61 protein-coding genes and 1 riboswitch (2 of these 62 only partly in view) are annotated in these 57,190 nt (G+C 51.7%); of the genes, 20 read left to right on the top strand and 41 right to left on the bottom strand.

What is annotated here, in order from left to right; genetic code table 11:
* Positions 1–31 carry the start of a sugar ABC transporter substrate-binding protein gene (locus WG891_RS12770; RefSeq protein WP_337263064.1) on the bottom strand. The gene continues 899 nt to the left of window position 1, outside the view, so the window shows 31 of its 930 coding nt (coding positions 1–31); it begins with the start codon at positions 29–31; its stop codon lies beyond the left edge, outside the window.
* 500 nt (positions 32–531) lie between these two features.
* Between WG891_RS12770 and WG891_RS12765 the strand changes: the two genes are divergently transcribed.
* Positions 532–1,374 (top strand): class I fructose-bisphosphate aldolase, encoded by an 843-nt coding sequence (locus WG891_RS12765; protein ID WP_337263063.1) that lies wholly within the window; start codon positions 532–534, stop codon positions 1,372–1,374.
* 94 nt (positions 1,375–1,468) lie between these two features.
* Here the strand turns inward: WG891_RS12765 and tolA are convergent, their stop codons facing one another.
* The 8 genes from tolA to WG891_RS12730 all read right to left on the bottom strand — a co-directional run bounded on the left by tolA (position 1,469) and on the right by WG891_RS12730 (position 7,243).
* Positions 1,469–1,849 (bottom strand): cell envelope integrity protein TolA, encoded by a 381-nt coding sequence (gene tolA, locus WG891_RS12760; protein ID WP_337263062.1) that lies wholly within the window; start codon positions 1,847–1,849, stop codon positions 1,469–1,471.
* Positions 1,850–2,508: 659 nt separating this feature from the next.
* The gene (locus WG891_RS12755) at positions 2,509–2,892 is read right to left on the bottom strand and encodes a hypothetical protein (protein ID WP_337263061.1); all 384 of its coding nucleotides are present in this window, start codon (positions 2,890–2,892) and stop codon (positions 2,509–2,511) included.
* A 239-nt stretch (positions 2,893–3,131) separates the two neighbouring features.
* Positions 3,132–3,353, bottom strand: coding sequence for an Rz1-like lysis system protein LysC (lysC, locus tag WG891_RS27045; protein WP_443006156.1), 222 nt, complete (start codon positions 3,351–3,353; stop codon positions 3,132–3,134).
* Entirely contained in the window at positions 3,328–3,651 is a 324-nt protein-coding gene (locus WG891_RS12750; protein WP_337263060.1) for a DUF2570 family protein, read from the bottom strand. The genes lysC and WG891_RS12750 overlap by 26 nt, the downstream gene beginning before the upstream one ends.
* Positions 3,648–4,040: a M15 family metallopeptidase gene (locus WG891_RS12745; protein ID WP_337263059.1), complete on the bottom strand. Its 393-nt coding sequence runs from the start codon at positions 4,038–4,040 to the stop codon at positions 3,648–3,650. The genes WG891_RS12750 and WG891_RS12745 overlap by 4 nt, the downstream gene beginning before the upstream one ends.
* A 364-nt stretch (positions 4,041–4,404) precedes the next feature.
* Positions 4,405–5,673, bottom strand: coding sequence for a translesion error-prone DNA polymerase V subunit UmuC (gene umuC, locus WG891_RS12740; protein WP_337263058.1), 1,269 nt, complete (start codon positions 5,671–5,673; stop codon positions 4,405–4,407).
* Complete coding sequence (gene umuD, locus WG891_RS12735; protein WP_337263057.1) at positions 5,673–6,095, bottom strand: translesion error-prone DNA polymerase V autoproteolytic subunit; 423 nt, start codon at positions 6,093–6,095, stop codon at positions 5,673–5,675. Before umuD ends, umuC begins: the two co-directional genes overlap by 1 nt.
* A 290-nt stretch (positions 6,096–6,385) precedes the next feature.
* Entirely contained in the window at positions 6,386–7,243 is an 858-nt protein-coding gene (locus WG891_RS12730; RefSeq protein WP_337263056.1) for an NmrA family NAD(P)-binding protein, read from the bottom strand.
* A gap of 105 nt (positions 7,244–7,348) precedes the next feature.
* On the opposite strand from WG891_RS12730, the gene WG891_RS12725 reads away from it, so the two are divergent.
* On the top strand, positions 7,349–7,729 hold the full coding sequence (locus WG891_RS12725; protein WP_337263055.1) for a winged helix-turn-helix transcriptional regulator: 381 nt from the start codon (positions 7,349–7,351) through the stop codon (positions 7,727–7,729).
* A gap of 414 nt (positions 7,730–8,143) precedes the next feature.
* Here WG891_RS12725 and WG891_RS12720 read toward each other — a convergent pair whose 3' ends face one another.
* The 4 genes from WG891_RS12720 to ftnA all read right to left on the bottom strand — a co-directional run bounded on the left by WG891_RS12720 (position 8,144) and on the right by ftnA (position 10,603).
* Positions 8,144–8,485 carry a YebY family protein gene (locus WG891_RS12720; RefSeq protein ID WP_337263054.1) on the bottom strand — a complete coding sequence of 114 codons (342 nt, stop codon included), beginning with the start codon at positions 8,483–8,485 and terminating at the stop codon, positions 8,144–8,146.
* 68 nt (positions 8,486–8,553) lie between these two features.
* Complete coding sequence (gene copD, locus WG891_RS12715) at positions 8,554–9,435, bottom strand: copper homeostasis membrane protein CopD (RefSeq protein WP_337263053.1); 882 nt, start codon at positions 9,433–9,435, stop codon at positions 8,554–8,556.
* Between the two features lie 3 nt (positions 9,436–9,438).
* A complete protein-coding gene (gene yobA, locus WG891_RS12710; protein WP_076941281.1) occupies positions 9,439–9,822 on the bottom strand; it encodes a CopC domain-containing protein YobA in 384 nt (127 codons plus the stop codon).
* A gap of 262 nt (positions 9,823–10,084) precedes the next feature.
* Positions 10,085–10,603, bottom strand: a complete 519-nt coding sequence (gene ftnA, locus WG891_RS12705) for a non-heme ferritin (protein WP_076941282.1) — start codon at positions 10,601–10,603, stop codon at positions 10,085–10,087.
* A 384-nt stretch (positions 10,604–10,987) separates the two neighbouring features.
* On the opposite strand from ftnA, the gene WG891_RS12700 reads away from it, so the two are divergent.
* Complete coding sequence (locus WG891_RS12700; RefSeq protein ID WP_076941283.1) at positions 10,988–11,218, top strand: DNA polymerase III subunit theta; 231 nt, start codon at positions 10,988–10,990, stop codon at positions 11,216–11,218.
* Positions 11,219–11,252: 34 nt separating this feature from the next.
* Here WG891_RS12700 and pip read toward each other — a convergent pair whose 3' ends face one another.
* Both pip and dksA read right to left on the bottom strand, forming a co-directional pair.
* Complete coding sequence (pip, locus tag WG891_RS12695) at positions 11,253–12,206, bottom strand: prolyl aminopeptidase (RefSeq protein ID WP_337263052.1); 954 nt, start codon at positions 12,204–12,206, stop codon at positions 11,253–11,255.
* 109 nt (positions 12,207–12,315) lie between these two features.
* The gene (dksA, locus tag WG891_RS12690) at positions 12,316–12,753 is read right to left on the bottom strand and encodes an RNA polymerase-binding protein DksA (RefSeq protein ID WP_076941285.1); all 438 of its coding nucleotides are present in this window, start codon (positions 12,751–12,753) and stop codon (positions 12,316–12,318) included.
* Between the two features lie 403 nt (positions 12,754–13,156).
* Between dksA and exoX the strand changes: the two genes are divergently transcribed.
* Positions 13,157–13,825, top strand: coding sequence for an exodeoxyribonuclease X (exoX, locus tag WG891_RS12685; RefSeq protein WP_337263051.1), 669 nt, complete (start codon positions 13,157–13,159; stop codon positions 13,823–13,825).
* A gap of 33 nt (positions 13,826–13,858) precedes the next feature.
* On the opposite strand, the gene WG891_RS12680 is transcribed toward exoX, so the two are convergent.
* From WG891_RS12680 to dbpA, 5 genes are all read right to left on the bottom strand, one after another.
* The gene (locus WG891_RS12680; protein ID WP_337263050.1) at positions 13,859–15,892 is read right to left on the bottom strand and encodes a S9 family peptidase; all 2,034 of its coding nucleotides are present in this window, start codon (positions 15,890–15,892) and stop codon (positions 13,859–13,861) included.
* 70 nt (positions 15,893–15,962) lie between these two features.
* Positions 15,963–16,616, bottom strand: coding sequence for a tellurite resistance TerB family protein (locus tag WG891_RS12675; protein WP_076941287.1), 654 nt, complete (start codon positions 16,614–16,616; stop codon positions 15,963–15,965).
* 152 nt (positions 16,617–16,768) lie between these two features.
* Complete coding sequence (gene yqfB / locus WG891_RS12670; RefSeq protein WP_076941288.1) at positions 16,769–17,077, bottom strand: N(4)-acetylcytidine aminohydrolase; 309 nt, start codon at positions 17,075–17,077, stop codon at positions 16,769–16,771.
* Positions 17,078–17,108: 31 nt separating this feature from the next.
* Positions 17,109–17,438, bottom strand: a complete 330-nt coding sequence (locus tag WG891_RS12665; protein WP_076941289.1) for a YebG family protein — start codon at positions 17,436–17,438, stop codon at positions 17,109–17,111.
* A gap of 85 nt (positions 17,439–17,523) precedes the next feature.
* Positions 17,524–18,906, bottom strand: coding sequence for an ATP-dependent RNA helicase DbpA (gene dbpA, locus WG891_RS12660; protein WP_337263049.1), 1,383 nt, complete (start codon positions 18,904–18,906; stop codon positions 17,524–17,526).
* A gap of 435 nt (positions 18,907–19,341) precedes the next feature.
* On the opposite strand from dbpA, the gene WG891_RS12655 reads away from it, so the two are divergent.
* Complete coding sequence (locus WG891_RS12655) at positions 19,342–19,899, top strand: fimbrial protein (RefSeq protein ID WP_337263048.1); 558 nt, start codon at positions 19,342–19,344, stop codon at positions 19,897–19,899.
* A 139-nt stretch (positions 19,900–20,038) separates the two neighbouring features.
* Entirely contained in the window at positions 20,039–21,217 is a 1,179-nt protein-coding gene (gene purT, locus WG891_RS12650; protein ID WP_337263047.1) for a formate-dependent phosphoribosylglycinamide formyltransferase, read from the top strand.
* A gap of 36 nt (positions 21,218–21,253) precedes the next feature.
* On the opposite strand, the gene WG891_RS12645 is transcribed toward purT, so the two are convergent.
* Complete coding sequence (locus WG891_RS12645; protein ID WP_337263046.1) at positions 21,254–21,493, bottom strand: YoaH family protein; 240 nt, start codon at positions 21,491–21,493, stop codon at positions 21,254–21,256.
* A gap of 63 nt (positions 21,494–21,556) precedes the next feature.
* On the bottom strand, positions 21,557–22,564 hold the full coding sequence (locus WG891_RS12640) for a glycosyltransferase (RefSeq protein ID WP_337263045.1): 1,008 nt from the start codon (positions 22,562–22,564) through the stop codon (positions 21,557–21,559).
* A gap of 258 nt (positions 22,565–22,822) precedes the next feature.
* Between WG891_RS12640 and pabB the strand changes: the two genes are divergently transcribed.
* The 4 genes from pabB to WG891_RS12620 all read left to right on the top strand — a co-directional run bounded on the left by pabB (position 22,823) and on the right by WG891_RS12620 (position 28,486).
* Positions 22,823–24,196: an aminodeoxychorismate synthase component 1 gene (gene pabB / locus WG891_RS12635; protein WP_337263044.1), complete on the top strand. Its 1,374-nt coding sequence runs from the start codon at positions 22,823–22,825 to the stop codon at positions 24,194–24,196.
* Positions 24,193–24,771, top strand: a complete 579-nt coding sequence (locus tag WG891_RS12630; RefSeq protein ID WP_337263043.1) for a CoA pyrophosphatase — start codon at positions 24,193–24,195, stop codon at positions 24,769–24,771. The genes pabB and WG891_RS12630 overlap by 4 nt, the downstream gene beginning before the upstream one ends.
* Before the next feature lie 316 nt (positions 24,772–25,087).
* Positions 25,088–26,452 (top strand): L-serine ammonia-lyase, encoded by a 1,365-nt coding sequence (gene sdaA / locus WG891_RS12625; protein ID WP_337263042.1) that lies wholly within the window; start codon positions 25,088–25,090, stop codon positions 26,450–26,452.
* 426 nt (positions 26,453–26,878) lie between these two features.
* A complete protein-coding gene (locus tag WG891_RS12620; RefSeq protein ID WP_337263041.1) occupies positions 26,879–28,486 on the top strand; it encodes an EAL domain-containing protein in 1,608 nt (535 codons plus the stop codon).
* A 4-nt stretch (positions 28,487–28,490) separates the two neighbouring features.
* On the opposite strand, the gene WG891_RS12615 is transcribed toward WG891_RS12620, so the two are convergent.
* The gene (locus tag WG891_RS12615; RefSeq protein WP_337263040.1) at positions 28,491–30,038 is read right to left on the bottom strand and encodes a TerC family protein; all 1,548 of its coding nucleotides are present in this window, start codon (positions 30,036–30,038) and stop codon (positions 28,491–28,493) included.
* Between the two features lie 567 nt (positions 30,039–30,605).
* Between WG891_RS12615 and manX the strand changes: the two genes are divergently transcribed.
* The 5 genes from manX to mntP all read left to right on the top strand — a co-directional run bounded on the left by manX (position 30,606) and on the right by mntP (position 34,956).
* Positions 30,606–31,568 carry a PTS mannose transporter subunit IIAB gene (gene manX / locus WG891_RS12610; protein ID WP_337263039.1) on the top strand — a complete coding sequence of 321 codons (963 nt, stop codon included), beginning with the start codon at positions 30,606–30,608 and terminating at the stop codon, positions 31,566–31,568.
* 57 nt (positions 31,569–31,625) lie between these two features.
* The gene (locus tag WG891_RS12605) at positions 31,626–32,426 is read left to right on the top strand and encodes a PTS mannose/fructose/sorbose transporter subunit IIC (protein WP_156294302.1); all 801 of its coding nucleotides are present in this window, start codon (positions 31,626–31,628) and stop codon (positions 32,424–32,426) included.
* Positions 32,427–32,441: 15 nt separating this feature from the next.
* Positions 32,442–33,284 (top strand): PTS mannose transporter subunit IID, encoded by an 843-nt coding sequence (locus WG891_RS12600; protein WP_337263038.1) that lies wholly within the window; start codon positions 32,442–32,444, stop codon positions 33,282–33,284.
* A gap of 230 nt (positions 33,285–33,514) precedes the next feature.
* On the top strand, positions 33,515–33,973 hold the full coding sequence (locus WG891_RS12595; RefSeq protein WP_337263037.1) for a DUF986 family protein: 459 nt from the start codon (positions 33,515–33,517) through the stop codon (positions 33,971–33,973).
* A 220-nt stretch (positions 33,974–34,193) separates the two neighbouring features.
* Positions 34,194–34,374: riboswitch (yybP-ykoY riboswitch) on the top strand.
* Positions 34,375–34,386: 12 nt separating this feature from the next.
* Positions 34,387–34,956: a manganese efflux pump MntP gene (mntP, locus tag WG891_RS12590; protein WP_337263036.1), complete on the top strand. Its 570-nt coding sequence runs from the start codon at positions 34,387–34,389 to the stop codon at positions 34,954–34,956.
* Positions 34,957–35,001: 45 nt separating this feature from the next.
* On the opposite strand, the gene rlmA is transcribed toward mntP, so the two are convergent.
* Complete coding sequence (gene rlmA, locus WG891_RS12585; RefSeq protein ID WP_337263035.1) at positions 35,002–35,823, bottom strand: 23S rRNA (guanine(745)-N(1))-methyltransferase; 822 nt, start codon at positions 35,821–35,823, stop codon at positions 35,002–35,004.
* 144 nt (positions 35,824–35,967) lie between these two features.
* On the opposite strand from rlmA, the gene pgeF reads away from it, so the two are divergent.
* The gene (gene pgeF / locus WG891_RS12580; RefSeq protein WP_337263034.1) at positions 35,968–36,681 is read left to right on the top strand and encodes a peptidoglycan editing factor PgeF; all 714 of its coding nucleotides are present in this window, start codon (positions 35,968–35,970) and stop codon (positions 36,679–36,681) included.
* 66 nt (positions 36,682–36,747) lie between these two features.
* Here the strand turns inward: pgeF and cspE are convergent, their stop codons facing one another.
* Entirely contained in the window at positions 36,748–36,957 is a 210-nt protein-coding gene (gene cspE, locus WG891_RS12575; protein ID WP_002221949.1) for a transcription antiterminator/RNA stability regulator CspE, read from the bottom strand.
* Positions 36,958–36,998: 41 nt separating this feature from the next.
* On the bottom strand, positions 36,999–37,115 hold the full coding sequence (locus WG891_RS12570; RefSeq protein ID WP_002211058.1) for a DUF2627 domain-containing protein: 117 nt from the start codon (positions 37,113–37,115) through the stop codon (positions 36,999–37,001).
* 307 nt (positions 37,116–37,422) lie between these two features.
* Here WG891_RS12570 and WG891_RS12565 point away from each other — a divergent pair, with 307 nt between their 5' ends.
* Positions 37,423–37,587, top strand: a complete 165-nt coding sequence (locus WG891_RS12565) for a hypothetical protein (RefSeq protein ID WP_337263033.1) — start codon at positions 37,423–37,425, stop codon at positions 37,585–37,587.
* Positions 37,588–37,896: 309 nt separating this feature from the next.
* Here WG891_RS12565 and WG891_RS12560 read toward each other — a convergent pair whose 3' ends face one another.
* Complete coding sequence (locus WG891_RS12560; protein WP_337263032.1) at positions 37,897–38,895, bottom strand: MBL fold metallo-hydrolase; 999 nt, start codon at positions 38,893–38,895, stop codon at positions 37,897–37,899.
* Positions 38,896–39,047: 152 nt separating this feature from the next.
* Complete coding sequence (locus WG891_RS12555; RefSeq protein ID WP_337263031.1) at positions 39,048–39,362, bottom strand: phage protein NinX family protein; 315 nt, start codon at positions 39,360–39,362, stop codon at positions 39,048–39,050.
* Positions 39,363–39,461: 99 nt separating this feature from the next.
* Between WG891_RS12555 and fos the strand changes: the two genes are divergently transcribed.
* Positions 39,462–39,869, top strand: a complete 408-nt coding sequence (gene fos / locus WG891_RS12550) for a fosfomycin resistance glutathione transferase (RefSeq protein ID WP_337263030.1) — start codon at positions 39,462–39,464, stop codon at positions 39,867–39,869.
* A gap of 89 nt (positions 39,870–39,958) precedes the next feature.
* On the opposite strand, the gene WG891_RS12545 is transcribed toward fos, so the two are convergent.
* From WG891_RS12545 to WG891_RS12515, 7 genes are all read right to left on the bottom strand, one after another.
* Positions 39,959–40,234: a YebO family protein gene (locus WG891_RS12545; protein WP_337263029.1), complete on the bottom strand. Its 276-nt coding sequence runs from the start codon at positions 40,232–40,234 to the stop codon at positions 39,959–39,961.
* 151 nt (positions 40,235–40,385) lie between these two features.
* Entirely contained in the window at positions 40,386–40,625 is a 240-nt protein-coding gene (locus WG891_RS12540; RefSeq protein ID WP_156294299.1) for a DUF2766 family protein, read from the bottom strand.
* 122 nt (positions 40,626–40,747) lie between these two features.
* Entirely contained in the window at positions 40,748–41,053 is a 306-nt protein-coding gene (gene cbpM / locus WG891_RS12535; protein WP_337263028.1) for a chaperone modulator CbpM, read from the bottom strand.
* On the bottom strand, positions 41,053–41,967 hold the full coding sequence (gene cbpA / locus WG891_RS12530; protein ID WP_337263027.1) for a curved DNA-binding protein: 915 nt from the start codon (positions 41,965–41,967) through the stop codon (positions 41,053–41,055). Before cbpA ends, cbpM begins: the two co-directional genes overlap by 1 nt.
* 59 nt (positions 41,968–42,026) lie before the next feature.
* Positions 42,027–42,590: an HdeD family acid-resistance protein gene (locus WG891_RS12525; RefSeq protein WP_337263026.1), complete on the bottom strand. Its 564-nt coding sequence runs from the start codon at positions 42,588–42,590 to the stop codon at positions 42,027–42,029.
* A 604-nt stretch (positions 42,591–43,194) separates the two neighbouring features.
* Positions 43,195–44,163 (bottom strand): diguanylate cyclase domain-containing protein, encoded by a 969-nt coding sequence (locus WG891_RS12520; protein WP_337263025.1) that lies wholly within the window; start codon positions 44,161–44,163, stop codon positions 43,195–43,197.
* 6 nt (positions 44,164–44,169) lie between these two features.
* Positions 44,170–48,645: a CHASE domain-containing protein gene (locus tag WG891_RS12515; protein WP_337263024.1), complete on the bottom strand. Its 4,476-nt coding sequence runs from the start codon at positions 48,643–48,645 to the stop codon at positions 44,170–44,172.
* Between the two features lie 426 nt (positions 48,646–49,071).
* Between WG891_RS12515 and WG891_RS12510 the strand changes: the two genes are divergently transcribed.
* Positions 49,072–49,458, top strand: coding sequence for a helix-turn-helix domain-containing protein (locus tag WG891_RS12510; RefSeq protein ID WP_337263092.1), 387 nt, complete (start codon positions 49,072–49,074; stop codon positions 49,456–49,458).
* Positions 49,459–49,468: 10 nt separating this feature from the next.
* On the opposite strand, the gene WG891_RS12505 is transcribed toward WG891_RS12510, so the two are convergent.
* On the bottom strand, positions 49,469–49,831 hold the full coding sequence (locus tag WG891_RS12505; RefSeq protein WP_337263023.1) for a DUF1304 domain-containing protein: 363 nt from the start codon (positions 49,829–49,831) through the stop codon (positions 49,469–49,471).
* Between the two features lie 911 nt (positions 49,832–50,742).
* On the opposite strand from WG891_RS12505, the gene WG891_RS12500 reads away from it, so the two are divergent.
* On the top strand, positions 50,743–50,922 hold the full coding sequence (locus WG891_RS12500; protein ID WP_337263022.1) for a YebW family protein: 180 nt from the start codon (positions 50,743–50,745) through the stop codon (positions 50,920–50,922).
* A 149-nt stretch (positions 50,923–51,071) separates the two neighbouring features.
* Here WG891_RS12500 and WG891_RS12495 read toward each other — a convergent pair whose 3' ends face one another.
* From WG891_RS12495 to astA, 5 genes are all read right to left on the bottom strand, one after another.
* Entirely contained in the window at positions 51,072–52,169 is a 1,098-nt protein-coding gene (locus tag WG891_RS12495) for a porin (RefSeq protein WP_337263091.1), read from the bottom strand.
* 576 nt (positions 52,170–52,745) lie between these two features.
* Positions 52,746–53,729 (bottom strand): succinylglutamate desuccinylase, encoded by a 984-nt coding sequence (astE, locus tag WG891_RS12490; RefSeq protein ID WP_337263021.1) that lies wholly within the window; start codon positions 53,727–53,729, stop codon positions 52,746–52,748.
* Between the two features lie 11 nt (positions 53,730–53,740).
* A complete protein-coding gene (gene astB / locus WG891_RS12485; protein WP_337263020.1) occupies positions 53,741–55,081 on the bottom strand; it encodes an N-succinylarginine dihydrolase in 1,341 nt (446 codons plus the stop codon).
* Positions 55,082–55,099: 18 nt separating this feature from the next.
* Positions 55,100–56,572, bottom strand: a complete 1,473-nt coding sequence (gene astD / locus WG891_RS12480; protein ID WP_337263019.1) for a succinylglutamate-semialdehyde dehydrogenase — start codon at positions 56,570–56,572, stop codon at positions 55,100–55,102.
* Positions 56,572–57,190, bottom strand: the 3' portion of a protein-coding gene (gene astA / locus WG891_RS12475) for an arginine N-succinyltransferase (RefSeq protein ID WP_076941678.1). The gene runs 416 nt beyond the window's last position; the window shows 619 of its 1,035 coding nt (coding positions 417–1,035); the start codon falls outside the window, past its right edge — the gene reads right to left on this strand; its stop codon occupies positions 56,572–56,574. The genes astD and astA overlap by 1 nt, the downstream gene beginning before the upstream one ends.

Genomic DNA, 57,190 nt, shown 5'->3' with positions numbered 1-57,190 from the left:
CCGAGGTGACGATCAATTTCTTCAGCTTCATGTTCTTTACCCTTTTATCGTTAGAATGAAGAGGCCGGTTGACTCGACAGCCAATGAAAAATATTTTTTACATTCAAACAGCAATTTTCCTGTAACGATCTCCTTTATGCGGTGGTTCACTGCCTTTACTGCCCTAATCACACGGGATTAAAACGTTTCGGTGACACCTTTAAACAGATTAAAAACAATGCATTAATATACACCTTCTGATGCTGCCTTCGTTCCACACCCTAAAATCAAACATTTATTTCATAATTTAGATTATTGAAATTTTTTAACCCAAACAAGCGAAACATGCGTTTTGGAATGAATGGGTAACAAAAATATGACACGGATCTAACAAATGGCGTCTAAGCGCACCCAGCTACCAGCGATAGCTCGGCAGGCAAGCCTGTTTTTTGGCTTAAATGTGCGAACAGCAACGCAATTTATGCATTCCACCTGTCGTAATCTCCCCCGCTCGGCAATACTGAAATAACCACAGCGTCAGGAGGTATTGGCATGCAATTGAGCAGTAAAGTACGGATGAACCGCCTGTTTAATCAGGGAAAATGCCTTGATGTCGCGATCGATCACGGCATCGCTAACGAGCCTGATTTCTTGATTGGGCTGGAAAATATTGAGCTGGTTATGCACAGCCTGATTGCGGCACAGCCGGATGCTATTCAGGTCAACTATGGCCAGGCTGACCTGCTGCAAAACACACCGCTGCGCAATAAACCGGCTCTGGTGATGCGCACCGACGTTGGTAACGCCTATAACGCCGCTCGCCACCGCGAAATGTGGGCGGTGCTGCACAACCCGGAAGCCCCTATTCTGGCGGCATTGCAGATGGACGCCGCCGCCGTGGTGGTGAATCTGTACATGATTCCTGACGAGCCCGGCATTTTCCGCCAGTGTGTAGAGAATATCGGCCGCCTGCGCCACGCCTGCGAACGCTACGCCATGCCGCTGATGATTGAACCGCTGGTGATGGCCCCGGCGGGATTGGGGGCTGCCTACGGTTCACTGGGGGATGTCGAGAAAATGGTGCCATTGGTCAGGCTGGCACGGGAGTTGGGGGCGGATATCATTAAAGCCGATCCCACCGACCGGGTGCAGGACTTCCACCGCATTGTAGAGGCGGCGCGCTGCCCGACGCTGGTGCGCGGCGGTGGTAAAGGGGAATTGAGCACAGTGCTGGAAAAATCCGCCGCCTTGATGGCTCAAGGCGCCAGTGGGATGGTGTATGGCCGCAACGTGTATCAGCACAGCAATCCGTCACGGGTGGTCAGCGCGCTGATGGCGATCGTCCACAAAGGTGCCAGCGGTGAGCAGGCATTGGAGATTTATCATCAAGGTTGATTTTGCTGCTACGCCCGATAACGATCACGAATCAATATCGGGCAAAATGCTGATGCTCCAGGCAAGGGGGCGTTCTATTAAGCATTAAACTGAATTATTTCGGTTTGAATGATATTACGAGGCGTTGGAAATGTTTATAGACCTCATCATCCGGCGGTGCCGGGATTTCAGCGTTCTTTATTGCCTTGATACCGGCTTCGCAAAGTGGCTGATAGCCTTCTATCGCACTTATGTTAATCACGGTGCCATTTCGATCCATCGAGAATGAAACATCACATTCTTTTCCCTCGAAACTCTTTAAGCGGTACAATTTTCGCTCAATAGCCTCAGTGAGATCACGGATGTAAACCTGCAATCTCTCGGCCAAGAGAGCGGACTCTTTTGCTGCTGGGGGCAACTGTTTTTTTCTGGTGTTAGTGCTGCAGGCAGAAACCAACATCATGCTTATGCAGCAAATAAATATAAGCTTTTTCATAATAAAGAATCCCTTTTCAAAGCGGCCCTATCAATGCGTTTTGAGCGATAACCGGAAAATATGCTCTTACAGCTTCTTAACGCTGTTACGTAATGATTAATTGTAAACCATCACGGCGCTTGTTTTTTCATTATCGCAACAATCACGCCTTCACGTTCTGGCTCAAATCAGTTTCTCAGGCTGATTGGTAACTCACTCTTCAGCCTTTCAATAACTGACTCATTCGTAGCTATAATGGTGATGGCCGTTGATTCCCGTGCAATCTTAATCAGCTGAATGGCAAGTGCCTTAATTGCATCATAATTAAGAACCTCCTTACCCTTTTGATCTACCGTAGCATAATAACTGGTCGTAACATCCCTGACAGTATTTGCAGGAAATAAGTGATATCACTGTGACAGTGCTTACACTTAAGCGCAAGGCAGCATAACCCGGCCAAAGGCGTCGCCCTTCACCCAACGGGTTAGCCTTAGCTGACAAGCATTACACTTTACCCCCTCTTTTTTCGAACACATTCAGCATGCAGGACATTTTCTAAACGTGAATGCTTCGTCTAAGTAAACGGGATACTTACGGTAGCGAACAATGCCGCTCAGGCAACAAAAAGCCCATATCAGTGGGCTTAAATAGAGTGATTTAACCAGCAGGAGCGATAACCTTTAATCAGCCCATCCGGTCTTGGTTTCGAGAGGTGACTCTGACATGGTGTACTTCTCAACCACATCACCATTAAAAATAATGGCAAGATCTTTTTGGGTGCCCTTCATCCCGTTATGGAATAAACCATAGAATGGAATGTATGACTCCCCAGTGACTGTCGCTTCGACATATTCATATTTCCAGATTTCATTTTTTTTATCGGTAAAACTAACGTTATCCGGAGAACCCAGTATTCCTTTGATTTCAGCCTTGGTTGTCACACCTTCTTTAATCTTACTTTTTATGCTCGTTTGGGTTTCTTTATGCAGGTTTTCGTTGCCTGCTGAAGATGCGCAACCAGTCAACAGCGATGCCAGCAGTACAACGGCAAAAATCTTTTTCATTTCATCCCTTCCCTTAGACAAGTAACAACTCACTACATGGTAGCAGAGCGAGGAAACAGGACAATGACCATTAACGCTCTTTTCCAACAATGCTAAGTTTTACCTTGTTGGCACCGGGGTGCAGATACTTATGTGAGAAAGGTCGCGAGCATTCAGATGCTGATAGCCTGATTAGCTTCAGTTCGCTCTAGACATGAAGCAGCATTATCGATGGCGCTTATTGAGTGCCATCTGTAATGTTACTTTCCCGCGTTATCCTGCTGCCACTTAATCAGCCCATAAATACGTGAGGCGCATATATCAAGTTCATTCTGATTCACCTGTAGCGCCATTATCGCATCACCAAACGTTTCCCCAGTAAATGGCGTTTGTTCACATTGCCGGAGCAGTGCCGCGGGTGGATACACGTAGATCAGCTGCGGGGCTGGCTGCGGCTTATCTGCGCAAGATACGGCGAACATCATCAGGCAACCGCTGATTGCTGCAGCCGTTATTCTCCAGCGCCTTGCGTAGCTTTTCGTTATCAGCATCGGCTTTTGCCCTCTTCTGTTGTTCAATCTTCAACTGTTCCTCAGTAGCACGGCGGTCAGCACTGGCGGCATCTTTCAGCGCAATGATGGTCCCGTCACGGCTTTCTACTGCAGCCACCAGCGATTTGTTTTCCAGCCGGGCATTATCCAAATCGCCTGACAGCGAAGACGCATACCAACCGAGGCAGATGGCCACCAGCAGCAGGCTGATTAATCCGTATTTACTCATGCTGGCATTTCCACGTGAGGCGCATCTAAAAACTTGGCTGGGGTGTCACGTGGGTTATCCGTCCAGGTAATACCGAATCGCAGTGGAACACCCAGCTCTTTGCCAGCCTGGTGCATGGCATCAAGCACCGGTAGCCAGCATTTATAATTGTTCCAATCAGCGCCAACCGGCAGCAGATCTAGCGCATGCCCGGTAAGATGGCGGCTGGCCATCGTCTTACTTGCGCCTGCGGCGACCAACGCTTGCTGCCGCGCTGTGGTGCGCCTACCTTCGATCACTGTAAAATCGACAGTTGAAAGCTCAAGCGCCCGGCGTACCACTTTGATCAACTCGGGGTTTACGCCAACGAGGTTACCCTCGCTGCGTTGACCGAATCTGAAATTAGGCATTGCTACCTCTCCTTACCTTAAGTTGTCTCGCACATGCAGCACCGGAAAAAGCACCTGGTACGACATCTGCTTTGACTTTGAAGCCAAAAAAACACTGTTTGAATAAACAGTATTTCAAGCAGGAGGGGAGATAGATACCAGAAACCGTTTGGCAGCCAATGACACAACACGCATTAGCTCAGCCCAGAATTGCGGAAGTCTTCTACTCTGATGTAACTCACAAATTTTTTCTGACCTGTTACGAAGAAAACGTTCCTCTAGACGTGATCGAAAACCTCATTTCGGAAGCAAGAAAATTCCACCCACCAAAAACAATGGAATAATAGTCGGTTGGTTATCTTTTGTTTCAGCGTGATGACTCCGCTCAATACACCCTTGCATGAGGCAAATCACTGATCCTCGTCGTGTAGGCGGGAGACAGCATTTCACGCTTCATTTTCCATACCTGCTCGGTCCCCTGCCCGGCAAACCAGATTTTGCCACGGCCTGACTTGTTGATACGGTCTAACACCGCCATCAGCCGTTCGCTATTAGGCTGGGGTTGGTATTCATCGAACAGCCCCAACTGCGCCACGCCGTGGCTGAAAAAGTCTTGCAGCATCACGCCCCCTTTTTGATATCGATGACCGGGTTGCCAAATAGCATCAAGGCAACGTAAAGCGGCGGTGATAATGTCACGCGTATCCTGCGTGGGCGTGTACAACTGCATGCTGGCCGAATTGCCGTAGTAAGGCTCGTGAGGGGAAAACGGGCTGGTCTTAATCCAGGCGCTCACGTGCCGACAATACTGGCGTTCATCCCGCAATTTCTCCGCCGCACGCGTTGCGTACATGCAAATCGCCTGGTGCATGTGCTCGTACTCCGTGATGCGATCGCCAAAAGAACGGGAACAGATGATCTGCTGCTTGGTTGCCGCAAATTCCTCAAGGGCAAAACAGGGTTCGCCGCGCAACTCTCTCACCGTTCGCTCGATCACCACGCTGAAATTCCGCCGGATCATCGCCGTACTGGCATCAGCCAACTGCAGCGCCGTTTCGATGCCCATCACCTTCAGCTTTTTCGATATCCGCCGGCCGATACCCCAGACCTCTTCCACAGGCACCAACGCCATCAGCCTACGCTGCCGCGCCAGATTCAAGAGATCGACAACACCACCGGTTTTATCCCACTTTTTGGCCGCATAATTGGCCAGCTTTGCCAGCGTCTTGGTCTGTGCAATGCCAACGCCCACCGTCAGCCCAGTATCCCGCAGAACCCGCGCACGGATCTGCCGCCCAAAGGCTTCAAGCTCGATACAATTGCGCACGCCGGTGAGATCGAGAAAACTTTCGTCAATCGAATAGATCTCAATGCGCGGCACCATCTCCTCCAAGATAGCCATCACTCTGGCTGACATATCTGCATATAGCTCGTAATTGCTGCTGAAGGCAACGCCACCAGCACGCTCAAATTGTTCCTTGATCTTGAAATACGGGCCGCCCATTTCAAGCCCCAGAAATTTCGCCTCTTTGTTGCGCGCCACCACACAGCCATCATTATTCGACAGCACCACCACCGGCCGCCCGCGTAAATCTGGCCGCCACAGTGTTTCGCAGCTGACATAGAAGCTGTTCACATCAACCAGGGCATACACTATTTCAGCCTCGTGATGGTCGATACCACGACCCCGACGATTTCCATTCCATCACCACCGTCATAAAGCGGTATAGGCTGGTAGTTGGGGTTCATCGGCTCGAGCTGGGCAACTGGCCGCAAGCATAGCCGCTTGACGGTGAATTCTCCGCCGATGCTGGCAATCACGATGTCACCGTGTTCGGCGGTGATACTGCGATCGACCACCAGCATAGAACCATCCGTGATACCGGCCTCAAGCATGCTTTCGCCAGACGCCAGCAGGAAGTAAGTGGCGTTGGGGTGGCTGATGCAATACTCGTTCAGATCGATGCGCTTGTGTATGTAGTCCTGTGCCGGTGAGGGAAAGCCAGCAGGTACCTTGTCAGAGAAAAGTGGAATGTTGAATTTTAACGGGGTTGATGTTGGAAATGAGATTTTCATGCTGTGACTCTATACTGTTTTTATATACAGTATAGATATGTGGAATGGCAGGGAAAAGACGAATTTACTCAGTGAATGGTATGAGGCTGATCGATAAGGAAAGAAAGTTTCTGACCGCTGCCCCTCCCGATGTTTAACCCTAAACAAACATCACGAAGCCGGTACGGGGCAGCCTTAACTGTTATGTAGTGGCGGTTTGGGGAATTTCAACTGCCGGTATCGCTATTTGTGTGTCCGATATAATTGCAGGTAATGTGAGTTCACAAAATTGCAAACGAGAGTCACAGCCGTTAGCTCAGTGTTTCATCAAGCCACCTCTCAACATTTCGCGGAATGATGTTTAACCGTTGTTGTGCGCTCATAGCAGGAAAAATAGTATTGCCTGAAGTTTGCCACAGAGCCTGATATAGCCCTACCACAGCGTTAGCGGCAGGTCCGATCAGCGGCTCAACTAATTTGCCAAAATCTTGCGGTTTCATACTCTCGAATATGACATCACGACCAAGATACTTAGCCATGCCAGCCGCCAGATCAGGCCCCAATATTCCAGGCAACTGCCCAACACCAACAACACCTGTTATTTCAGGCTCATTCAATAAACGCTCAGCAACTTCCGCCACATCAAGATGTGAACTCCAAGACACAGGGAAATCGTCCCGAAGTGGATAATACAGTACCCCTTCGGATTGCACCGGATCGAAGACCATAGGTAGCAGCAGGTTTTCCAGATACAAACGGGGGGCGACTACAGCGGTAGAGATCCCTGTTTTCTGCACACCATCGATCAGGATATTAATTGCCGAATTATCGGCTGCTTGCAGCAGTGATCCAGGTTCGTCGATGATGGCGCCACTGGTAGAAATAACGACACGCTTTGGTCTGGCTAATTTGACGGCCTGGACGATATTGTGTGCATAAGTAACACGGTCTGCTTCAGAGGCTAGTGGTAAGTGAATAAACACCCCCTCCGCTTCACGGTAGGCCATAGCCAAGGATTCAACAGAAGCATTATCAATTTGTACTGTCGGCACTCCAGACAGTCTGTCGATATGTCGTACTGCAGCAATCGCCGGTTTGCCTGACTGACAAAGGCGTTTGAACAATGGAGCCCCTTGAGCTCCCGTTGCACCATGAACAATGTAGGCCATAAAAGTCATCCTGAGTTAAATGAAATAGGGTCAAGTGATATACTGAAATTCCATTGTTGCATATACTGCACCAGTTACATCAACTGCACTAATAGGGAATTTTTCATGTCTCGCTCTGAATTTCCAAGTTGTGGCGTAGCCAGATTTCTAATTCTTTTAGATGGCCCATGGGCTACGTTGATCATACGTGAGCTATTACATGGCCCACGACGCTTTACCGAATTGCGTAAAGCTTTACCTGGTATAAGCGCACACACGCTTACCCACCGACTTAGGCAGTTCGAGAATCATGGTTTGCTCACGCGTTCTGCCTTTGCTGAAACACCACCACGCGTTGTGTACGACTTGACTCCATTTGGGCAAAGCTTACGCGAGGTATTAGAAGCCATGCAGCGATGGGGGGATGCTTTACCTGAAGAGGTGATTGTTGCGGTAACTTCTGCGGGCATGCTGTGTGATGCAGTCATGAGCAAACAGCAGACTTAATGATCGAATATACAGGCTCAAAACAACCTTACAATTTGCAATGAAGTTGTTGGGGCATAAATCGGTGAAAATGACGGACAAGTATCTCGATACGAGGGGGAATAAGTACGTGATGCTATAAAAGACCGGATATCAAAATTCGGATAGGCGATAAATCTCCCTTATAAATCAATAAAATAAAAAAAGACCGAATACGATTCCTATATTCGGTCTAGGGAAATGGCTCTTGGGAGAGAGCCGTGCGCTAAAAGTTGGCATTTATGCAGGGCTTACTCAGCCATGCACTTTAAGAATAGCTTAAGGTGCTAGTTTTGCCAGCCAGCCACACGGCAAGTGATAATTTCACAAAGAAATTAATTAGAGATAATCCCACTTCCCCGTCAACCTTTTCATAACCTATTGGTGGACAAGCGCTTACTCAGCACAAAGTTTTTCCGCTCTTGTACGAAAAACTTCAACGCTCATTTTCTTGCCTGGATTATTGGCATCATCCAGCAGAATCACATCCAGAGGCTGAGCTCGCTGTTGCCCCGCTTTCACCTGCGCCTGTGCGGCATCGTTCAGTGGATACTGCATTAACGTACTGTTGTTGAGCACAAACAGCGCATTACCCTTGCGGCATTGCAGCGTCACTTCCTCTTTGGTGAACGCCCACTGTTTGCCGTATTCCAGTTTAGTGACGTTAATCAGTTTATCTGCCGCCAATGCGCTGGTTGCCGTCGCCAGCAGTGCGATACCAAGAATTACAGATTTCATGAGATGGCCTTAAGGTTGCAATTTAATTCGATTTTCCCGCAACTAAGGGGCTGCGGCAAGCCGCAATGTCACACGGGTGCGTAGGTTGCAAAAACACTGACCAGTAACAAAACGGCCCCCCCCAACACCACTTCGCACCAGCAGGCCAAGATCAGCCCGCGTTGTGCCAATGTGGGCACGCTCCCCATCGCAGGCACAATAGCGTAACGGTTGGCCAGCGCGGCCAATACCATCAGCGCCACCAACGCGATTTTAAGCACCAGCAAACGCTGATAAGGGGAGTCGATATTCAACGGCCAATGCCCAAGAATAATCAGGCTGTTAATCACGCCGGTGAGGATCACCACCGCGACCGCAGCATGGCCCCAACGAGAAAAGCGGATCAGCGCCACCAGTGCATCGCTGCGCCACTGCGGCTGAGCCAGATAACGCAGGCAGGCCAGCAGCGGTAGCAAGCAGCCAAACCAATAGCTTGCTGCCAACAGGTGTAACGTATGGTTAAAACGGTGCAAAACGCCCAGCGCACCCGCGTGCATCGCCGCATGGCCGATAAACGCCATGCTGACCAGTAACAGCGCGGAACACCCGGCGAGCACCTCAGCACGATAGGGAACCGGTAGGCGTAGCGCAAGCAAAGCCAACCACGCCACCGCCAAATGCCAGCGCCAGGCCTCACCGAACGTCGTGCCCAGAACCACCCACCAGGTTGCCAACTGCCAGGTATCGGCCCAACCATCCCCCATCAGCCCGGCCTGCACCGCCAGCATCAGCAATGCGGTAAACGCAGAAAGCCAGGTCGATGCCAGCAGTAGCGGGTGTAAATCGCGGGTAATGAGCGGAGAGAAACGCTGAGGTGACAGCAAGGCGGTGAACAGGCTGCTTCCAAACATCAGCATCACCGCCGCAAAGTGCGCAAAGCGACACAGAATAAAAAGAGTCGCCAGAGTCATCGGTTAGTTTACGGTAAAACTGTATTGGCCTTTGGTTTTGTGGCCATCAACGGAAACCACATGCCAACTGACGCTATATTTCCCCGCCGTCAGTTCCGTTTCAATCGGTACGTTAATCTGCGTGCTGTTATTGGGATCCAAGGTCAGCTTGCCGGTTTTCACCACGCTATGGTCAGGGCCGGTAACTTTCACCCCACTGAAGTTCGGCTCAATGCCTTCAGAGAAATTCAGCGTCAGCATTTTCGGCGCGGAATGGGTGGTGGTATCAGCCGCTGGCGTCTGCATTTTAAGATGAGCATGCGCCAGAGCCTGCTGGGAGGAAAGCCCGACAAACAGGACAAAAAGGGTAGAAAGCAGGCGATAGGATGAACGGATTTTAGCGATCACAGAGGTGTCCCTTTTATCATAATGAAGGTGATCAGGGGCAGGCCGTTAACCGGAGCGATGTTTCCGCAACCTTACCCCACCACATGATTGCGCTGCAGGTTGTAGCAACGTATCGCGTTAAATAATAACGATGGTGAATCACCAAGTCGAGCACATCACTGGTATTTTAGTGTTTGGCAGCACGTATCGCTGTAAAGCCACTATAAATGCAGGGTATAAAAAACCGCATACCTTGAAGATACGCGGTTTACAGAAGCGATCATCAAGCTTGGCCGTTGCCGCCTTCAGACGCTGCGCTCATTCTCTTCAAATCTTTATCAATAAAGAACAAGGCTTTGCCGCTGTTGCCCACCAACGCCAGTTTGTCCAGCACCGATTTGAACAGCTTTTCTTCTTCATGCTGCTCAGCCACATACCATTGTAGGAAGTGGAAAGTGGAATAATCATGGGTAGTCATTGCCACATGCGCCAATTCGTTGATTTGGCGGGTGATCAGTTGCTCATGTTCGTAAGTTTGCTGGAAAACATCAGCTAGCGACTCAAACTCGGTCGGCGGTGCCGCAATGCTGCCCAGCAGGGGTAAAGCTCCGGTGTCACTAAGGTAATCAAAGAGACGTTGCATGTGCTGCATCTCTTCCTGAGCATGTTTTTTCAAGAACCCTGCAGCCCCCTCAAAGCCCTTGTCGCTACACCAAGCGCTCATCTGCAAATACAGATTGGCAGAATAAAACTCCAGGTTAAGTTGTTCATTGAGTTTTTTTATCATTTCTTGCGGCAACATGATGATTCCTTTTATTTTTCAGACCATAAAATTGAGTCCCTCGTATTATGCCCTGATTCAAACAAAATAAACACTCTTGATTAACCTCTCTTCACCCATATAAATTACTTTTAATTTTCATTCGGTTAAATATTTTCCATAATAGTTCAAAGAACACCAGGATAATATCCCCAGCCTTTACGCTGGCTTGTAAAGCGAATAGTTATTATTTAGAGAGAAAATCCCCCTCTTCTATTACATGGTAATAAAATAACCCTACTTTTCTCCAGTGAACCTTGCCTACAGGAATATCCTGGCAATTTATGCTTGTTTCAGACTTGCCAAGTGGCTATGGGTGAATTACCTTCTGCGCTGATTTAATGCGACAACAGGAAGGACGATACCATGGGTTATAATCTGGCCGAGCTCTCCAAAGACGAGATGGACAAAATTAACGTCGATCTGGCCGCTTCAGGTGTAGCATTCAAAGAACGCTACAACATGCCGGTGATCCCAGAGATGGTGGAGCGTGAACAACCTACGCACCTGCGGGACTACTTTCGTGAGCGCGTGGCACACTATCGTGCTGAATCGCACAAGTTCTCGCGTCTGCCGTATGAGCCTAAAGCGAAGTAGAAGAACCTGCCGTTGCGGCAGGCTTACTGGTCAGTTACTTGCCAACAAAGCGATCGGTTGCCAGCATCAAGTGGTGCAGAATGCCTGGCTCATCCGTTGAGTGCCCTGCCCCTTCAACGATATACAGCTCAGCCTCCGGCCAAACTTGCGCCAGATCCCAAGCGTTTTGCACCTGACAGGCCATGTCATAGCGGCCATGCACAATCACCGCTGGGATATGGCGGATCAGGTGGACGTTTTTCAGGAGTTGATCGTCACTCTCAAGAAAACCCAGGTGGGTAAAGTAATGATTTTCGATGCGCGCAAAGGCCAAAGCGAAATCATCCTCACCGAAAGAAGCTGAGGCGCTGTTTGGCAACAGCGTCACGGTTTCGCCTTCCCACACGCTCCATAGCTTGGCGGCTTCGAGCTGGATCTGCAGGTCTGGCGACGTCAAACGCTGGCGATAAGCGGCAATAACGTCTTTACGCTCCTCTGCAGACAGAATGGACAATACGCGTTCCCATTTGTCGGGGAAAAAACGTGAGGCACCATCCTGATAATACCAACTCAACTCCCGCTTGCGCAGTGTGAAAATACCGCGTAACACCATCTCACTGACACATTGCGGATGCGTTTGGGCATATGCCAGCGCCAGAGTCGAGCCCCAGGAACCGCCAAACACCAGCCATTGTTCCACACCGATCATCTTGCGCAGCCGTTCAATATCCGCCACCAGATGCCAGGTGGTATTATTATCCAGGCTGGCATGGGGCTTGGAACGGCCACAGCCACGCTGATCAAACAGCAGCACCTTATAGCGCTCAGGATCAAACAGCTGACGGTGGTAAGGAGCAATCCCGCCGCCGGGGCCGCCGTGAAGAAATACGGCAGGTTTACCGTTTGGGTTACCACTCAATTCCCAGTAGATCCGGTGCCCCTCCCCGGTGTCCAACCAACCGCTATCATAAGCTGCTAATGGCGGGTACAAACCTCGTAACTGTTCCATGGCGTTTCCGTCTGTGTGAGTTATTCATTCATCAAAGCCGAAGCCGCGCATCTGGTCAACGTTAAAACGAGAAAACACTTAATTACGCCAGTATGTTAGCGATAGTTGCTTAAAATGACGCCGATTTGTTCTTACGTAAATGCGGTTCACGCATCTCCTGAGCCGTTTTGGCTTCAATGCACAACTCTGCCGTCGGGCGTAATAATAATCGCGCCAGCCCAATCGGTTCCCCCGTCTCCAGGCAATAGCCGTAGTCACCCTTCTCCAGCCTTGCTAATGCCGCAGTCATCTTCGGTAGCAGGCGGCTTTCTCGATCCAACTGGCGGAACAGCAAACGCAGATCCTCTTCCCGCGCTGCCTTGTCAGCTTCGTCACCGCTCACATCGCCGCTATCGATATCTCGCTTCAGCACGTCAATGTGTTGCCAAAGCCTCTGTTGTTCCTCCAGCAAACGCTGGCGGAAAAACGCCCGCTGCTCCGTATTCATGTAATCAGATTCCGGCATCGCCAGCAGTTGCTGCTCGCTTAACAACGTCATTACTGTCATGGAACTCTCCGGCATATAGATTTGTTATATTGTAACATTTTTAACGTAGAAAATGTTAATAAAGAATAATCGTCGGATTAACAACGTGTTGATGCTCAAGCCCGCTTTACTGCTTGCATAGGGTAGCCGTTAAAGGGTTAATAGAGCGGCAACCTACCCAACCATAGGTAACTGAGAGGCCATAATGAGTAAGGGAATGGATAGCAAGAAAAATGCGAAGAAGAAGCCGTTAAAAACCCCAGCCGAAAAACGGGCTGGCAAGCGTGCCAAGAAAGGTCAATCATCTGGCGAATAAGCGTACTTCCGACCGTAGTTAAACCCGCCAAGGCGGGTTTTTTGTTGTCTGAAAACCCCTCTGTCACGTATCGTTAAGCGAAAACAAGCGACTATCATCGAGAAGAATATGAGCTTACGTGTCATAGATACCGAAACCTGCGGGCTGGACGGTGGCGTGGTGGAAGTGGCCTCTGTCGATGTTATTGACGGGCGCATTACCAACCCGATGAGCGATCTGATCAGCCCCGATCGCCCCATCAGCCTTGATGCCATGGCCATTCACCATATCACCGAACAAATGGTTGAAGGTAAGCCACGCATCGCGGTGGCGATTAGCCGCTATCAGGGCAGTGAATACTATGTGGCACACAATGCGGCATTCGATCGCGGGGTATTGCCAGAAATGCATGGTGCCTGGATTTGTACCGTAAAGCTGGCGCGAACGCTCTACCCAGACATTAAATACGGCAATCAATACCTGCGTTATGCCCTGAATCTGGATGTCCAACTGCCGCAGGACACTACGCTTTATCCGCATCGTGCGCTGTATGACTGCTATGTGACCGCTGCGCTGCTGCAACGCATTATGCGGGATTCGGGCTGGACGCCAGAACAGATGGTGCAGATCACCGAACAGCCGGTATTGCTGAAAAAATTCAAATTCGGCAAATATCGTGGACAAGAGATTGAACGAGTGGCGCAGGACGATCCCGGCTATCTGCGCTGGATGCTGAAATCCATTGACGATCTCAGCCCCGACATGAAACATACGCTGAAGTATTATCTGATCGGATAACGGTGCGGGCGGCTTCTGCCACCCGCGTTTTCGCTACTCGGCCAGCGAAAGAATGAACGCATACTCCAACGCGATATCTTCATAAGCCTTAAAACGGCCTGACTTGCCGCCGTGGCCCGCATCCATATCGGTATGCAACAACAGTTGGCGATCGTCAGTTTTCAGCTCACGCAGTTTTGCCACCCACTTGGCAGGTTCCCAATATTGCACCTGCGAATCATGCAAGCCGGTGGTGACCAACAGATGAGGGTAATCCTGCGCTTTTACCTGATCGTAAGGGCTGTACTGTTTGATATAGTCGTAGTAGGCCTTGTCGTTTGGATTACCCCACTCGTCATATTCACCGGTGGTCAGCGGGATCGACTCATCCAGCATGGTAGTCACCACGTCCACAAACGGAACCTGCGCGACCACGCCATGGTACAACTGAGGTGCCTGATTGATGATTGCCCCCATCAATAGCCCACCCGCGCTGCCGCCCATGGCAAACACCCGTTGGCCGTCACCATAACCTTGCGCCACCAGCGTTTCGGTCACGTCAATAAAGTCGTTGAAGGTATTCTGTTTTTTGAACAGCTTGCCGTCTTCATACCACAGTTGGCCCAGTTCGGCGCCGCCGCGAATGTGTGCCAGAGCGAAAACGAAGCCACGGTCCAGCAGGCTAAGGCGGCTGGCGCTGAACGCCGGATCCATGCTGCTACCGTAAGAACCATAGCCATATACCAATAACGGATTCGCACCCTGAGCAAAGCGATCGGTACGGTAAACCAGCGATACCGGCACTTCAACGCCATCGCGCGCCTTCACCCACACCCGCTCGCTGCGGTAGTTTTCCGCAGTAAAGTTTTTCACTTCCTGCTGCTTGAGCTGCACGCGCTCGCCGCTGTCCAGATTCAATTCATACATCGTGGAAGGCGTGGTCATAGAAGAATAGCCATACCGCAGCAGGGCAGTTTCTGGCTGTGGGTTGTACGCCAGCCAGGTGACATAGGTTGGATCGTCGAAGACGATGCTTTTATCTTCCCCACTGCGCCAATGAATCTGGCGCAGCTGCGTCAGGCCTGCGATACGCTCTTCCACCACCAGCCAGTCGCGAAACAGGCTGAACCCCTCAATCATTACCTCGGCACGGGGTGCGATCAGCGTTTGCCATTGCGCCTCATCGCCTTGCTCGCTTTGGTAAAGACCAAAGTTCTTGCCGTCTTTGTTGGAACGGATATAGAAATGCTGATGATAGTGGTCAAGGCCGTATTCGTGATCTTTCCGTCGCGGGGCAAACATCTGCGGCGTGCTGTTGGCATCATCCGCGTCCAGCAACAGAATCTCTGATGTGGTGGTGCTGCTGAGATGGATCAGGATGAAACGTTCAGAGGTGGTTTTTTCCAGGCCGACATAGAAAGTGTCATCCTGTTCTTCATAAATCAGCACATCCTGCTGCGGATCGCTGCCCACCACGTGCCGGTATACCTGATATGGCAGCAGCGTTTTCGCATGTTTGCGAACGTAATAAACGGTGGCGGAGTCGTTCGCCCACTCAAAATTGCCGGAGGTGTTCTCCAGCACCTCACCGAACCAGCTATCATCATCCAGGTTCTTGAAACGGATATCATATTGGCGGCGTGACAGAAAATCTTCCGCCACCGCCAGGCGCTGGTTATTTGGGCTCACGTCCAACCAACCCAACGTATAAAACTCGTGCCCTTCGGCGCGCTGATTACCGTCGATCAGGGTGCTCCACTGCTCGCGTGCCGCTTCTGGCTGGCGGACATAGAGCGCATATTCATTACCCGGCTCGTAGCGGGTCTGATAACGGAAACCGCGCTTTACGTAAGGCACGGAATGTTCCTGTTGCGGGATACGTGCGACCATTTCCTGATACAGCGCTTCGCGCAGCGCCTGCTGCGGCTTTAACTGTGCATCTGTGTAGGCATTTTCTGCCTGCAAGTAGTCTAGTACCTGGGGATCTGCGCGTTCGTCATCACGCAACCAGTAATAATCATCAACGCGCGTGTCACCGTGAGTGGTGATCGGATAAGGACGTTTATCTGCCTTAGGGGGTGTCATCATTGCTAAATCATCCGCTTACCTTGATTAAAACAAGAGTGACCGATCCCCCTCGGATTAACAAGCGGCGGAGCTACACCAAATCACGTTTTTTCTCATGAACGTCGTTTTCGATGCCCTGCTTGACGTCAGCCGGAATTTTCAGCGATTGTGCCAACGCGTCAAGGTAGCTACGCTCCATAAAATGATCGACATCGATCACCATACAGCTCAGGTAATACACTTCTAACGCTTCATCTTCATTTTTCACACTTTGCGCAATCAGATCCGGATTCAGCGGCTGCTCAATGGCTTGTTGCACCCAGCGTTGCGCTTCCTCACCCACCTGCAACTGCTCCAGGCTGTGGTCGATCGCCTGCTTTTCTTCTTCGTCGATATGGCCGTCGCTTTTGGCCGCAAACACCAGCGCTTGTACCAACCGTTTGGCGCGCAAATCCGCTGGCGTACTCTGCTGGCCAAACTGTGCTTCTTCCTGATGCGTTTCTTTGACCCGCTGTTTGTATTTGTTCCACAGCACAGCCCCTAACGCCGCACTGCCACCGATTATCAACGCGTTTTTACCCAACTTGCCCACCATTTTGCGGGAAGACTTATTGGCTAATAGCACGCCTACCAGGCCGCCCAGCGCGGTTGGGGCCAGTAATTTACCAAGGCCTTCCGCCCCTCCCATTGAGTTGGCTTTATCACCCAACATGGATTGAATCTGTTGTATCCAGTTATTTTTCATTATCTACCTCTAAACAGGTGCAATGGGGCGCGAAGGCACTACCAGTGCCAGAGCGCCGATCAATCTTCAGAGTAGGGGATTATTTGTCAATAAATGTATAAAAGGTGCAAAATTGTGTCGCGGAAGGCTGGCAGGTTGCATAAAGCGAGGGATTAGCGTTTGCTGAAAGCAATCACAAACAGCTCATCCAGCCCTGGATAAATATCGTTGATCACCTGCTTCAGCTCGCTGAGCGTCATATTCTCCTGCTGAGCATGAGCCTCGGTCAACGCGCCTAAACGTATCGGCGTGACCGACAGCACGTCAATAAAACAGAAAAATACGCCGTCTTCGTTACGGCTCACGCGCAACACCTCACCGGGTTGAAAATGAGACTCACTGGCATCCCGAATGGTGATGGTTTTGCGCCCGGCCATAATATCTTGCTCGAAGCGGCTGAAGAAGGTTATCTCACGAGCCATGTCACTTCCTGGTTCATCATTGTGCCGCAGATTATGCCGCCTGCTGTTCTGACTCTGGTACGGACGCTTCTGGCAGGATGACAACCGGTTTTTCTGCTTTGGTTTTCGCCGGTTTTTTCACCGTTTCCTGCGGCGCGGCACCACGCAAGATCTGTGCTAAGGCTTCTTTATTTTCGGCCAGGAAGAAACTCAGCCCTTCACGCTGCTCCTCTTCCAGGGCGATCGGTGCCTGTTGCAGCCATTCACCGAGGCTGTCGGCCAGATCCAGCATTTTGTCGTAGGCATCGGCATCTTTCTTGTTAGCGAAAGTCATTTTTTCCTCACCGTTTCTTACTACCACGTATTTCACTTCAACAGCCATGTGCGCATTCCTCAAAGGTAATTATACTGTAATTTTATACAGTATAATATCATACCGGACAGGAGCGCAAGCGCCCCGCCGTTTATTATTTCAGCAGCCGCGCTTTGCAGCTTTTACCTTTGAGCTTGCCCTGCTGAAGCTGTTGCAGCGCCTTGCGTGCGCTGGCCTTGCGGATCGCTACATAAGCATGCACCGGGAACATATCAATCTTGCCCACCTCTGCCGCCGTCAGCCCGGCATCGCCAGTCAGCGCACCGAGAATATCGCCAGGGCGGATTTTCGCCTTGCGCCCACCGTCGATACATAGTGTGACCATTTCAGCCTCTAACGAGACATTTGACGCACCGCTGAGTTCTGAAACCGGCAGCCAATTAGCCGTCATTTGCAGATACTCTTCGATCGCATGGACACGCGCCATTTCCTGTGGCGTACAGAGGCTGATGGCCAGCCCGTCCATACCCGCACGGCCAGTGCGGCCAATGCGGTGTACGTGCACTTCGGGGTCAAACGCCAATTCGTAGTTTACGACCAGTTCCAGATCTTTGATATCCAACCCCCGGGCCGCGACGTCGGTCGCCACCAGTACACGGCAGCTACGGTTGGCAAAGCGTACCAATACCTGATCGCGATCGCGCTGTTCCAGATCGCCATGCAGTGCCAGCACGCTGATGCCGCGCGCTTCCAGCGCTTCAAACACGCTCTGACAGTCACGCTTGGTGTTGCAGAACACCACGCAGGAAGCGGGTTGGTAATGGCGGATCGCCGCAACCAACACCGCCGGGCGCTGATCGCGTGTGGTTTCATAGAAACGCTGTTCGATGGTGGTCGGCTCGTCATCGCCATCCACCTCCACGTTCAGCGGCTCGCGCTGCACGCGGGCACTGATGCGCTCGATGCCTGCCGGGTAGGTGGCGGAAAACAGCAGCGTCTGGCGTTGCTGTGGGGTATAGCTGATCACGTCGTCGATATCATCGGCAAAGCCCATATCCAGCATGCGATCGGCTTCATCCAGCACCAGCACCTTCAAATCATCCAGCACCAGCGTTTTCTTACGCAGATGCTCCTGAATGCGCCCCGGTGTCCCCACCACGATATGCGGCGCATGCACCAACGAATCGAGCTGTGGCCCTACCGGCTGGCCGCCGCACAGGGTTAGAATTTTGATGTTCTGCGTGAAGCGTGCCAAGCGGCGCAGTTCTTTGCTCACCTGATCGGCCAATTCACGGGTCGGGCACAGGATCAGCGCCTGAGCCGCTACTTGGGCAACGTTGATTTTATCCAGCAGGCCAATGCCGAATGCTGCCGTCTTACCGCTGCCGGTTTTCGCTTTGGCACGAACGTCCTGCCCTTTCAGGATGGCGGGCAGCGCTGCGGCCTGTACCGGCGTCATTTCGGCATACCCCAGTTCGTTGAGGTTGGCCAACTGTTCGGCTGGCAGCGGCAGGGAAGAAAAGGATACTGTGCTCACGGCAATAACTCTTATAGCAAGTGGAAAGGCGGCGCGGCCCGCGGGCTGGCACCGGATCAGGCGCAGATGATAACAGAGTTAATGCAGATTCCGGATTGCAGCAGTAAAAAAACTGCACAAAACCACGCAGCGCCATCCTGCTAAGTGTCAGTACACCGCGCAAAATTTGATTTAAATCAAACAAAAGTCAATAAAATATTTAACCATAAGGAAACAAAAATCCTCCGTTTTACGTTAAGAATCTTCATAAAATAAAAAATATTAATTCGTCATTTTTCAATAAACAAAAAAAGCATCCAAAATGCACCTTATAAAGCATATTCAATAAGATAATTCGCCCCTTCAATGAAAAATAAAAATGATTATAACTAGCGAGGTCGTCATTTTTTATTTTCCAGGAAATGACTCATTTAAAAATATTAAACAAGGAAACGTATGATGATGAAAAAATCCTTTACCTCTTGTGTTATTACCCTAGCCTGTATACTGGTCGGGTTCAGAATCTGCGCGGCCATGGCTAGCGATGGCACATTGCTTTTCAGCTCAAAGCTGCTGGGAACCGCCTGTATGATTACTCCATCTCAAAATATTGTGCTTGATGATATGGCTATCGGGCAATTTCCTTCGCCTGGTGCAACCGCTGCCCTAAAGGAGTTTGAAATAGAACTGAGCAACTGCCCTCCACAGGTGAAAAATGCACAAATTCGATTTGAAGGTACCGCTTCAGAATACACCGCTTATCGCGCTTTTGCTCTTGATGATCAGGATGCGCCAACAACCGCTAAAGGCATTGCATTCCAGATACAAAACGATCCCAAATACAATATCTATGCCTCAATAGCCCCTAACACCCTTTCCTACAAGGTCGAGTTGGATACTACGCCCGGGAATATCAATAAACTCATCTTCACTGGCCGTTATGTGGCAGTAAGCAACGAGATTAAGGCTGGCACAGCCAATGTCACCACCCAGTTCAGCATCATCTATCCATAATTTTCCTCAGCCGGGCCGCTAATTGCGCGGTGGCTCGGCCTTCTTTTGCAGCTTCGCAGCCCGCACACGCAATCGTTTTCGTATATAATGCGCCCCATTATCAGACCGCATTATTTCTATCAGAATCAGGTACGAGACTATGTTGACTATTGGAACCGCCCTACGCCCATCGGCCACCCGCGTTATGCTGCTCGGCTCCGGCGAGTTAGGCAAAGAAGTTGCCATTGAATGCCAGCGTTTAGGGCTGGAAGTAATTGCTGTCGATCGGTACAAGGACGCCCCTGCCATGCATGTGGCCCATCGTAGCCATGTGATCAATATGCTGGATGGTCAGGCATTAAAAGCGCTAATTGAGCTGGAACGCCCTGATTACATTGTGCCGGAAATTGAAGCCATCGCTACCAGTATGCTGGTTGAGTTGGAGCAACAGGGGCACCGCGTGGTGCCCTGTGCCGAAGCTACCCGTCTGACCATGAACCGCGAAGGCATCCGCCGCCTGGCGGCAGAAACGCTGGGTTTGCCAACCTCAACCTATCGCTTTGCCGACAGCGAAGAGGGCTTCCGTGAGGCGGTAGCCGAAATTGGCTATCCATGCATCATCAAGCCGGTGATGAGTTCGTCTGGCAAGGGGCAAAGCCTGATCCGCAGCGAGCAACAGCTTGGCAGCGCCTGGGAATATGCCCAGCAAGGCGGCCGCGCCGGCGGTGGCCGGGTGATCGTGGAAGGATTAGTGAAATTTGATTTCGAGATCACCTTGCTGACCATCAATGCCATTGATGGCATACACTTCTGTGCCCCGATCGGCCATCGTCAGGAAGACGGCGACTACCGTGAGTCCTGGCAGCCCCAGCAGATGTCTGAGCTCGCGTTAAGCCGTGCCCAGGCGATTGCCGCAAACGTGGTGAACGCCTTGGGAGGCTTTGGCCTGTTTGGGGTTGAGCTGTTTGTCTGCGGTGACAACGTGATTTTCAGTGAAGTATCGCCACGCCCGCACGATACCGGCATGGTAACGCTGATTTCGCAGGATCTGTCCGAGTTCGCCCTGCACGTACGTGCTTTCCTTGGGTTGCCAATCGGTAGCATCCGCCAGTTCGGGCCTTCGGCTTCAGCGGTGATCCTGCCGGAACTGACCAGCGAAAACGTTCGATTCAGCGGGTTGACTGAGGCGTTAAGCGACCACAATCAGGTGCGTTTATTCGGCAAACCGGACATCAGCGGTAAACGTCGCCTGGGTGTGGCACTGGCCACCGCGGCAAACGTTGAGCAAGCAGTAGAATTGGCGAAACAAGCGGCTGCGGCAGTGAAAGTTCAAGGCTGATAACGCAGGGGTTCGGCATGCCGAACCCCGATAAGATCAATAATTTTCGTCGTCTTCCGCGTCGTCTTCCAGATATTCGGTCGGTTCTTCCTGCGCTTCTTCCTCTTCATCATCGAACAGGGCGGTTACCCGATCCCCTTGATGTTTTTCGCGGATTTCCTGTGCGACACGCGCAATGGCTTCCCCACTGCTCATGCCTTGTTCCATCAGATGATGGATACGTTCAGCCGCTTCCTGCTGCTCTTGATGACTCAGTGATGGCATACCTGCAAGCATGTGTTTCTCCCCGGTAAAATAGACGTGGATTATACGCCTTAAAACCATGGAACCCTACGTCTGTTATTCAACTGCTCCTATCGGGCTGCGGCTGTGGCTGCGCCACTGTTTCAGGCGACGCAGCCACAGCATCACCTGCCAGGCCTGCTTGACCCCACGCATATTGGCGATCATCGCTCGATGGATGCCACGCCGATAGAATTCTTCAGTGATCTGCTGCCGTGCCTCTGGCTCGGGTTCGCGGCGAATACTGTGGCAGATCCCCAGCGCTTCACGCGTGATTTGCCAATGAAACGCCGGGCAAAGGGGAATTTTCTGGCTATAGCGCTGATTCAACGCCACCAGCATCTCTACAATTTTCATGTAATGACGCTGATATTCAACATTCGCCAGCCCAACACGGCGGCGGTTGCTAATCGACCGCTCGTGCACCCACTGGCGATACAGCGGTTTGCTGAGGTATTTCACCCGTTGGGCGTTAAACATCACTTCGGTGGTCCAGGGAATATCCTGATGGTGCAAACCAGGTTCAAAATAGAGCTGATGCTGCCTGATAAAATCAAGACGATAAACTGCCAGCCACACCACATGAATAAAACGCCTGGATTTCAGCGCCATTTCCAGCCATTGCGTGCCGCTGAGCACGCGGGTGCTCTTCAAGCGCTGCGGTGGGATAATCAACTGCTGCTCGTCATGACTGGCAAAATAACGTTCACCGTTACATTGCATTACATCCAATTGATACTGTTCTGCCTGTTCAACCAGCGTTGAATACATGTCAGGGGCTAACACATCATCGGCGTCAGGAAAGGCGACATATTTCCCACGCGCGACGGCCAATCCGGCGTTACGCGCATTGGATACGCCCGCATTCTCTTGATCGATCACGCTGATATGCGGGTACTGAGCGGCATAGCGGTGAGCAATTTCCCCTGAACCATCGGTAGAACCATCGTTAACAATGATCACTTCCAGCGATGGCTCCTGCTGTGCGAGCAAAGACGCCAAAAAAGGCACAAACAACTCCCCGGCATTATGCAGAGGGACAATCACACTCAGTTTTAATGACATATCGGACTCATTGCTGACAAAAGTGAAAATTTAATTATTCTAATAAATTCAATGCACTATCTTGCTGAAATCGATATTTTTTAATGCCAATAATTCTCGATTTTCACATTTTACCGGCGAAGAAAAGTCACAAAAAATGCTTCATTTAACTTCCGTTTACTTTTCATCGGGAACCGCTGCAGGCTGCAGCCGCGAGCAGAATATGGCAGAATGGCCGGTCAACATCGTCATTCCAGTCTGTCAGGTCCATTGAAACCTATGAGTGCAACCACTCCGAGCCTTAAATCTTTGCCCTATACCCGAGAGTCACTGCTGGAACTGTTTGCCCCACTGGCGCAGCAACCTTGGGCTATGCTGCTGCATTCCGGGTTTGCCGAACACTCACATAATCGCTTTGATATCCTGGTTGCTGAACCGCGCGTCACTCTGACCACCCATGGCGCAAACACCGAGATTTGCCGTGGCGCAGAGCGTGAAAACTCGCCAGAAGATCCTTTCCTGCTGTTACAACAGCAATTGGATGCCCTGCACCTGCAGCCAGAGCCGCATACGGATCTCCCTTTCCAGGGCGGCGCATTAGGGCTGTTCGGCTACGATTTAGGGCGGCGCGTAGAAGCCCTGCCACAGTGGGCTCAGGCGGATATCGCCCTGCCGGATATGGCGGTCGGTATTTATGACTGGGCGTTGATTGCCGATCATCAGCGGCAAACGCTGACGCTGCTCTGCTATGGCGATATTGAACAACGCTGGCGCTGGCTCAACCAGCAGCAGGCCCCCGCTTGCGTGCCTTTTACCCTGACGGGCAACTGGCAAGCGAATATGACGCGCCAGCAATATGGTGAGAAATTTCGCCGTATCCAGGAATACCTACGCAGCGGTGACTGCTACCAAATCAATCTGGCACAGCGCTTTTCCGCGCCTTATCAAGGTGACGAATGGCAGGCTTTCTGTCAATTGAGCGCCAGCAACCGTGCCCCATTTTCTGCTTTTTTGCGGCTACCGCAAAACAGCGTGCTGAGTGTGTCACCGGAGCGCTTTCTGTGGTTGGAAAACCAACGGATCCAGACTCGGCCAATCAAAGGCACCTTGCCACGCCTGGCCGATGCGGCGGCAGACGCCGCCCAGGCACATAAGTTGGCCCATTCAGCCAAGGATCGCGCTGAAAACCTGATGATTGTCGATCTGCTGCGCAACGATATTGGCCGTGTGGCACAGCCGGGCAGTGTGCGCGTACCGGAACTGTTTGCCGTAGAGCCATTCCCAGCAGTACATCACTTGGTCAGCACCATCACCGCCATTCTGCCCACCAGCACGCCAACCACCGAATTGCTGCGTGCCTGCTTCCCTGGTGGCTCGATCACTGGCGCTCCTAAGGTCCGCGCCATGGCGATCATCGAAGAGCTGGAGCCGCAGCGGCGTAATGCCTATTGTGGCAGCATCGGTTACATCAGCGCCTGCGGCACCATGGACACCAATATCACCATCCGAACGCTGATGACCGAAAAAGGTCGTCTATATTGTTCTGCAGGGGGGGGTATCGTTGCCGACAGCCAGGAACAGGCGGAATATCAGGAAACCTTTGATAAGGTAGGCCGAATATTGCCACAATTGGGGGAGTTTACCGTTTCGTGAGAGATCAGGATCATCCGGCGTCGCTGGCCGCTTTCATCAGCCGTTTTCAACTGCAGTTGCCGCAGGCAACGCAGGCCTCACATAACGTGCGCCCGGCCGCGGTGCTGATCCCGATTATCTGCCGGCCGGAGCCGACCCTGTTGCTTACCCGCCGGGCCGATTCATTGCGCAAGCACGCAGGCCAGGTGGCCTTTCCAGGCGGCAAAACCGATGCCGAAGACGGTTCAGCGATCGTCACCGCGTTGCGTGAGGCACAGGAAGAAGTGGCGATCCCCTCGCAGGCAGTGCATGTGCTGGGGCAACTGGCCCCGCTGGACAGCAACACCGGCTTTCAGGTCACCCCCATCGTTGGCCTGATACCACCAGACATCGAATTCTATGCCAATGCCGAAGAAGTAGCGGAGGTGTTTGAAATGCCGCTGCACGAAGCGCTGACGCTTTCACGCTATTATCCGCTGGATATTCACCGCGGTGGCCACTCGCATCGGCTCTATCTTTCCTGGTATCAAAGCCAGTTCGTCTGGGGGCTGACCGCCGCCATCATCCGCCGTCTGGCGCAGCAGGTGAGCATTTAAAGCCGCCAGTTTCTGTGACTTACCGCGCAATATTGTGCCTATCTCTTATAATTTCCCTATGTAAAGCGATCGCTATCACGTCATAGCAATGCTTTTTCAACTACTGTTCGGCGCATCCGTCTTTTAAAAAAACCGTAAATACTCTCTTAAACATTATGAAATACCTGTAAAATACCATCACCCGGGATAAACCACTATTACAGTAAGGTTTCAACCTAGGAAGCAGCGCCGCAGACGCTTGATGTCAGCACCTGGTTTCCTGCGCAGCTCAGGCTGCCGCAGCCATAACAATAATGCCTCTTTAAGGAGTTTTAGCGTGATTAGCGTTTTCGACATGTTTAAGATCGGCATCGGCCCGTCCAGCTCTCATACGGTTGGCCCAATGAAAGCCGGCAAACAGTTTGTCGACGATCTGGTAAACGAAGGCCTGATGTATTCAATCACGCGTGTTGCCGTAGACGTTTACGGCTCACTCTCATTGACCGGTAAAGGTCACCATACCGACATTGCCATCATTCTCGGCCTGGCGGGCAATTTGCCAGCGACCGTCGATATCGACAGCATTCCCGGTTTTATACGCGATGTTGAACAGCGCCAACGTCTGATGCTGGCCAGCGGCCTGCATGAGGTCGATTTCCCACGTGACGGCGGCATGGTATTCCGCAGCGATAATCTGCCGTTGCACGAAAACGGTATGCAGATCCACGCCTTCGCCGGCGAGAAACAGGTTTACAGCAAAACCTATTACTCCCTCGGCGGTGGTTTTATTGTCGATGAAGAGCACTTCGGCAAAGCCGACGGCAGCGATGTCAGCGTGCCTTACCCGTTCCATTCGGCCAGTGAAATGCTTGAACATTGCCACACCACCGGCCTCTCCCTGTCGGGCCTGGTGATGCAGAACGAACTGGCGCTGCACAGCAAGCAGGAGATCGAAAGCTATTTCGGCAACGTCTGGCAGACCATGCGCGCCTGCATCGATCGTGGGTTGAATACTGAAGGGGTGCTGCCAGGGCCATTGCGCGTGCCGCGCCGTGCTTCAGCATTGCGCCGTATGTTGGTCTCTTCAGACAAGCTGTCTAACGATCCGATGAACGTGATCGACTGGGTGAACATGTTTGCGCTGGCGGTAAACGAAGAAAACGCCGCCGGTGGCCGAGTGGTCACCGCGCCAACCAACGGAGCCTGCGGCATCGTGCCTGCGGTGCTGGCCTATTATGATCACTTTATTGAGTCCGTCAGCCCGGATATTTATATCCGTTATTTTATGGCCACCGGTGCCATCGGGACGCTGTATAAAATGAATGCCTCGATCTCAGGTGCCGAAGTGGGCTGCCAAGGGGAAGTGGGCGTTGCCTGCTCCATGGCCGCCGCTGGCTTGGCCGAACTGCTGGGCGGCAGCCCGGAACAGGTGTGCATTGCCGCAGAGATCGGCATGGAACATAACCTGGGCCTGACCTGCGATCCGGTTGCTGGCCAGGTGCAGGTGCCATGCATTGAACGTAACGCCATTGCCGCGGTGAAAGCTATCAACTCGGCGCGCATGGCGCTGCGCCGCACCAGTGAACCCCGAGTGTCACTGGATAAAGTGATCGAAACCATGTACGAAACCGGCAAAGACATGAACGCCAAATACCGCGAGACCTCCCGTGGGGGGTTAGCGATCAAGGTCCAGTGCGATTGACTCAATACCCCGCCGTCCGGCGTAATGCCGGTCAGTTAAGCGCGAAGCAGCATAATCATGCATCAATGGTTCAAGGCATCGCCCCCTCTCCCTGTGGGAGAGGGCCGGGGTGAGGGCAAGTCGTGCGGTGATTGTCCCCTCACCCTAACCCTCTCCCCAAGGGAGAGGGAACTGGTTAGCCTTAACTGATGAGCATTACGCCGTCCGGCGGGGTTTTTCTTGATGCTCAGAGCCTTTGTACATTCCCCTGACTCTGGTTTATCCCGCGGTTAACCCCCTGTTTTCATCTTTATTCCAGGTACTTGCAATAATTTGTTGGGTTACCATCAACTTTCGATGCTGACCGACTAGAATTAGCCAAGCGTCCCATTGAAAAATTTAGGCTTGGAGTGGCTCAGGCTATATCGCTAAACAAGGATCTACCTGATGTTGATGACCCAGCTTGTCGCATCAAAATATCGCTATTACCGATGGCTGATCGCCAGTGCGGTTGGGGTAGTTATCTTATCGATTTCGCTATATACACACTATTATCAGGAAGTTCGCCTTACTGAAAAAAACCGGCAGGTTTTAGCCACCCGAATTATCACCAAACTAAATGAACTGCTGCTACCTGCACAGCAACAGGCCGAGCGCACCATGCCGTTGGTTGGCCAGCCCTGCGCCTCCATCATGCCGACGCTGCGCTTTCGCGCCGCGCAGAATCAGGCCTTGCGCGCCCTGCTGCTGGTGAAGAATGGGGTTATTTACTGTTCAAGCCTGTTTGGCCCACGTAATTATGTGTTTTCGATTATCTTCCCCGAGATGGGCAATAAAGGGGTGCAGTTGGCTCTGCGCCCTTCCCTGGCGGTGGCCAAAGGCGTGCCGACGCTGGTGCTGTGGACACCGCAAAGCAACAGCGGCACCAATGGCGTGCTGCACGTATTCAATATTGAATTGCTGGCCAATTTTTTACTTGAACCGCAGGAGCCTTACGCTCATAGAGTGGTGCTTAACGTTGGCGACTACAGCCTGATGTACGGTCAACGCGAAATTATTCTCAGTAGTACACAGTCTGAAGGCCGGCAATATACGGTGCAGTCAGACAAGTCCCCCTTCTCTATTTCACTGTTTGGCCCTAGCGCCAGCACGTTGGCTCTGGCCGCCCTACCGCGCCATATTCCACTGGCCCTGATGATTAGCCTGCTGGTCGCTTATCTGGTGTATCTGATTACCGCAAACCGCATGAGCCTGTCTTACTACATCGGCCATGCCATTACACACCGTGAGTTCCGCGTTTACTGCCAGCCGATTATTAATAGCGCCAATGGCCGCTGCGTCGGCGTCGAAACGCTGCTGCGCTGGAAGAACAAGCGCCAAGGCTGGATTTCACCGGATGTGTTTATCCCCTTGGCCGAGCAGCACGATCTGATTATTGTGCTCACCCGCTACCTGATGAGCAACGTCATAGAGAACCTGAACCTGTTCCCGCAGAGGCCCTCGTTCTATATCAGCATCAACGTTGCCGCCGAGCATTTCAACAGCATCGGTGTTATTGATGATATTCGGCGCCTCTGGTTACCGGCAAACCCAATGCCTTCACTGATGCTGGAACTGACCGAACGCACGGCGTTGTCGGAAATTCAGCACGAGCAGATCAAGGCGCTCAAGGAAATGGGCATCATGCTGGCGATTGATGATTTTGGGACGGGCCACAGCTCACTGAGCTACCTGAAGAATCTGAGCCCGGACGTGTTGAAAATCGATAAAAGCTTTACCGCCGCTATCGGCACCGATGCGGTGAACGCCACCGTCACCGACACCATCATCACGCTGGCACAGCGCCTGAAGATCAAGATGGTTGCGGAAGGTGTGGAAACCCAAGAGCAGGCCGACTATCTGCGCTCCCGCAACGTCAACGCACTGCAGGGCTTCTACTTTGCCAAGCCGATGCCGATCAAGGTGTTTCCGGTGTGGTTACAGCAATATGAAATCCGCCGGCAAGAGCTGCACGCCCCGCAGCGACAGCGGCCGGAGGAGAACCCTCCGGCCTGAAGTATTACTGATTTTGTTCGTCGTGAGGCTTCACTTTGGTAATGCCCACCAGTTCGATGCGATAGTCGGACACTTCCAGGATCTCAAAACGCAGCGCGTTCAGTTCCACCACGTCGCCAACTTCCGGCATCTGGCCATAATGGGAGAGCAGGAAACCCGCCAGCGACGCGTAATCCTCCGTCGGGCTGACCAGATCGTCGCAGTCCAGTGCCTGCTCCAACGAGTGCAAATCTGCCCCGCCTTTCACCAGCCAGCGGCCACCTTCCGTGATAATGTCCGGCGTTTCGTCTTCGTCAGGAAACTCTCCGGCGATCGCTTCCAGCACGTCTAACGGTGTTACCAACCCTTGCACCACCCCGAACTCATTAGTGACCACCACCAGGCGGCCTTTGGCGCTGCGCAATACGGCCAGCAGCTTGATCACATCCATGGTTTCCGGCACCACCATCGGCGGCGTGCGGGCGGCGAACTCCGCAATATCCACCCCCTCGTCCAGCGCCACCAGCAAATCTTTAGCGCGCACTACGCCAATGATTTCATCCAGTTCGTCACGGCACACCGGGAACAGGCTATGCGGCGTATCCAGCAGTTGTTCGCGCACCTCTTCACGGGAGCGTTCACAGTCCACCCAGGAGATTTCGGTACGCGGTGTCATGACGCTGCGCAGGGTGCGCGAAGCCAGCGTAAGTACCCCACTGATCATATAGCGTTCTTCCTCGGCAAAGGTCTGGTTCACTTCACGCGTTGCCGCTTCGTCCGGCTGCTGCTGCGTTCGCTCCTGCCCCATCAGGCGCATAATGGTTTCTGCCGTGCGCTCGCGCATTGGACGGCGCGCCTCATGCTTGATGAAGTTGCGACGTGCGATCTGGTTAAACAGTTCGATCAGGATCGAGAAGCCAATCGCGGCGTACAGATAACCTTTCGGAATATGCAAACCGAAGCCTTCGGCGATCAGGCTCAGACCAATCATCAGCAGGAAGCTCAGACAGAGCACCACGATGGTGGGATGGGCGTTGACGAAGCTGGTGAGCGGTTTAGACGCCAGTAGCATCACCGCCATGGCAATCACCACCGCCGCCATCATGATCGGCAGATCGTTCACCATTCCCACGGCGGTGATCACCGCATCGAGGGAGAATACCGCATCCAGAATAACGATCTGCACCACGACTACCCAGAATTTAGCGTAGCCGCGGTTAAGCCCACCTTGATGGTTGTGCCCTTCCAGCCGTTCGTGCAGCTCCATGGTGGCTTTAAACAGCAGGAAGAGGCCGCCAAACAGCAGGATCAGATCGCGGCCAGAGAAACTGAATTCTGCCACGCGGAACAACGGCGTGGTCAGGGTCACCATCCACGAAATCACCGACAGCAGGCCAAGGCGCATCACCAGCGCCAGCGACAAACCAAGAATACGCGCTTTATCACGTTGCTTGGGTGGCAGCTTGTCGGCCAGAATGGCAATAAACACCAGGTTGTCGATGCCCAGTACAATTTCCAGCACCACCAAGGTCAATAACCCTGCCCAAATGGAGGGATCCATTAAGATTTCCATATCAGACTCCAGAAGAAAGACGGGGATGCTGAGCAATGCTCAAGCGTGACGATGCATACGCAGAGGTTGCGCGAACAGAAACAACGGTGGAATAGAATCGCAGTACCGGGAAGCAGCCAACGGGCCGGGTGATATCTATAACGCCAACAGGGGGCGGGTGAAACCTTGAAAAACAGTAACTTCGGTGACAGTCCATAGGGAGGGCTGAGGCCCTTCACTCCTTAACGATAAAAGAAGCAGGCACTCTAGCAGGAAATTTTTTAGTGGAAAAGTGGCTTCTTTTACTTTGCGCCTCATTTTGTCGTCTGTTTGCCGTTTAATCCTTCAAACAAACGCCGGCAGTCGTTCGATCGGCCAATAACGGAGCGTCATCACAAAATTTATTTTTTCACTCACTAAAATAAATTGACGCTAATGTGAATTAACACGTACAGGTTGATGAAACTGCGCGGGAAGTATGAAGTCAGCTTTTTTCTACCATGATGTATCTGAACGACGGAAATCTACTGCAAGGATGGTAACGAGAAAGACACGAACGGTGTCTTAAGTTCAACGAGGAGGTAGCGAGTGGCAATAGCTATTATCATCGGCACACACGGGACTGCAGCGGAACAACTGCTGAAAACCGCAGAAATGCTATTAGGCGATCAGGCTAACGTCGCTTATATAGATTTTGTCCCCGGTGAAAACGCCGAAACGCTAATCGAAAAATACAATGGGAAAATCAGCGAGCTCGACACCAGTGATGGCGTTCTGTTTCTGGTCGATACCTGGGGCGGCAGCCCGTTTAATGCAGCCAGCCGTATTGCTGTCGATAAACAGCACTATGAGGTGATCACCGGGGTTAATATTCCGATGCTGGTGGAAACCTTTATGGCACGAGACGACAACCCCAGCTTCGACGAACTGGTCGCCTTGGCGCTGGAAACCGGCCGTGAAGGCGTAAAAGCGCTGAAGAAACCGGCCGCCGATCCCGCCAAACCCGCCGTTCCATCTCCCATAAAAACCGCCGCGCCACAAGCTCCACTCGACCCTGACGATCATATGAAGATTGGCCTGGCTCGCATTGATGACCGTTTGATTCACGGCCAGGTCGCCACCCGTTGGACCAAGGAAACTAACGTTAGCCGTATCATCGTGGTCAGTGACGAAGTCGCGGCCGATCACGTACGCAAAACCCTGCTGACGCAGGTGGCTCCTCCCGGCGTGACCGCACACGTTGTCGACGTAGCAAAAGCGATTCGCGTCTGGAATAACCCGAAATATGCCGGTGAGCGCGTGATGCTACTGTTTACCAATCCCACCGATGTCTGGCGCCTGGTGGAAGGCGGCGTGGCGATTAAATCCGTCAATATCGGCGGTATGGCGTTCCGTCAGGGCAAAACCCAGGTGAATAACGCCGTGTCTGTCGATCAAAAAGACATCGATGCGTTTAATAAATTAAACCAACGCGGTATTGAACTGGAAGTGCGGAAAGTGTCGTCCGATACCCAGTTGAAAATGATGGATCTGATTAACAAACTCAATTAATGGCCTGTGCCGTTAATTCTTTTATTCAAAGCTTTTCGGTCAAATAGGAGAAGTACAATGGAGATTACCACTCTTCAGATTGTGCTGATATTTATCGTTGCCTGTATTGCCGGGATGGGTTCCGTTCTGGATGAATTTCAGTTCCATCGTCCGTTAGTCGCCTGTACGTTGATTGGTTTTGTCCTTGGCGACATGAAAACCGGCATCATCATCGGCGGTACGCTGGAGATGATCGCCCTGGGTTGGATGAATATCGGCGCCGCAGTAGCACCGGATGCGGCATTGGCGTCCATCATTTCTACCATTCTGGTTATTGCCGGTGGGCAAAACATCGGTGCCGGTATCGCTCTCGCCATTCCGCTGGCGGCGGCAGGCCAGGTATTGACCATTATCGTCCGTACTCTGACCGTGGCCTTCCAGCACGCGGCCGACAGCGCGGCGGAACGTGGCAGCCTGCGCGGCATCACCTTGATCCACATCGCTGCCCTGCTGTTACAGGCGATGCGTATCGCCATTCCGGCGGTGATCGTGGCCATCTCGGTCGGTACCGCTGGCGTTCACGCGCTGCTTAACTCGATCCCGGAAGTGGTGACCAGCGGCTTGAACATCGCCGGTGGCATGATCGTGGTGGTGGGTTATGCCATGGTCATCAACATGATGCGTGCCGGCTACCTAATGCCATTCTTCTACCTGGGCTTCGTTACCGCCGCCTTTACCAACTTTAACCTGGTTGCACTCGGGGTGATCGGTGTGGTGATGGCCGTGCTCTATATCCAACTCAGCCCGAAATACAACAAGTCTCAGGTGGTTCAGGCCGGCCCAGCCAATGCCAACGACCTTGATAACGAACTGGACTAGGAATAGGTGAAAGAAATGGTTGATACAACGACGCAAAAGAAACTGACACCTGCTGATATTCGTGGCGTATTCATCCGCTCGAACCTATTCCAGGGGTCATGGAACTTTGAACGTATGCAGGCGCTGGGTTTCTGTTTTTCAATGGTGCCGGTGATCCGCCGCCTGTACCCGGAGAATAACGACGATCGCAAGCAAGCGATCAAGCGCCATCTCGAGTTCTTCAACACACAACCCTTCGTTGCAGCACCGGTGCTCGGCGTCACCATGGCGATGGAAGAGCAGCGCGCCAATGGTGCCCCGATTGACGATGCGGCGATCAACGGTATCAAAGTGGGCCTGATGGGCCCGCTGGCTGGCGTGGGCGACCCGATTTTCTGGGGCACCGTGCGCCCGGTGTTTGCAGCCCTGGGGGCGGGGATCGCCATGAGCGGCAGCCTGCTCGGCCCGATCCTGTTCTTCGTGCTGTTTAACCTGGTACGCCTGCTGGTTCGTTATTACGGCGTGGCCTACGGTTATCGCAAAGGGGTGGATATCGTTAACGATATGGGCGGTGGTTTCCTGCAGAAACTGACGGAAGGAGCGTCGATTCTCGGCCTGTTTGTCATGGGGGCCTTGGTTAACAAGTGGACGCACGTCAATATTCCGCTGGTGGTGTCGAAGATCACCGATCAGACCGGGCAAACCAAGATCACCACGGTGCAAACCATCCTCGATCAGTTAATGCCGGGGCTGGTACCGCTGCTGCTAACCTTTGGCTGTATGTGGCTGCTGCGCAAGAAGGTCAATGCGCTGTGGATCATCATCGGTTTCTTCGCTATTGGTATTTTCGGCTACTGGATCGGTCTGCTGGGGCTATAATCGCGTTAACAAGCGAGGATAAAAATCTAAAGGCTAAGCAGTCCCCTCTCCTTCGGGGAGAGGGTTAGAGTGAGGGGAAGATCACTGTACTACAAGCCCCTCACCCCGGCCCTCTCCCACAGGGAGAGGGGGCGTTACCTTTGGCATTATGCCGCATGGTTATGCCACTGTTCGCTTAACTGACCGGCATTAGAGGCAAAACCCCGGTTTTTTATTGATGGAGTTGTGAGATGTCGCTGACCGACGCGGTATTACTGATTTTTATTGTGCTGATGCTGTTGTACGCCATGTACGACGAATTCGGCATGAACCTGCTGAAGGGCAAAACCCTGCTCAAGGTGCCGTTAAAACGCAGTAATCGGCTTGACTGCCTGATTTTTGTCGGCCTACTGGCCATCCTGATTTACCGCAACGTCACCACGCAAGGCGCGCCATTAACCACGTATCTGCTCATTTCTCTCGCCTTGATTGCCGTATATATTTCCTATATTCGCTGGCCCAAACTGTTGTTTAAATCACAGGGGTTCTTTTATGCCAATGCATTTATCGAATACTCGCGGATCAGAGCGATGAATTTATCTGAAGACGGCATTCTGGTTATTGATTTAGAACAGCGCAGATTATTGATTCAGGTCACGCAATTAGACGACCTGGAGAGGATTTATCATTTTCTTGTTGAAAATCAGTAACAAAAAACCTTCTCTCACTTTATTTAAATTTAACATTCAGCGGTATTGGCGGGTAATTAATCAGCAATCCCCCTGACATGTTGTTTATTATTTTTGCAGCATTGACGTTATTATCACCATTATTTGTTACCTTTCCATCTTAAGTGAAAATAATTCTCAATCCTATTGCATCACCCCAGCAATTTAAAGGTTGTCTCCGCTAAAAATATTATGGTAAGGTTGCGCCGTCATTGGGGAGTAGCCGGTTTCTGGGCAACAAATACCAGAAACGCCCGTATCAACATACTCGTTTCGCAACTCGGAACGTGGTGCGGGCAGCCGAACAGGTTGGCGAGACCATAGACACGTAACTCCGTCGTATGGTTGGGGGTGGGTTACGTGTATATGGAGCCACCCGGCCGAGGCTATTTTACATGAACCTGTCAGCAACTCTTATTCTCGCATTTGGTATGTCTATGGACGCATTTGCCGCTTCGATCGGTAAAGGCGCGACCCTGCATAAACCGCGTTTTCGTGAAGCACTGCGCACCGGCCTGATCTTTGGCGTGATTGAAGCCATTACCCCGTTAATCGGCTGGGCTATCGGGCTGTTCGCCAGCCAATACATCATGGAGTGGGACCACTGGGTGGCCTTCGGCCTGCTGTTTATTCTGGGCGCACGTATGATCGTGGAAGGTACCAAGAACAAGCCGCACGAAGAACAAAAGGTTAAACGTCATGGCTTCTGGGTGCTAGTCGCTACCGCTATCGCCACCAGTTTAGATGCGATGGCTATCGGCGTTGGCTTGGCCTTCCTGCAGGTTAACATTGTCCATACCGCCATGGCGATCGGTTGTGCCACCATGATTATGGCCACGCTGGGGATGATGATTGGCCGCTATATCGGCCCTCTGCTGGGTAAACGCGCCGAAATTCTTGGCGGCGTGGTGCTGATTGGCATTGGGGTCAATATCCTGCTCGAGCACCTGGGCTATCTGGCCTGACGTCCAGCGGAAGTGAAAAACCTGCCTCGGCAGGTTTTTTGGTTTCTAATAGAAGCGGCGATACAGGCGGAGCGCAAAGTCTGTCTCACAGGCAAAAGCCGTGTTCTCCGCCAGCGTTTGCTGCACCTGTACTGAGGCGCGCCAGGCAAACGGCGTCATCTGCAGCAGATTAGCCGCCTGCTCGCCCGGCAACGTCATCGGATAGGCTAGCGACTCTGCGATTTCACACGTGAATCCCGCAAGCTGCTCGTCGTTTTCCGCATGTAGCTGAACATCCTGATAAACCTGCTGTTTGAGCTGATAAAGATGGCGTGGCCCCGGTGATACCGTCACAACAACACCGCCCGGCTTCACCACCCGCGCCAGCTCCTCGGCTTTACAGGGCGCATAGATGCGTAATACCGCATCGAGCGAAGCGTCGGCAAACGGCAAGCGATGGCTTGAGGCAACACAGAACGATACCGACGGGTAACGTTTGGCGGCGGAACGAATCGCCACCTTGGCCACGTCCAGGCCGAAAGCGGCTAATGCTCGCTTATGGGATAACCGCGCGGCTACTGCTGCGGTGTAATAGCCTTCCCCACAGCCAATATCCAACAACGACGCCTCGGCCCCCGCAGGCAATGCCTCATCCAGCCATTCAGCGACCCGCTGTTGCAAAGGCTGATAATACCCCGCCTCCAGGAACGCACGGCGTGCCTGCATCATCTCAGCGCTGTCTCCTGGTTGCTTTGAGCGCTTATGCTGTACCGGCATTAAGTTGACGTAACCTTCTTTGGCACAGTCGAATTGATGATGATTTTCGCAATGCCATTGCTGGCGAGCATGGTGCAGCGGCTGGTGACACAGGGGGCACTGATAGGACATGGCTTGATTTCCAGAGAGATACGGCGCGGCTAGTCTAAAGAACGGAGCTATGGGATGCAAGGTGGATACTCTCTGCTGCTAGCCAAGCGGTAAAAAAGCTGGCTACACTGGAGCCCATCATCAGTTGCAGGTAAAAGACGTTTTATGACCGACTACTCCCCGCTTCTTAGTGCCGTTCCCGGCATCAAACATGGCTTTGGTAATAAAGGGGCGCTGCTACCCGAGTTACTGTTGCCTTATCACGCCACGCTGCCAGAAAAAAAACAGGTCCACGGCATCCGTATTGTCGATGTTCATCACCCGGTGCAAACCTGTGGCGAGGCCGATGGTTTCTTTACCCGCGAACCGGGGATTTTGATCAGCGTGCTGACCGCCGATTGCCTACCGGTCATATTCAGCCGTCACGACGGCAAGGCTATTGCGGCGGTTCACGCTGGCTGGCGCGGATTATTGGACGGCATTCTTGAGCAGATGGCACAGCATATCAACCGCGAAGATGGCACCGCAAACTGGGTCGCGGCCATCGGGCCTGCGGCTGGTCCATGCTGCTATGAGGTCAACGAGGAGTTGGTGGCGCGCTTTCAGCAGGCGTTACCTCTGCCACCTGAATTGATCAGCCCGCAACACCGCCATCTGGATCTGGCCGCTATCGCCGAGAAAAAGCTGTATGCCTTGGGATTTGCCGCTGTCGATCGCGCAGGCAGTTGCACCATCTGCACTCAGAACAACGACCCCAGGCTGCCACAGCGCTTTAAATACACCAGTTACCGCCGCAACAGCCATCGCCGCGCGCAGGATCCCAGTCATCCGGGCATCAAAGGGCGCAATCAGTATTCCGGCATTGTTATTACGGGTTGAGGCCGAGCGAATCACAGAAACGAAAAAACCCGCACAAAGGCGGGTTTTTTGTACAGCTGACGCTGATTAGATAGCAGTAACGTTTACTGCAGATGGACCTTTCTGGCCATCTTGGATTTCGAACTCAACATTCTGACCTTCAGCCAGGGTTTTGAAGCCGTTACCCTGGATTGCAGAGAAGTGTACGAACACATCTTTGCTACCGTCAGCTGGGGTGATGAAACCGAAACCTTTAGACTCGTTGAACCACTTAACTTGACCTTTGATCTTTGCCATCTTGAGTATTTCCTTTGGATTGTTTAAACCGCCCAGCGGCGTTACATAGACAAACTAGAGTCGTTACTGCTTGAGGCACTAAGATAAGGATCGGCAGAGAAGCGGTATTCAACGCTAACGTCTTTACTCAGAACTTCTTTACTGAAAATGCCACACATATACAGAACTGTACCTCGTTTTACCCAGATGCGTTATCACATACTCTGGAAACTATGGCAAGCCATTTTTAATCACTGATCGACCTGTCGCACATATTTGAAACGGTCGGCCGCATGAATAGCCTAAATACCGTAAAAGATGTTGAAGCCTTGGCTATTTTCTGCTTTGTAAACGACTTGCGCTGTAATCCGCGTGCCGCCTGAATTTTAACAATTCTTTCAACCTGACAACGCATACTTTTGACAACATATAAGCGCCTGACTAGCACAAAAGCATAAAAAATTTTGAATCTTTATGGAATTTTATATGCAAGATTTGAATATCGATGAACGGGGGGCCAAACCGCTCACCGATCCGGTCTCTGACTGCCAAAGCCTGCTACAGCAGGATGGCATCATCACCTCCCTCCTCCCATTACGGTTGTCATCCCTCTTTTTGCGCAATACTAAGCTACCGTTTGCTGGTGCATAAACATGCATCACAGGGAATTACGCACCAAGAAAGTGCAGCTCGGCGAAATAGCGGCGACCACAAAATGATGAATATTCGGAGTTAACCTAGGCAGGCGAAAATAAATAAAAAAAATATCCCCCGATAACAAAATGTTTATTTTACCCCAGGGCTAAAGAAAGGGATGGCGTAATTTCAGCCATCAACTCTGGCTTTGTTTTTACCCATTTCTACTGAGATTCACCTCAGTGCTCAACTAAAAGCCCTCCACGCCAAAGCCCGCACGGTGCGGGATGCGCGCCTGCCCCGTGCGTTATCGCCATTTACTCATTAAGAGTTAGTGTCAAGATCAATACGCGTACCAATCTTCAACGGATGAAATCGATGTTGCTCAATTCCTGCGGCCCTTAATGCTTCACTTAACTGCAACGGGGGCTCATCTAACGACTCATCGGCTAATTCAAAAACCCCCCAATGAATAGGAATAACTCGAGGTGAATTTAATTGCTGATACAACATGACCGATTGCTGCGGATCCATATGCTGCTCCTGCATGAACCATCTTGGTGCGTAGGCACCGATAGGCAACGCAGCCATGTCGAACGGCCCTAGACGGGTGCCAATGTCGACCAGTTTTTCGGAGTAGCCGCTGTCACCGGAGAAGTAAAAACGCAGCGCAGGATGATGGATCACCCAGCCACACCAGAGAGAATGGTTACGATCCCAGGGAGTTCTCATGCTCCAATGGCGCGCAGGCGTGGCATACAGCGTCATATCATCCAATACCAGGCTTTCCCACCAGTCGAGTTCCACGACGCGCTTAGCCGGATAATGGCTGAACCAGCGTTTCAGGCCCAGCGGCACCACGAAAGTCATCTCGCGGAAACGCTTGGTCAGCTCCCTGATAGTACAGCGATCCAGATGGTCGTAATGGTTATGAGAAATCAGCACCACATCCACCGCTGGCAACTGCTGCGCCGTCACCGGAGGGGGCGTTTTACGTTTTGGGCCATAAAAATTCACCGGTGAGGCACGGGGCGACAATACCGGGTCAATCAACACATAACGCCCTCCCAAACGCAGCAAAAGCGAAGCATGTCCCAACCACCAAACGCTGTCCTGGTTGCCACTGAGATCGGCGGCTTGCCACCAGCGCTGCTTGAACTGTTCGTACCCCTCTTGCGGCGGCTTGGGTAGGCCGAGTTTTTTACGCTCATCTTGCCAACGCCGCAAATCTCCCGGTTGATGCAGCGTTGGTTCCGGATTGATAAATCCCTGCGGCGTATGATGTGCTTTATTCGCATCGTAATAACGATTGGTGATCTTCATTCCCGACCTCTCCCTGCCTCAAGTCATACAAGATAGCCCGCTAGCGGCTTATGTGACCAGTATGATAAACATCTGGCCTTTTTGCCTATCTTACTGGCAGATAAATTAATTTAGCGGGAGCGATGAGGGAAAAGAGTGAACGAAGCCTTACGTCAACGCGCCCTCTCTGGCGTCTGCTGGCTCAGCAGGAAACAGATCATGGCGGCTCGCAGTGGGCTGTGGCTACCCGCCTGCCATACGCCGCACGGGTTGGTGATACTGGCCTGCCACTGGGGTGGATTATCCTGGCTGATGGCGTTGAGGCTGATTTTGTTGGCACAGATAATCGGCCAGGCATCCGCCGGGTTCTTGCAATAGTCTTTGCCTTTCATCCCTCCGTAAGGGTACCATTTTTCCGGATTTTCCCCGGTGATTAACGCAATGCTACGGTTTACTTCGGCATCACTTTCTTCATACCATTTAATCATTGGCTATATCCATCTTGCGTAAGGTTCAGGCTAGATTACGATGCCGATACGACAGATTTATGACAGCCAGTAATGTATACCCCTGAGGATATCCCCACCATGCTATCTGGCCTTAACCACCTGACGCTCGCCGTCAGCGATCTTGACCGCAGCTTTGCTTTTTACGTTGATCTTCTGGGCTTCAGCCCCAAGGCCCGGTGGGCACAAGGGGCCTACCTGACGCTGGGTGAATTGTGGCTCTGCCTGTCGCTGGATGATGCTTGCAGTGGGTTAACAAGACGTGACTATACCCATTATGCTTTAAGCGTGGCACCGGCAGATTTTGCCGCTTTCGCCGCGCGCTTACGCACAAATGGGGTCGAAGAGTGGAAAACTAACCGCAGCGAGGGGGAGTCGGTGTATTTTCTCGATCCCGATCGACATGCTCTGGAAATTCACTGTGGCGATCTGGCCAGCCGTTTGGCAGCCTGCCGGGAGAAACCCTATGCGAACATGGTGTTTTATTGACGATGAAGGTGGTGAGAAGGCGTTCCAATTAACACAGAAACGGAGGTAATCGACCCGTTCTTGACCTTCTCACCCAATCTGCGGCGAGCTTAACGCTCCGGAATAAATCCTCTGAAACTCAGCGCAGGGCTGAGATCGTCATCATCGTTCGGATCCTGGTCCCCACGCGCGCTTTTCGCCAACGTTTTCAGCAACGCTGTTTGCTGGCGCTGTTGCTCGGCGATCTCCTGTAACAAGCGGATCTGCTCATCGGCACGCACGCTCGCGCGGTTGACCAAGAACCACACCCACAAGCCAAGCAGTGCGGACAAAATGACAACGGCGATGGAAATCAGGCCGGATGGACCATAACCTAAATCGAACATGAACAACCCTATCTACTGCATAAACTGAACCGCTATCTTAGCATCCCCTTTAGAGCCAAGGGCAGGTTCGTGAGAAATTGTTATTACACCCTGTTGCCACCATGTCGCCAAGAGTGGTTTAAATCCACCACTCTTGGCGACGACTGACCGATTACTCGCGGTTAAACTTCATCTCAATCAGCGCGATAGCTTTTTCGATCGCTCGCTTGGTGATGGGATCGGCCCCGGCCGGATGGGTGGAAAAATCGATACCCTTCAGTTGGTTGGCCATTTTGTCCCGAACTTCCGTCGGCGCGATAACGTCGATCACGTCCAGGATCTGTTTAATAACCAGTTGGCAGGCAACCAAATCAGAAACCAATTCCTGATCGTTGCTCAGCATGTCAGACATAATAACTTCCTTCTTGATTCAGGCACGGCATAGACCCGTCATACTTCAAGTTGCATGTGCGGCAAGTTACCAAGCCAACGCCCTGCCGCTTGAAATAGGGCGGGTATAATACAGCATGCCGATCATTGCTGCGCAATAAAACGCTCCAGGCGATGGCGTAACTGGCTGTTCTCTTTGCGTAACTGCTCAATCTCCTCCAACAGCGTCAGCGTCACGGCGATGCCGGGCCAGTCCAAGGCCAGTTCGCGCTGCAGACGCTGGGCGCGATTAAACACCGCCAGCGCACCATCGTCGAACAGCCAATCGGCCGCCCCTGGATCGCGTGGCTCAATAACCCCTAATCCCACCACTTCGATCAACTCTGCTTCTGTCACCCCCGTATGCAGGCAAAATTCCGTTACGGTAAAGGTTATCTGTAACTTGGTCATTATGCTTTACTCCATACAGTGCGGGGATCAAAGGCCGTGTTGGCTTCAGCCAGTTGTTGCCACAGAGCCGCCTGTTTGGCATCGGGTTTTGGCGGCATGACAATTTTGATCACCGCATACAGATTGCCGGTTTCCTTTTTGCTGACCAGGCCTTTTCCCTTCATTCGCAGCCGCTGGCCAGCCTGAGTACCGGCAGGAATAGTCAGCAAAATATTATCTGATAAGGTAGGGATTGAAACCTTCGCCCCCAGCGCGGCCTCCCAAGGAGCCAACGGCACAACAATCTCCAGATCGTGCCCAATCACATCGAACAGCGGGTGCGGGGCAAGTTTAATGATCAGATACAGGTCACCATTGGCCCCACCATCCGTACCAGGTACTCCCTGCCCCTTAACGCGGATGCGTTCGCCATCCACCACCCCAGCGGGAATTTTCACATTAAGCGTTTTAGGGATTTCTTTTTCGACCAGGCCAAAAATGTTATATACCGGCACCGTATAACTCAGCGACCGGGTGTGTTCGGTCAGCGTTTCCTCCAGGAACATGGCCACCGCGATCTCAACGTCCTGCCCACGTGCCGCATGCCGCTGCTGTCGGCCATGCGCACCATGGCCAAACATTGAAGCAAAGATATCGGCGTAATCTTCAGCTTCGCCACTCTCTGCCCGCCGAGTCTGCTGGCCAAAACCAGGATCGTTACGGTGCCGGAGCAGTTCATCATATTGCGCACGCCGTTCGTTGTCCTTCAGCACTTCATAGGCTTCAGCAACTTCTTTAAAACGGGCTTCTGCATCAGTCTCGGTGCTGACATCAGGATGGAACTTCCGTGCCAAACGGCGGTACGCGGTCTTGATCGCCTTAATGTCATCTGAAGGTTTAACCCCTAAGATGGCATAGTAATCCTTGATTTCCATAACCTTCTCATCTCATTTTTATCAATAGTCGGGAAAAGTAAACGCACTGCTCAATCCGTTCATTTTAGCTGATTAGCCACCTGGAACAGGCTAAATGCACTGATCAGCATTTCAATACCGACGATCGCCGTCACCAGCGTCAGTGTGGCCTCAGGGCCAGCGCCAATCAGCACCCCGGCGATCGCCAGATCGAGGATACCGATGACAAACTGCAGCCAGCGCCCTCCTATTCCACGCCAGGTAAAACCGGCTATCAGACGGGCTGCGCCTCCCAAAGCAAACAGCACAGCCAAATAGACCGCCAGCGCCAAAATACCGACCGTCGGATTAGAAATAAAAATAAAACCGACCATCAAATAGGCAAGGCCCAGTAAAATACCACCGATCATCGGCCAGGTGTTTTGCGCCCGGTTAATGAACATCTCAATAATGAGCGCCAACCCGCTCAACAGCAAAAAGGCACCGATCATTACGCTGAGAGCGACACCGGAAGCAAAGGGGTTCAGCAGGCACAAAATGCCCCCCAGCAACAGTAACGCCGCCGTAATCAATAAGGGGACCCGTTGTTTCTTAAGGAGACTCTCTTGCAGGGATAATAGGTGAGTACGATCGATATTCAGCATAATGCACTTCCTTAGCTAATTTAAACGTCATCAATCATTTAGCTTAGTATGCGGCATCTAAGAGTGCGGTGATTTATCTTTTCGGGCGGATTTTTACAAGGCAGGCGACTGTCGAACTATGATGACATGGTTCCTTCCTGGAACCCGTCATCATTCATTAGGCACTGGGTTGAATCAATTCCGGTGAGCGAGTGGGTTATCTGATTTCACTGATCTTCACCTCTCACACCGTCCGCGTTATTCACCACCATCACTGGCGTGGCCATAAAAGCAGCAACGCCCACAATGACAACAAGAGTAATAATCACTGTTATTAACATGCGATCACCCCATCAACATGAAGTTGTTACGGCTGACTCTCTGTTTAGGCTAATGACTTTATAACCTGAACCACTCATAAACGGCGGTAGCGGGCAATTTCAGATTAGCTGGTTTTTCTGGATGATGGCAAGTCATCCAGCCAAGCTTTTTATTGACCAGCACTGCAGCCAGTAAACTCGTTGCATGGGCCTGAGCCAGGCATAACAACGGGCTTGAACGCGGTGAAGCCTCTGATTTTCCTTGTGGGGAAATAACCGGCCTGAGTGCAAAATACCTCTCTGGCTTACAGCCCACTATTTTCTAAAAGTGTGCCGCACGTTTGATTTTTGCCCTTTTTCTTCGCCTGATACAGTTGTGTATCCGCCTGCAACAGGAAATCGGCCAGCGCAGCGGTACTTTCTGCGCCTCGGCAGCACACTCCCAGGCTGATACTGACAAAAGAGGCAGCCGAAGAGTCGGCATGTGGGATCTCTTGCTCAAGCACCTGTGTTCTGATTAATTCTGCCACCGCCATGGCACCGCTCAATTCGGTATTAGGAAGCAAGCAGGCAAACTCTTCACCACCATAGCGGGCAACCAGATCGGTAGCGTGCTTCAGGGTCCGCTGGATCGTTTTTGCCACGCGGCGTAAACAATCATCACCTGCCAAGTGGCCATATAAGTCGTTATATTTCTTGAAAGAATCAACATCAATAATAATCAGGCTGAGCGGGGTGTGATGACGGCAGGACAGTTTCCACTCCTGGCTTAACCGCTCATCAAAATAGCGCCGATTACGTACCTCAGTTAAGCCGTCGAGGTACACCAGTTGGCGTAACAAATCAGATTGCGCCTTCAGCAGCAGGTGCGTGCGCACGCGTGCTCTGACCGTATTTCTATTGATCGGCTTACTGATAAAATCGACCGCGCCTTCATTAAAACAGCGGGTTTCCGTCTCTTCATCAATATGGGCGGTAACAAAGATTATCGGAATATCTTTGGTTTCAGCCAACGCCTTGAGCTGAGCGCAAACCTCATAACCACTGATATCCGGCATTTCAATATCCAGCAAAATCAGATCCGGCTTCTGCTTAATACAAACTTCCAGCGCCTGTTTGCCATTGGTTGCCATACAAACCTGGTGATCGGCAGAAAATGCCTGATATAACACCTGAATATTGATCGGGTGATCGTCCACAATCAGCAGTTTGGGTTTCTCTAACGCCGGTAAAAACACGGCAGGATCCTGGTCAAGAGAATTATTTGTTGTCATTATTTTTCATTCCTTTGTAGTAAAAAAACTGTCCAGCAACGCCTGAGCTATCTGTATGGCCAGTGCGAAGTCTAATTGATTGATCGCATGGCTCAGCGGGGACAATTTTTCACCAACCTGGTGGCCAAAATTCGCCTGTAATTGGTTCATCGCTTCCAATGCCGCCATATCTGAATTTTGTAATAGTAATATCAGAGCATTAAGAGCCGAATCAAGGGCGTCGGTACCCTTATCTTCTGCTGAATCGGCATCCACCGCTTTACCCAACAGCATGTGGCTCAATTCCACCATTCCGGCCTGAACGGATTGGGCCTGATCTTTTATTTCATTCAGCAACGCCGCTATCGCTTCCGCAGCAAGTAGGGGATCTTCGTTTAATAATCGCTCCCCTTTACTGGCATTTTGCGACAAATGAGTGGCACCAAGCTGCGCCGCCAGCCCCTTGATGGTGTGCAACAAACGCGAGGCACCTCGCCAATCGCGCTGTGCGACCAGCGTGTCTAATTGCCCTGGGAAATCGGCCAGCTCAGCGCCAAACAGCGAGAGCATCTTCTGCAGCAGAGAAACATCCCCGCCTAATCGATTAAGAGCCGACTCCAATTCAATGCCGGCGACCATTGCCGCCTCTTTCCACTCCGTTAAGAGTGGTGAAAGCGTCTCTCTGTGCGTGGCGATGACAAGTTCGGGCTGCTTGCAGTATTTCCGTATCACGCGGAGCAAATTATTCAGATCGAAGGGCTTACCGATATGATCGTTCATACCCGCCGCCAGACAGGTATCGCGATCGGAAGCCATTGCATTGGCGGTCATGGCAATAATTGGCAGCTCCAACAACCCCAGCGTGCCGCGGATATACTGCGTCGCGCTTAAGCCATCCATCACCGGCATCTGCAAATCCATCAATACCACGTCGAAGGAAGATGGGTTTTCCTCAAGTATATCAATTGCCTCCTGACCATGGTTGGCAATCCGCACTATAGCGCCTTCGTCTTCCAATAACTCACGGGCAATCTGCTGGTTGTTCACGTTATCTTCAACCACCAGTAGCCTGATGCCGGATAGCTGTTGCGAAGAAGCCGCCACCTGTCTGATTGGGGAATTCTCAGGCTGTTTGCCATCGCTTAAGGCGTCCGTCACTGAATCCAGCAGCATTGAGGCCGTAATAGGTTTCACCAGATAGCCGTCAAGCAATGCCTGGTCTTCTTCGCTGCGCTGTAACAGCATTTCGCGATCGTGAGCGGTGATCATCACAATCATCGGGACAATCCCTTCCGGCATCAGCTCACGTACTGATTTGCTGGTCTGCCAGCCGTCCAACCCTGGCATTTGCCAGTCAATAAATAGCGCACCATAGGTAATCCCCTGCTCGCGCTGCTGCTTCATCAATTGCAATGCTTCATTGCCACTGGTTGCCACATCGACAGTCCATTTTAACGATTCGCCCATGCGCTTGATCAGGTCGCAGGCAGTCGGGTTATCATCAACCACCAGGACGCGTAAATGATTTAATGCATGAGCTCTGACGGCCAATGACTCAGAACTCTCATTCTCAATCGGTGGCCGTGCGGGAAGCGGCAGCGTAATGGTGAAATAGAACAGGCTGCCGTGGCCAAGCTGGCTTTCTAATTCCAGCGTACCGCCCATCAGAGCCACGAAGCGTTGGCTGATCACCAAGCCTAATCCAGAGCCGCCGAAACGGCGGGTAATCGAGGCTTCTGCTTGCGTAAACCCACTGAAAATGCGTTCCTGGTGCTCAGGTGCGATGCCAATCCCAGTATCACGTACCCCAAATTCCAAGGTCACCTGCTGGTCGTCTTGTTTAAGCACCTTGATAAACAGTATCACCTCACCCTGTTCAGTAAATTTCAGCGCATTCCCCCCCAGGTTGATTAATATCTGTTGCAACCGCATGCTATCCCCAATCACAAACGTCGGTAACAGTGGATCAATATCAAACAAGACTTCGACGTTTTTAACTCTCAGATTACTGGATAAAATAACGGACAGATCCCGCAGCATGGTATGAATGTCAAACGGAATGCATTCAAGAACCATTTTTCCCGATTCGATTTTAGAAAAATCCAAGATGTCATTCAGCAACCGTAACAGCGTGCGGGCTGCCGCTTCGATTTTAATGGCGTAGTCGGCCTGTTTATTATTCAGCCCGGTTTTTCTCAGTAAGGTCATCATCCCGAGAATGGCATTCATTGGCGTACGTAACTCATGGCTCATCGTCGCCAAAAAGGCAGACTTGGCGTTATTCGCCGCTTCCGCCGCCAGCCTGGCCGCCCGAAGTATATTCTCATCCTCATGCTGTTGAGTGATGTCACGATTTATCCCCATCATAGAGACAGGGTGGCCATTCTCATCCCGTTCAACCATGCCACTCGATTGAATAAAGCGGACCTGATTATTAATAATGATCCGGAAGTTCTGGCGGTAAATATTTTCACTTTCCAGCGCCATTTTCACCGCATGCGTCACGTCTTGACGATCTTCTGGATGCAGCAGGCTATACCAATGCTCCTGGGGAATAGGCACATTGCATAATTGCGCAGGCAGTCCGTAAATGTCGTTCATGCGTTCATCAAAAGTGAAGGTTCTATCAGGGATATTCCAAAACCAGATCCCTAATTCAGCCACATCGGCGGCGCGAATCAGTTGGTTACGGGCAATCATCAGGTTAGTTTGCTGATTTTTACTGGCGGTAATATCAATCTGAATGGCGATGTAGCGTTCGATCTCGCCAGTGCTGTTTTTGAACGGGGCAATCGTGGTATCAACCCAATAAATACGCCCATCTTTAGCCTTATTGCAGATCTCTGCCCGCCAGGAAATTCCACTGGTGATATCGTTCCACATGGATTGCCAAAACTCGGTGGGATGAGTATGTGAATCTAATAATCGATAATTTTGACCAAGCAGTTCTTGCCGTTGGTAACCACTGATTTTACAAAATGCGTCATTCACTTCGGTGATTAATCCATGGCGATCGGCGGAAGAAATGATGCCATGTAAATTAAGGGTGCTCAGTAGTGCATTATTTTCACGCAACGCCGCTTCAAGCCGCAGATAGGTTGCTTTGCGTTCGCTGATATCCGACTCGATGGCCATAAAACCGATTGGCTCATTCTGCTCGTTATAACGAGGTTGAATTTCTAGTTCAATCCAATATTCCTGTCCTGACTTAGAACGGTTTACTATTTCGCCATTAAAGGGTTCACCTGCATCCAATGCGGCCTTCATTGCCGCCGCCACTTTCTTATCCGTATTGGCACATTGCAATAACCTCCCCGGCGACTGGCCCAGAACTTCCGTTTTAGTGTAACCCGTGATCCGTTCAAACCCCTCGTTAACCCATACGATACGGCGGTCTACATCCGTAATAACCACGGCATTAGAAGTGTTTTTCGCCACCAGAGCCAAACGTTCAAGATCTGCCGTCATATTACGCGCCAGCATTTCTGCACGATGTCGTCCACTTATTTGTTGGCGCAGCAATAATGCCAATGCCGAACTGAGCACAAAACCAAAAGCAAACAATAACCACGCAACATAACGCTCCGTCATCAATTTAAAAGAGGGCGTGCTGGTTACCCGCAGTGTCATTTCTCTGCCTGGTAATGACAATACGTTTATACTCTCAAACACTCTGGCACTGATAAGACGACTAAAGTAGCCCTCTTTTGGCGCGGCATTAGGAGTTTGACTGCCATCAACATCAAAAATTAAATGTTGCCTGGATAAATCATCCAGGCTGTCAAACAATTCGATATCCAATTGCCCATTGGTAAACTTCGGAATATCACGTAACAGATCGGCAATCACAATCGGTGCATAGAGCAACCCTACCAAGGCTGCCCGCCGTTCAGCAGGTGTAACCGGTTTGGAGCCATCGGCATAAACCGGGACAAACAGTAAAACGCCGGGGGTTTTACGGTTATCCTGCACTAAATTAATGGTATCTGACAGCGTGGCTTTACCCGTATTAATCGCCAATAATGCGGCTGCGCGCCGTACCGCCTCAGAACCGATATCCAGCCCTTCCGCCCCCTGATTATCTTCTGTCGGCACCAGATATTTAACAATATATAGATCGCCATCATGCTTATCACCCAGCTGATGGATAGCAAATGTCGGTGCACCATCGGCCCTGACCTCGGCAAGAAAGGCATCCAGATGATTACGTGGAACATGCTGAATAAAGCCAAACCCGCGTACCCCAGGGAACTCAACCGACAGGTTACGAGAGGCGACATAAGAGCGAAACTGCTCACGAGTTAAATGATTATTGATGGCATAAGCGCCCCTCGCCCCGTTCAATCCGTATACAGGCTGAGAGAAGCGCCTGACGATCTCATCTGAGATCCTCTCAACATCGCGTTGAAACTCCGCTTGGGCACTATGTTCAATCTCATTATAAAGCCGCCAGGCGCCAACGCCTGAGAAGATCACTCCAACGATAAATAATAATATCGGCAACAGGTTAACTTGCTGTGACCTATATTTATCCCAGGATAAGAACGCTTTCTGAGCACGGGTACTTTCACTTGATGTTGGAGAGGCCATATAGCGTCACATTCCCTATAATCAGCAATAGCTCAAGCATAGACGTATTGTTATGTGATTCAAGCCCGTTCAGGCTGCTTTGTTTAACTTACGTAATACTCTTGAGCAAGGCTGAAACCCTGCTGAAGTGGCGTAACCTTCACAGTACCGCCAAGCGAACGAGAATGGGGCTAGACGCTCAATGGTGACAACCTCAAATCTGTGAGTTAGGCTAGGCAAGTTTACCAACGACCGTCAGTTTAGGTTAAAACGCTAAATCCTGTTAAATCATGATGTTAGTCGAATATCAACGAGCACGCAGGATGTATAAATTTAACAAAAATCAATTGGGTAAGTGTGTTGATACAACAAAACCACCTCGCATTAGTCTGTGCTCTCAGTAAGTGGGTTGAGACTCACCTCGGACGCGTGATCCACTTGGAAGAAGTCGCCGAGTACTCAGGCTACTCTCTGTGGCACATGCAGAAATTGTTCAAAGAGGCGACGGGGATCTCGCTCGGCAAATACATTCGTGAACGCCGTCTTGCCGGGGCGGTATACCAACTGCGCAGCAGTGAATCCTCTATTTTCGACATCGCGCTGGATTTTGGTTTTGGCTCCCAGTCACACTTTACTTATATGTTTAGAAAGCGCTTCAATATTACCCCTTATGATTTCCGTCAGGATCTGAGCGTAGACCTGCAGATTGAGCCTCCCTTGCACGTCATTCATCAGAAAACGGCCTGAATCCCCCCCCTCAGGTGCGATAAGATACCACCAGTAATGCCACGAGGGTGATCAGTGCTGGCAACGCCTGCACCCAGAGAATTTTCCGGCTGGCGGTCAGGCCGCCGAAAACGCCCGCAACCAGCACACAACTCAAGAAAAACAACTGGGTAGGCACATCCTGCCGCAACAGTCCCCACAGCAAGCCAGCGGCAAGAAAACCGTTATACAGCCCTTGATTAGCCGCTAACACGCGCGTAGCAGCAGCAAACTCCGCTGTGGTGCCAAAAGCCCGTCTCCCGATGGGCTTTTGCCAGAGAAAAATCTCCAGCACCAAAATATAAATATGCAGGATGGCGACGAGACCAACCAGAATAGTAACCATGGGTATCATATTTAATCGGGTTATTTGTAGTTAAATAAATATAAAGTATAAGCTCAATTATCAAACAACTTGTCTCGCGACATAAAAAAATCCGCCACAGCGGATTTTTTAATTAATCATTTAGAGTTAGTTTAGCATCACGGAGACTAATGCAGCAATGGAAACCCAAAATACTGCCGTTGCAATTACAATATGGAATAACCTTGCACGAGAGAGTAATTGGTTCATAGCAACCTCACTGATGTCAACGAGCCAACAGACCAAAACTACCCTTATGAATTAATCCTAGTTCGGCATAGTTATTTTTATTTGCGCTAGATCACCTTTTCACGAAAGGGCGATCTTGCGCCGAAAAAGATAATTTATCCGCGATTCTCTCTGGTTATACCCTAAATAATTCGCATTGCTGGAAAGTACGCATCATTTTGATGGATTAAACACCTTTGCTGTAGCAACTTCTGACATCAATCTCTTCATGGATATGTTTGAAATCGAAAAAGTACGTTATGCCAAACAGGATCGACACAATGAGCAGTACAGAAACCAATAATCCGATAACCGCAATAAGTTTGGTGTCATCGTGCCGATTGTGTTCCATCTTTTCTCCCGTTGATCGCGACATCAATCCGCTGTTTTTCACCGAGTCAGCTTTCTCACCCGCTTTGGTGGAGGGTCAGGCTCCGTGCTCAGCTTACTAAGAATTTTCTGTGGCAGACGCTACCAACTTTCCGCTATCGGGTCAACACTCACCCGGTAGTTGGCAGAACAAACGCGCAATATATTCATATGATTGATTAAAAATAAACTTACATTAAATTAAATTATTTATTGAACCAAAAAAAATGCTTCGAGTGGGTTACCGAAACACCATGGCCTACAATCACAGAGTGAAAGCCTAGCCAAGAGGATGCAATAACATTATGTACGCGTTGATGATGTTCGTTTGCTATCTGGATGGGGGGTGTGCCGATATCGTAGTCGACGTATTGCGTGATGAGCAGCAATGCCTTCTGGTCATGAAAGAACAGCGGCTTCGCCATGCTGGCTGTTATCCGATTGAGGATGTTATAGACGGCCTGTGGTTGCCTGCAGACCAATAAAACACGCTGAACTCAGCTATCTGTCAAAGAAAAAGGCAGAGTTCGCACCCTGCCTGTTGACCACTTCCCGACACAGGAATGAGGTAGACCTTTATTTTGCCAGATGCAGGTGCGTTAACCACCGCCCTCCTGCATCTGAGGGTAAAGGCTTAGAAACGATAGGTCAGGCTGGTCGCAACGATGTTGTCGTTGTTCAGACGCAGTTTATTGCTATCGTCGTTCAACTGGTTGATTTTATAATCAACGTAAGCGTACATATTCTTGTTAAAGTAATAGGTCGCACCAATATCAACATAGTTCGCCAGATCGGCATCACCAATCCCTTCTATATCTTTGCCTTTAGATTGCACATAGGCCAGAGAAGGACGCAACCCGTTCTCAAACTGGTATTGCGCGACAATTTCAACGTTCTTGGTCTTTTTAGCCGTACCTTTTATGCCGCTAACGGTGATTGGGGTCATATTACGGGTTTCTGCATACATGACCGCCAGATAGAGCTGATTAGCATCATATTTCAGCCCGGTTGTCCAAACTGAAGCGCTGCCGTCGCCGTGACCGTAGAAGGCATCCTGCTGTGCTTTGGTACGATTGGAGTCAGAATAAGCTGCCGCCGCGCTGATACCACTGCCACCGATGTCCTGATAAACCGCTGACAAGCCATAGCCATCACCGTTCTGGCGGTGCATATCACGGCCTTCGTTTTTACCCTGATACTGCAGCGCAACGTTCAAGCCCTGCACCAGGCCAAAGAAATCACGGTTACGGTAAGTCGCCAACCCGGTAGAACGGCCGGTCATGAAGTTGTCGGTGCGGGTGTAAGAATCGCCCCCAAACTCAGGCAACATATCGGTAAAGGATTCAACATCATACACTACGCCATAATTACGGCCGTAGTCGAATGAGCCGTAGTCTTTAAGCTTCAGGCCCGCAAAGCCCAAGCGGGTTTTGCTGCCATCGTTTGCATCGCTGCCTTCGCTTTTGTCGGCTTGATATTGATATTCCCACTGGCCATAGCCGGTCAGTTGGTCGTTAACCTGCGTTTCACCTTTGAAACCCAGACGAACATAGGAGCGATCGCCGTCTTCTTTGCTTTGGCTATTGCTGTTGGTGATAAAGAGATGTTTACCATTCACGCGGCCATAGAGATCGAGTTTATTACCGTCTTTATTATAGATTTCAGCCGCGTTGGCCATTGAGGTAACGGCACCGAGGGCGACCGCCAGAGCTAATACACTGCGTTTCATAATTTCTTTTCCTAGATATAATTAAAATTTCCCGTCACGCCCAATTTATGCTTTGGGCTGTGATCTTTATCATTTTGTATTTTATGCAGCCCCTTAATTAAGGGCTACGTGACATTAGCATCATGAATAAAAACTTAAAATCAAAAAGTTCATAAAACAGCGGTTGGAAAGCATGTTTATTTGTAACTAAATATTAATGGATGTTTTTGGTGTAATGCACTGATTCATATAAATATTAATCAGCCAACAGTAATCCCTGCGGATAAAAAACACTCTTTATGAAGTAAAAAGATTTCATTCTGTTCGATTTTTACCCGGCACAAATAACACGCCAGCTTAACATAATGACTGCGGGTGTTACTGACTTCACATTTTTGCATATACAAATCAAATTAAGTGATTTAGCCGATTTCACTTCGGTTTTATTAATGCTTTCATCTTAAATCATATGAGAGAATACTTAAATTATCCGGCAAACAACTATTCGGCATTAAAACCATTAAATAAAATAATCTGCTGCGGCAAATCGTAGATAATGCCGCCGCAGGCTTTTTTCTGCCTGCAGCGTAGAAGAAAGGATTAGAACAGAGCCGTGCGTGGGACTTCGCGCAACATCATGCCAGCACGCAGCCCCAGGGCAACGTGGGGATTGGGGAACAATATCCATTCACTGTCGTGCTGCACCCGATAAGCCTCTCCGGGCTGCTCACACAATAATGTGCCGCGGGGTAATTCCGTAAAGTTGGCCGTGTCATCACTCAGGTACAGCTTGAATGCTTCACTGCGCTTGATCAGTAATTGCTCCACACGGAATACCCGCATCGGTGCCTGCGCACGCTGCGGCAACGGTTCAGCGCTGATAAATGCCCGCAGCGCCTGGTGGATCCCGCTAAACTGCTGCAGATCGTTACAGCCAAACGGCCGCGCCTTTCCCAGCTCTAGCGTGCAACTGGCCGCTTGTAGCTGTTCACTGGTGAAATGGCTGAAAGTGCCGCCAGGAGCCTGATGGATCACCACGGCATCCAGCGCCGCCGCATCCAGTAATGCCAGCATTTCCGCGCTGTATGGCCGATGTTGGAAGGGTAACAGGCCAAAGCGCGGTAAATGCGATTCACGGATCGCCGTATGCAAATCAAAGTGAAAGCGTGCAGCCTCTTCGCCAGCAAAGAAGCCGCTGACGGCCTGCTCCAACCGCTGTGCCCGTAAGGTTTCCTCGCCAGGCTCAAACTGGCCGTAGCGGCCACCGAACATGCGGTTCATATCGCTAACCAGATAACGTTTACCGGCCCGCATCGCGGATGGGTTACCCAGTACCACCAGCAAACGCACCGCCAGGGGGCGGGTGCCCGCGAGTATTTCACCTACGCACTGGTTCAGTAATTCGATGGGGGCCGTTTCATTACCGTGGATACCGGCTGAAATCACCGCTGCACGCTGATAACCGTGCAACGGGCAGATCTCCAGCAGCCCTTCTCCCAGCCAGTGCCAACGCAGCATGGCGTTCTCACCGCCGAATTGTGCCGGTTCCTCCCCTGCCAGCGTCAGCGCCAAAAGATCGATCATAAATGCTCCGGTTATTGCTGGAACGGGTAAACAGAGCCCAAACCGAGGATCGATGTCAGGGCATCCAAGGCATCGCGGCCTTCGCGCAGTAGCTGCGGATCGGCCAAATCGTCCTGCGTCAGGCGGTCTCGATAATAGCGATCAACCCATTGGTTTAAGGTGGTAAACAACCGATCATTCATCATCACCCGCGGGTTGACCGCGTGTAATTCTTGTTCGCTCATCGCCACCCGCAGCCGCAGGCAGGCCGGGCCACCGCCGTTACGCATACTCTCACGCAGATCGAACACCTTGATTTCATCAATTGGCCCGCCGCTGGCCACCATTTCTGTCAGATAACGCCAAACCCCTTCGTGCTGGCGGGATTCTTCTGGCACCACGATCATCATCCGGCCATTCGGTTTGGTCAGGATCTGGCTGTTAAACAGATAGGTCGCTACCGCATCCGCCACGCTAACGCGCGCAGTGGGCACTTCGATCGCCACCAGTTCTGCTCCCACCGCCGCCATCTTGCGCCGAACCTCATCCAGCCCACGCTGCTGATGCAGGAAAGCCTGCTGATGATGAAACAGCACCTGCTGATTGCTGACCGCGATCACATCGTTATGGAAGACCCCTTGATCGATCACTGCCGGGTTCTGCTGCAAAAACACCGTCTGCTCCGCATCCAACTGATGCAAGCGGGCGATCGCCTCGCTGGCTTCGCACGTCTGCCGCGCCGGATAACGCGTGGGTGCCCGTTCCCCACCAAACTCCTGGCGACCGTAAACAAACACCTGCACACCGCGTTTGGCATAGTCACCGCCTAATCGGTTATGGTTAGCCGCCCCCTCGTCACCAAACAGCGCCACCTGCGGCAGTGCATCATGGTGAACAAAGTGCTGCCGATCGCTGAAAATCGCCCGCAGCACGGCGGAGGTGGTTTCTGCTTCGATCGCACGGTGGAATTTGTTATTCAGGTTGGCAGCGGTAAAGTGCAGTTTGCCATCGGCGCTGTCGGCCGAGGGTGAAACCGTTGCCGCATTGGCCGTCCACATGGCAGAGGCCGAACTGAGCGCAGAAAGCAGCTGTGGTGCCGTGCGCATCGCCTGAGCCAACACGTTTTCGTCAGTGCCACTGAACCCCAGTTTGCGCAGCATCGGCAAATGCGGGCGTTCCTGCGGGGGCAACACCCCCTGCTGAAAGCCCAAATCCGCCAGCGCTTTCATTTTTATCAAACCTTGCTTAGCGGCCAACTTGGGGTTGGATACCGCATTGCGGTGCTGGGTTGAGGCTTCATTACCAAACGACAGCCCGGCATAATGGTGCGTCAAACCGACCAACCCATCGAAGTTAACTTCATATCCCGACATGTTTCTCTCCTCTGGGCATCAGTTAAACGACAAACCGGGTGACAGACTGGTAGGCAACGTCAGGCTGGGGCTTTCCAGCGAAGCCATCGGCCAGGCGCAGTAATCTGCCGCATAGAATGCACTCGGGCGATGGTTACCCGAAGCCCCGACGCCGCCAAAGGGAGCGGCACTGGAGGCCCCGGTGAGCGGTTTGTTCCAGTTGACAATACCGGCCCGCGCCTCCAGCAGCAGTTGTTCGAACTGCTCGCGCTGTGGTGACACCAGCCCAACCGACAGGCCAAAGCGCGTATCGTTGGCGATGCGCACGGCCTCGTCAAAGCTGTCGTAGCGGATAATGGTGGTCAGCGGGCCGAAATACTCTTCGTCCGGCACATTGGCCACCCCCGTCACCTCAATGATCCCCGGGCTGAGCAAGGCGCTGCCACTCTCCAACTGCCGCAGAGTCAGCAACGCTTTTCCCCCTAGCGCCAGCAGTTGCTGCTGTGCCGCCAGCATCTTCTCGGCGGCAGTCACCGAGATCACGCCCCCCATAAACGGCTGCGGTTCGGCATCCCAGCGGCCAATGCGTAACGCGCCAGCCACGTCAACCAGGCGTTCGATAAAGGCATCGCCTTCCTGCCCGCGTTTGACCAGAATACGGCGCGAACAGGTGCAACGCTGCCCGGCGGAGATAAACGCGGATTGGATCGCCAAGTTCACCGCCGCATCCCGATCTTCAATCTGTTCGACGATCAACGCATTGTTACCGCCCATCTCCAGCGCCAGGATTTTTTCCGGCTGCCCGGCAAGTTGGCGATGCAGGTGATAACCGGTATTGGCGCTGCCGGTGAACAGCAATCCGTCGATAGCCGGGCTGGCGGCCAGCGCTTCGCCGGTTTCACGCCCGCCCTGCACCAAGTTGATCACCCCATCCGGCAAACCGGCCTGCAACCAGAGTTTCAGCGTGGCTTCTGCGGTCAGCGGCGTCAGTTCGCTTGGCTTAAACACCAGGGTATTGCCCGCCAGCAAGGCGGGCACAATATGGCCGTTCGGCAAATGGCCGGGGAAGTTATACGGGCCGAATACCGCCAATACCCCGTGTGGACGATGGCGCAGCACCGAAGCCCCGTCGGCCATCGCCGTTTCTGTTACCCCAGTGCGTGTCTGATAGGCCTGCAAGGAGATCGCCACTTTGCCGATCATTGCCTGTACTTCGGTCAGGGTTTCCCAACGTGGCTTACTGGTTTCACGGCTGATCGCTTCAGCCAGCGCCTGCTTATGCTCTTCCAGCAGCGCCGCAAAGCGTTTGACCAGTTGTTCGCGTTCGGCAAACGGCGTGCGAGCCCAGGCAGAAAAGGCGCCACGCGCCGCCTCACAAGCCGCGGCCACATCGGCAGCATCTGCCGCATTAGCCTGCCACAGCGGTTGGTTATCCACGGGATCGGTTTTACTGAACTCGGCCCCCTGGCCCGTGCGCCAAGTCCCGTTAATCAACAATGCAGGGTGTGACATTAGGCTTTCTCCTGTGCAATCAGCGTGATTACCCGCACCTGGCTGCCCTGCTCAACGCCTAGCGCTGCCATGGTATCGGCATTGATACGCAGGCGATCGTCATACAGATCGGCATGCACCAGCAGTGCGCGGTAATGGGGATAGTTGTCGTTAGCCACCAGATACACCGGGGCCTCGTTATTCATTGGCGCATCGTCCAGAACCACTTTCACCAGTTTGCTGCGCTTCACCGCGCGGATTTCATCAAGCTCAGCTTCCAGCGTCGGGCCACCGTCGAAGATATCCACGTAGCCCTGATAGCGTAGCCCCTCTGCCTCCAGCAACCGGCGCGCCGGTGCGGTGTGCGGATGGACTTCACCAATCACATTCCGGGCATCTTCAGCCAGAAAATCAACATACAGCGGATGTTTCGGCATCAGTTCGGCGATAAAGGCTTTTTGCCCGGTCCCGCTCAAATAATCCGCTTTAGCAAACTCAATGGAAAAAAAGTGGCGGCCAACGCTTTCCCAGAACGGTGAACGGCCGTTCTCATCGGAAAAGCCACGCATTTCGGCAATCACTTTGCGCGAGAAATGTTCGCGGAACGCGGCCATAAACAGAAAACGCACCTTAGACAGC

This window comes from Serratia sp. MMO-28 (genome assembly GCF_037199905.1).
GTDB lineage: Bacteria > Pseudomonadota > Gammaproteobacteria > Enterobacterales > Enterobacteriaceae > Chania > Chania oryzae.
Note: the sequence above shows the minus strand (reverse complement) of the source record. Positions and strands in the feature narration are given on the sequence as shown.

Bases quoted from the DNA above. Each gene is read 5' to 3' on its own strand.
- fos (WP_337263030.1), top strand. From the start codon at position 39,462: ATGCTATCTGGCCTTAACCACCTGACGCTCGCCGTCAGCGATCTTGAC.
- WG891_RS12555 (WP_337263031.1), bottom strand. From the start codon at position 39,362: ATGATTAAATGGTATGAAGAAAGTGATGCCGAAGTAAACCGTAGCATT.
- pip (WP_337263052.1), bottom strand. From the start codon at position 12,206: ATGGAACAGTTACGAGGTTTGTACCCGCCATTAGCAGCTTATGATAGC.
- cbpA (WP_337263027.1), bottom strand. From the start codon at position 41,967: ATGGAAATCAAGGATTACTATGCCATCTTAGGGGTTAAACCTTCAGAT.
- WG891_RS12595 (WP_337263037.1), top strand. From the start codon at position 33,515: ATGTCGCTGACCGACGCGGTATTACTGATTTTTATTGTGCTGATGCTG.
- lysC (WP_443006156.1), bottom strand. From the start codon at position 3,353: ATGTTCGCCGTATCTTGCGCAGATAAGCCGCAGCCAGCCCCGCAGCTG.
- WG891_RS12600 (WP_337263038.1), top strand. From the start codon at position 32,442: ATGGTTGATACAACGACGCAAAAGAAACTGACACCTGCTGATATTCGT.
- exoX (WP_337263051.1), top strand. From the start codon at position 13,157: ATGAGCTTACGTGTCATAGATACCGAAACCTGCGGGCTGGACGGTGGC.
- WG891_RS12540 (WP_156294299.1), bottom strand. From the start codon at position 40,625: ATGTCTGACATGCTGAGCAACGATCAGGAATTGGTTTCTGATTTGGTT.
- cspE (WP_002221949.1), bottom strand. From the start codon at position 36,957: ATGGCAAAGATCAAAGGTCAAGTTAAGTGGTTCAACGAGTCTAAAGGT.
- pgeF (WP_337263034.1), top strand. From the start codon at position 35,968: ATGACCGACTACTCCCCGCTTCTTAGTGCCGTTCCCGGCATCAAACAT.
- WG891_RS12675 (WP_076941287.1), bottom strand. From the start codon at position 16,616: ATGAAAAATAACTGGATACAACAGATTCAATCCATGTTGGGTGATAAA.
- astB (WP_337263020.1), bottom strand. From the start codon at position 55,081: ATGTCGGGATATGAAGTTAACTTCGATGGGTTGGTCGGTTTGACGCAC.
- pabB (WP_337263044.1), top strand. From the start codon at position 22,823: ATGAGTGCAACCACTCCGAGCCTTAAATCTTTGCCCTATACCCGAGAG.
- WG891_RS12680 (WP_337263050.1), bottom strand. From the start codon at position 15,892: ATGATGACACCCCCTAAGGCAGATAAACGTCCTTATCCGATCACCACT.
- WG891_RS12665 (WP_076941289.1), bottom strand. From the start codon at position 17,438: ATGGCTGTTGAAGTGAAATACGTGGTAGTAAGAAACGGTGAGGAAAAA.
- WG891_RS12565 (WP_337263033.1), top strand. From the start codon at position 37,423: ATGCAAGATTTGAATATCGATGAACGGGGGGCCAAACCGCTCACCGAT.
- copD (WP_337263053.1), bottom strand. From the start codon at position 9,435: ATGACTCTGGCGACTCTTTTTATTCTGTGTCGCTTTGCGCACTTTGCG.
- WG891_RS12640 (WP_337263045.1), bottom strand. From the start codon at position 22,564: ATGTCATTAAAACTGAGTGTGATTGTCCCTCTGCATAATGCCGGGGAG.
- astD (WP_337263019.1), bottom strand. From the start codon at position 56,572: ATGTCACACCCTGCATTGTTGATTAACGGGACTTGGCGCACGGGCCAG.
- WG891_RS12720 (WP_337263054.1), bottom strand. From the start codon at position 8,485: ATGAAATCTGTAATTCTTGGTATCGCACTGCTGGCGACGGCAACCAGC.
- yqfB (WP_076941288.1), bottom strand. From the start codon at position 17,077: ATGGCTCGTGAGATAACCTTCTTCAGCCGCTTCGAGCAAGATATTATG.
- WG891_RS12765 (WP_337263063.1), top strand. From the start codon at position 532: ATGCAATTGAGCAGTAAAGTACGGATGAACCGCCTGTTTAATCAGGGA.
- cbpM (WP_337263028.1), bottom strand. From the start codon at position 41,053: ATGACCAAGTTACAGATAACCTTTACCGTAACGGAATTTTGCCTGCAT.
- WG891_RS12700 (WP_076941283.1), top strand. From the start codon at position 10,988: ATGGGTTATAATCTGGCCGAGCTCTCCAAAGACGAGATGGACAAAATT.
- purT (WP_337263047.1), top strand. From the start codon at position 20,039: ATGTTGACTATTGGAACCGCCCTACGCCCATCGGCCACCCGCGTTATG.
- astE (WP_337263021.1), bottom strand. From the start codon at position 53,729: ATGATCGATCTTTTGGCGCTGACGCTGGCAGGGGAGGAACCGGCACAA.
- WG891_RS12545 (WP_337263029.1), bottom strand. From the start codon at position 40,234: ATGTTCGATTTAGGTTATGGTCCATCCGGCCTGATTTCCATCGCCGTT.
- WG891_RS12500 (WP_337263022.1), top strand. From the start codon at position 50,743: ATGTACGCGTTGATGATGTTCGTTTGCTATCTGGATGGGGGGTGTGCC.
- WG891_RS12750 (WP_337263060.1), bottom strand. From the start codon at position 3,651: ATGAGTAAATACGGATTAATCAGCCTGCTGCTGGTGGCCATCTGCCTC.
- WG891_RS12615 (WP_337263040.1), bottom strand. From the start codon at position 30,038: ATGGAAATCTTAATGGATCCCTCCATTTGGGCAGGGTTATTGACCTTG.
- WG891_RS12730 (WP_337263056.1), bottom strand. From the start codon at position 7,243: ATGGCCTACATTGTTCATGGTGCAACGGGAGCTCAAGGGGCTCCATTG.
- WG891_RS12525 (WP_337263026.1), bottom strand. From the start codon at position 42,590: ATGCTGAATATCGATCGTACTCACCTATTATCCCTGCAAGAGAGTCTC.
- WG891_RS12755 (WP_337263061.1), bottom strand. From the start codon at position 2,892: ATGAAAAAGATTTTTGCCGTTGTACTGCTGGCATCGCTGTTGACTGGT.
- WG891_RS12605 (WP_156294302.1), top strand. From the start codon at position 31,626: ATGGAGATTACCACTCTTCAGATTGTGCTGATATTTATCGTTGCCTGT.
- WG891_RS12560 (WP_337263032.1), bottom strand. From the start codon at position 38,895: ATGAAGATCACCAATCGTTATTACGATGCGAATAAAGCACATCATACG.
- ftnA (WP_076941282.1), bottom strand. From the start codon at position 10,603: ATGTTGCCGCAAGAAATGATAAAAAAACTCAATGAACAACTTAACCTG.
- dksA (WP_076941285.1), bottom strand. From the start codon at position 12,753: ATGACAGTAATGACGTTGTTAAGCGAGCAGCAACTGCTGGCGATGCCG.
- umuD (WP_337263057.1), bottom strand. From the start codon at position 6,095: ATGAAAATCTCATTTCCAACATCAACCCCGTTAAAATTCAACATTCCA.
- WG891_RS12570 (WP_002211058.1), bottom strand. From the start codon at position 37,115: ATGTGTGGCATTTTCAGTAAAGAAGTTCTGAGTAAAGACGTTAGCGTT.
- rlmA (WP_337263035.1), bottom strand. From the start codon at position 35,823: ATGTCCTATCAGTGCCCCCTGTGTCACCAGCCGCTGCACCATGCTCGC.
- WG891_RS12505 (WP_337263023.1), bottom strand. From the start codon at position 49,831: ATGATACCCATGGTTACTATTCTGGTTGGTCTCGTCGCCATCCTGCAT.
- WG891_RS12620 (WP_337263041.1), top strand. From the start codon at position 26,879: ATGTTGATGACCCAGCTTGTCGCATCAAAATATCGCTATTACCGATGG.
- WG891_RS12725 (WP_337263055.1), top strand. From the start codon at position 7,349: ATGTCTCGCTCTGAATTTCCAAGTTGTGGCGTAGCCAGATTTCTAATT.
- WG891_RS12645 (WP_337263046.1), bottom strand. From the start codon at position 21,493: ATGCTTGCAGGTATGCCATCACTGAGTCATCAAGAGCAGCAGGAAGCG.
- tolA (WP_337263062.1), bottom strand. From the start codon at position 1,849: ATGAAAAAGCTTATATTTATTTGCTGCATAAGCATGATGTTGGTTTCT.
- mntP (WP_337263036.1), top strand. From the start codon at position 34,387: ATGAACCTGTCAGCAACTCTTATTCTCGCATTTGGTATGTCTATGGAC.
- WG891_RS12655 (WP_337263048.1), top strand. From the start codon at position 19,342: ATGATGATGAAAAAATCCTTTACCTCTTGTGTTATTACCCTAGCCTGT.
- WG891_RS12520 (WP_337263025.1), bottom strand. From the start codon at position 44,163: ATGACAACAAATAATTCTCTTGACCAGGATCCTGCCGTGTTTTTACCG.
- WG891_RS12745 (WP_337263059.1), bottom strand. From the start codon at position 4,040: ATGCCTAATTTCAGATTCGGTCAACGCAGCGAGGGTAACCTCGTTGGC.